This is a genomic window from Flavobacterium sp. (assembly GCF_036405015.1).
Taxonomy (GTDB): Bacteria; Bacteroidota; Bacteroidia; order Flavobacteriales; family Flavobacteriaceae; genus Flavobacterium.
On sequence record NZ_DASWYK010000046.1, the window covers coordinates 1 to 57,671 of the forward strand.

At 32.9% G+C, this 57,671-nt stretch carries 44 protein-coding genes and 3 tRNA genes; 22 read left to right on the forward strand and 25 right to left on the reverse strand.

All coding sequences use genetic code 11. The features are described from left to right. The first annotated feature begins 67 nt into the window (after nt 1-67). Nucleotides 68-140, forward strand: a tRNA-Met gene (locus VGE71_RS03525). 110 nt (nt 141-250) lie between these two features. On the opposite strand, the gene VGE71_RS03530 is transcribed toward VGE71_RS03525, so the two are convergent. From VGE71_RS03530 to VGE71_RS03540, 3 genes are all read right to left on the reverse strand, one after another. Continuing rightward, nucleotides 251-958 carry a DUF6193 family natural product biosynthesis protein gene (locus VGE71_RS03530; RefSeq protein WP_331137063.1) on the reverse strand — a complete coding sequence of 236 codons (708 nt, stop codon included), beginning with the start codon at nt 956-958 and terminating at the stop codon, nt 251-253. Nucleotides 959-1,064: 106 nt separating this feature from the next. Then, nucleotides 1,065-2,342 carry a MutS-related protein gene (locus VGE71_RS03535; RefSeq protein WP_331137064.1) on the reverse strand — a complete coding sequence of 426 codons (1,278 nt, stop codon included), beginning with the start codon at nt 2,340-2,342 and terminating at the stop codon, nt 1,065-1,067. A 138-nt stretch (nt 2,343-2,480) separates the two neighbouring features. Then, nucleotides 2,481-3,956, reverse strand: a complete 1,476-nt coding sequence (locus tag VGE71_RS03540) for a serine hydrolase (protein ID WP_331137065.1) — start codon at nt 3,954-3,956, stop codon at nt 2,481-2,483. 334 nt (nt 3,957-4,290) lie between these two features. Here VGE71_RS03540 and VGE71_RS03545 point away from each other — a divergent pair, with 334 nt between their 5' ends. Further along, nucleotides 4,291-5,385 (forward strand): exopolyphosphatase, encoded by a 1,095-nt coding sequence (locus VGE71_RS03545; RefSeq protein WP_144215219.1) that lies wholly within the window; start codon nt 4,291-4,293, stop codon nt 5,383-5,385. Nucleotides 5,386-5,458: 73 nt separating this feature from the next. Here VGE71_RS03545 and VGE71_RS03550 read toward each other — a convergent pair whose 3' ends face one another. The 8 genes from VGE71_RS03550 to VGE71_RS03585 all read right to left on the reverse strand — a co-directional run bounded on the left by VGE71_RS03550 (nt 5,459) and on the right by VGE71_RS03585 (nt 21,376). Next, on the reverse strand, nt 5,459-5,836 hold the full coding sequence (locus VGE71_RS03550; protein ID WP_331137066.1) for a hypothetical protein: 378 nt from the start codon (nt 5,834-5,836) through the stop codon (nt 5,459-5,461). Nucleotides 5,837-5,956: 120 nt separating this feature from the next. Next, on the reverse strand, nt 5,957-6,880 hold the full coding sequence (locus VGE71_RS03555; RefSeq protein WP_331137067.1) for a hypothetical protein: 924 nt from the start codon (nt 6,878-6,880) through the stop codon (nt 5,957-5,959). A 141-nt stretch (nt 6,881-7,021) separates the two neighbouring features. Continuing rightward, the gene (locus tag VGE71_RS03560) at nt 7,022-7,327 is read right to left on the reverse strand and encodes a hypothetical protein (protein WP_331137068.1); all 306 of its coding nucleotides are present in this window, start codon (nt 7,325-7,327) and stop codon (nt 7,022-7,024) included. Nucleotides 7,328-7,332: 5 nt separating this feature from the next. Further along, on the reverse strand, nt 7,333-17,226 hold the full coding sequence (locus tag VGE71_RS03565; protein WP_331137069.1) for a SpvB/TcaC N-terminal domain-containing protein: 9,894 nt from the start codon (nt 17,224-17,226) through the stop codon (nt 7,333-7,335). A gap of 71 nt (nt 17,227-17,297) precedes the next feature. After that, nucleotides 17,298-19,265, reverse strand: a complete 1,968-nt coding sequence (locus VGE71_RS03570; RefSeq protein WP_331137070.1) for a T9SS type A sorting domain-containing protein — start codon at nt 19,263-19,265, stop codon at nt 17,298-17,300. Nucleotides 19,266-19,295: 30 nt separating this feature from the next. Beyond that, on the reverse strand, nt 19,296-20,027 hold the full coding sequence (locus VGE71_RS03575; protein ID WP_331137071.1) for an outer membrane beta-barrel protein: 732 nt from the start codon (nt 20,025-20,027) through the stop codon (nt 19,296-19,298). An 11-nt stretch (nt 20,028-20,038) separates the two neighbouring features. After that, on the reverse strand, nt 20,039-20,740 hold the full coding sequence (locus VGE71_RS03580; protein WP_331137072.1) for an outer membrane beta-barrel protein: 702 nt from the start codon (nt 20,738-20,740) through the stop codon (nt 20,039-20,041). A gap of 177 nt (nt 20,741-20,917) precedes the next feature. Beyond that, complete coding sequence (locus VGE71_RS03585) at nt 20,918-21,376, reverse strand: Lrp/AsnC family transcriptional regulator (protein WP_331137073.1); 459 nt, start codon at nt 21,374-21,376, stop codon at nt 20,918-20,920. A gap of 161 nt (nt 21,377-21,537) precedes the next feature. On the opposite strand from VGE71_RS03585, the gene VGE71_RS03590 reads away from it, so the two are divergent. Together VGE71_RS03590 and VGE71_RS03595 are read left to right on the forward strand one after the other, a co-directional pair. Then, nucleotides 21,538-22,440: a DMT family transporter gene (locus tag VGE71_RS03590; protein ID WP_331137074.1), complete on the forward strand. Its 903-nt coding sequence runs from the start codon at nt 21,538-21,540 to the stop codon at nt 22,438-22,440. Next, nucleotides 22,434-23,195: an alpha/beta hydrolase gene (locus VGE71_RS03595; RefSeq protein WP_331137075.1), complete on the forward strand. Its 762-nt coding sequence runs from the start codon at nt 22,434-22,436 to the stop codon at nt 23,193-23,195. Before VGE71_RS03590 ends, VGE71_RS03595 begins: the two co-directional genes overlap by 7 nt. Here VGE71_RS03595 and VGE71_RS03600 read toward each other — a convergent pair. Next, nucleotides 23,192-23,437 carry a hypothetical protein gene (locus VGE71_RS03600; protein ID WP_331137076.1) on the reverse strand — a complete coding sequence of 82 codons (246 nt, stop codon included), beginning with the start codon at nt 23,435-23,437 and terminating at the stop codon, nt 23,192-23,194. The genes VGE71_RS03595 and VGE71_RS03600 overlap by 4 nt on opposite strands. Before the next feature lie 308 nt (nt 23,438-23,745). Between VGE71_RS03600 and VGE71_RS03605 the strand changes: the two genes are divergently transcribed. Next, nucleotides 23,746-25,011 carry a putative DNA modification/repair radical SAM protein gene (locus tag VGE71_RS03605; protein WP_144215232.1) on the forward strand — a complete coding sequence of 422 codons (1,266 nt, stop codon included), beginning with the start codon at nt 23,746-23,748 and terminating at the stop codon, nt 25,009-25,011. Further along, nucleotides 25,011-25,793, forward strand: coding sequence for a TIGR03915 family putative DNA repair protein (locus VGE71_RS03610; protein WP_331137077.1), 783 nt, complete (start codon nt 25,011-25,013; stop codon nt 25,791-25,793). The genes VGE71_RS03605 and VGE71_RS03610 overlap by 1 nt, the downstream gene beginning before the upstream one ends. A 1-nt stretch (nt 25,794) precedes the next feature. Here the strand turns inward: VGE71_RS03610 and VGE71_RS03615 are convergent, their stop codons facing one another. Then, nucleotides 25,795-27,261: a glycoside hydrolase family 130 protein gene (locus VGE71_RS03615; RefSeq protein WP_331137078.1), complete on the reverse strand. Its 1,467-nt coding sequence runs from the start codon at nt 27,259-27,261 to the stop codon at nt 25,795-25,797. A 183-nt stretch (nt 27,262-27,444) separates the two neighbouring features. Here VGE71_RS03615 and VGE71_RS03620 point away from each other — a divergent pair, with 183 nt between their 5' ends. Together VGE71_RS03620 and VGE71_RS03625 are read left to right on the forward strand one after the other, a co-directional pair. After that, nucleotides 27,445-27,981: a helix-turn-helix domain-containing protein gene (locus tag VGE71_RS03620; protein ID WP_331137079.1), complete on the forward strand. Its 537-nt coding sequence runs from the start codon at nt 27,445-27,447 to the stop codon at nt 27,979-27,981. 88 nt (nt 27,982-28,069) lie between these two features. Next, a complete protein-coding gene (locus VGE71_RS03625) occupies nt 28,070-29,008 on the forward strand; it encodes a hypothetical protein (protein ID WP_331137080.1) in 939 nt (312 codons plus the stop codon). 27 nt (nt 29,009-29,035) lie between these two features. Here the strand turns inward: VGE71_RS03625 and VGE71_RS03630 are convergent, their stop codons facing one another. Continuing rightward, complete coding sequence (locus tag VGE71_RS03630) at nt 29,036-29,281, reverse strand: hypothetical protein (RefSeq protein WP_331137081.1); 246 nt, start codon at nt 29,279-29,281, stop codon at nt 29,036-29,038. A 409-nt stretch (nt 29,282-29,690) separates the two neighbouring features. On the opposite strand from VGE71_RS03630, the gene VGE71_RS03635 reads away from it, so the two are divergent. The 10 genes from VGE71_RS03635 to VGE71_RS03680 all read left to right on the forward strand — a co-directional run bounded on the left by VGE71_RS03635 (nt 29,691) and on the right by VGE71_RS03680 (nt 39,124). Beyond that, nucleotides 29,691-30,239 carry a DUF4494 domain-containing protein gene (locus tag VGE71_RS03635; protein ID WP_331137082.1) on the forward strand — a complete coding sequence of 183 codons (549 nt, stop codon included), beginning with the start codon at nt 29,691-29,693 and terminating at the stop codon, nt 30,237-30,239. A gap of 137 nt (nt 30,240-30,376) precedes the next feature. Further along, nucleotides 30,377-31,903, forward strand: a complete 1,527-nt coding sequence (locus VGE71_RS03640; protein ID WP_331137083.1) for a glycosyltransferase family 39 protein — start codon at nt 30,377-30,379, stop codon at nt 31,901-31,903. A 1-nt stretch (nt 31,904) separates the two neighbouring features. Then, a complete protein-coding gene (locus VGE71_RS03645; RefSeq protein ID WP_331137084.1) occupies nt 31,905-32,429 on the forward strand; it encodes a DUF4269 domain-containing protein in 525 nt (174 codons plus the stop codon). A 91-nt stretch (nt 32,430-32,520) separates the two neighbouring features. Beyond that, nucleotides 32,521-32,593, forward strand: a tRNA-Met gene (locus VGE71_RS03650). A gap of 185 nt (nt 32,594-32,778) precedes the next feature. Further along, nucleotides 32,779-34,383, forward strand: a complete 1,605-nt coding sequence (locus tag VGE71_RS03655; RefSeq protein ID WP_331137085.1) for an arylsulfatase — start codon at nt 32,779-32,781, stop codon at nt 34,381-34,383. Between the two features lie 526 nt (nt 34,384-34,909). Next, the gene (locus tag VGE71_RS03660) at nt 34,910-35,470 is read left to right on the forward strand and encodes a hypothetical protein (RefSeq protein WP_331137086.1); all 561 of its coding nucleotides are present in this window, start codon (nt 34,910-34,912) and stop codon (nt 35,468-35,470) included. A gap of 379 nt (nt 35,471-35,849) precedes the next feature. Further along, nucleotides 35,850-36,257 carry an XRE family transcriptional regulator gene (locus VGE71_RS03665; protein ID WP_331137087.1) on the forward strand — a complete coding sequence of 136 codons (408 nt, stop codon included), beginning with the start codon at nt 35,850-35,852 and terminating at the stop codon, nt 36,255-36,257. A gap of 171 nt (nt 36,258-36,428) precedes the next feature. Next, complete coding sequence (locus tag VGE71_RS03670; RefSeq protein ID WP_331137088.1) at nt 36,429-36,851, forward strand: GNAT family N-acetyltransferase; 423 nt, start codon at nt 36,429-36,431, stop codon at nt 36,849-36,851. 976 nt (nt 36,852-37,827) lie between these two features. Next, complete coding sequence (locus tag VGE71_RS03675; protein WP_331137089.1) at nt 37,828-38,661, forward strand: T9SS sorting signal type C domain-containing protein; 834 nt, start codon at nt 37,828-37,830, stop codon at nt 38,659-38,661. 391 nt (nt 38,662-39,052) lie between these two features. Further along, nucleotides 39,053-39,124, forward strand: a tRNA-Glu gene (locus VGE71_RS03680). A gap of 109 nt (nt 39,125-39,233) precedes the next feature. Here VGE71_RS03680 and VGE71_RS03685 read toward each other — a convergent pair. Continuing rightward, nucleotides 39,234-39,539: a hypothetical protein gene (locus VGE71_RS03685; protein WP_331137090.1), complete on the reverse strand. Its 306-nt coding sequence runs from the start codon at nt 39,537-39,539 to the stop codon at nt 39,234-39,236. A 490-nt stretch (nt 39,540-40,029) separates the two neighbouring features. Between VGE71_RS03685 and VGE71_RS03690 the strand changes: the two genes are divergently transcribed. Then, nucleotides 40,030-40,518, forward strand: a complete 489-nt coding sequence (locus VGE71_RS03690) for a DUF1761 domain-containing protein (protein ID WP_331137091.1) — start codon at nt 40,030-40,032, stop codon at nt 40,516-40,518. Nucleotides 40,519-40,635: 117 nt separating this feature from the next. Beyond that, the gene (locus VGE71_RS03695; protein ID WP_331137092.1) at nt 40,636-41,781 is read left to right on the forward strand and encodes a GNAT family N-acetyltransferase; all 1,146 of its coding nucleotides are present in this window, start codon (nt 40,636-40,638) and stop codon (nt 41,779-41,781) included. A 178-nt stretch (nt 41,782-41,959) separates the two neighbouring features. Here VGE71_RS03695 and VGE71_RS03700 read toward each other — a convergent pair whose 3' ends face one another. Beyond that, nucleotides 41,960-42,829: a diacylglycerol/lipid kinase family protein gene (locus VGE71_RS03700; protein ID WP_331137093.1), complete on the reverse strand. Its 870-nt coding sequence runs from the start codon at nt 42,827-42,829 to the stop codon at nt 41,960-41,962. Between the two features lie 61 nt (nt 42,830-42,890). On the opposite strand from VGE71_RS03700, the gene VGE71_RS03705 reads away from it, so the two are divergent. Then, the gene (locus tag VGE71_RS03705) at nt 42,891-43,853 is read left to right on the forward strand and encodes an App1 family protein (RefSeq protein ID WP_331137094.1); all 963 of its coding nucleotides are present in this window, start codon (nt 42,891-42,893) and stop codon (nt 43,851-43,853) included. A 134-nt stretch (nt 43,854-43,987) separates the two neighbouring features. On the opposite strand, the gene abc-f is transcribed toward VGE71_RS03705, so the two are convergent. Further along, the gene (abc-f, locus tag VGE71_RS03710; RefSeq protein ID WP_331137095.1) at nt 43,988-45,907 is read right to left on the reverse strand and encodes a ribosomal protection-like ABC-F family protein; all 1,920 of its coding nucleotides are present in this window, start codon (nt 45,905-45,907) and stop codon (nt 43,988-43,990) included. A gap of 363 nt (nt 45,908-46,270) precedes the next feature. Here abc-f and VGE71_RS03715 point away from each other — a divergent pair, with 363 nt between their 5' ends. After that, entirely contained in the window at nt 46,271-46,654 is a 384-nt protein-coding gene (locus VGE71_RS03715) for a DUF983 domain-containing protein (RefSeq protein ID WP_331137096.1), read from the forward strand. On the opposite strand, the gene VGE71_RS03720 is transcribed toward VGE71_RS03715, so the two are convergent. From VGE71_RS03720 to topA, 8 genes are all read right to left on the reverse strand, one after another. Further along, nucleotides 46,635-47,708 carry an FAD-binding oxidoreductase gene (locus tag VGE71_RS03720; protein WP_331137097.1) on the reverse strand — a complete coding sequence of 358 codons (1,074 nt, stop codon included), beginning with the start codon at nt 47,706-47,708 and terminating at the stop codon, nt 46,635-46,637. The genes VGE71_RS03715 and VGE71_RS03720 overlap by 20 nt on opposite strands. A gap of 75 nt (nt 47,709-47,783) precedes the next feature. Further along, nucleotides 47,784-48,773, reverse strand: a complete 990-nt coding sequence (gene gldN, locus VGE71_RS03725) for a gliding motility protein GldN (protein WP_331137101.1) — start codon at nt 48,771-48,773, stop codon at nt 47,784-47,786. A gap of 179 nt (nt 48,774-48,952) precedes the next feature. Further along, nucleotides 48,953-49,942 (reverse strand): gliding motility protein GldN, encoded by a 990-nt coding sequence (gene gldN, locus VGE71_RS03730; RefSeq protein ID WP_144219766.1) that lies wholly within the window; start codon nt 49,940-49,942, stop codon nt 48,953-48,955. A 44-nt stretch (nt 49,943-49,986) separates the two neighbouring features. Further along, on the reverse strand, nt 49,987-51,528 hold the full coding sequence (gene gldM, locus VGE71_RS03735; protein ID WP_144215261.1) for a gliding motility protein GldM: 1,542 nt from the start codon (nt 51,526-51,528) through the stop codon (nt 49,987-49,989). A gap of 52 nt (nt 51,529-51,580) precedes the next feature. After that, on the reverse strand, nt 51,581-52,228 hold the full coding sequence (gldL, locus tag VGE71_RS03740; protein WP_331137098.1) for a gliding motility protein GldL: 648 nt from the start codon (nt 52,226-52,228) through the stop codon (nt 51,581-51,583). Between the two features lie 55 nt (nt 52,229-52,283). Beyond that, complete coding sequence (gldK, locus tag VGE71_RS03745; RefSeq protein ID WP_144215263.1) at nt 52,284-53,690, reverse strand: gliding motility lipoprotein GldK; 1,407 nt, start codon at nt 53,688-53,690, stop codon at nt 52,284-52,286. Between the two features lie 263 nt (nt 53,691-53,953). Then, entirely contained in the window at nt 53,954-55,105 is a 1,152-nt protein-coding gene (locus VGE71_RS03750) for a formimidoylglutamase (RefSeq protein WP_331137099.1), read from the reverse strand. Nucleotides 55,106-55,112: 7 nt separating this feature from the next. Continuing rightward, nucleotides 55,113-57,629 carry a type I DNA topoisomerase gene (topA, locus tag VGE71_RS03755; protein WP_331137100.1) on the reverse strand — a complete coding sequence of 839 codons (2,517 nt, stop codon included), beginning with the start codon at nt 57,627-57,629 and terminating at the stop codon, nt 55,113-55,115. Nucleotides 57,630-57,671: the final 42 nt, after the last annotated feature.

Sequence of the window (57,671 nt, forward strand, 5' to 3'; positions counted from 1 at the left end):
AATAAAACATTTTTTAAAGTTTTCGTTGGATTTCTAAAAAATCGGCGTATCTTTGCACCCGAAACATCGCGGGATAGAGCAGTAGGCAGCTCGTCGGGCTCATAACCCGAAGGTCACAGGTTCGAGTCCTGTTCCCGCTACTAAGTAAAGCTTCAGAGAAATCTGGAGCTTTTTTGTTTATTATTCTTTCTTTAAGACTTATATATTCACTGCCATCACCAAAAAAATTTTCATTCGTGCCAACAGTTTTTTATAAGCTCTCTGATGTTCCTTTTATTGCAGGACCAATATCTTTGGGTAAGTTACTAAGTACAATTTTTAATGCTTCGCTTGCCAAACCCGAACCAATTTCATCACCTTCACCATTTCTTACTAGATATTGATCGGTTTCAAAAATTGGTGTAACTGTTGGTGTGTCATATGTATATGGATAACCTGTGCATCGACTAAAACATAATGTAGTTAAACTTGTAAATGGAAAAAGTTTAGATAAAATCTTGTCTTTTACTGCTAGTTCAACAAAACTTTTAATTTCCTTCTTATATTCGTCGTGAAGAATTGATTGCCATTTATATTCAACTTCTTTTCCTTCATCAAAAGCTTTTGCTTTTTCCTCTAGAGCAACAAAAGAAAATTTATCCGCCAATTGCATTGTAGTCACTTTTGGGCTCAACCAATAGTCAATGCATTCAGCAAGTAGATCAATATCGTTAATGCCTCCATGCGCAAGACAAACTCCATCCCGCCAAAAATCGGACAAATAAAGCTTTTTTTCTGACGCAATATAAATTTGCGAAAACTTATTGTCTTTCTCGATTCGGGCGTACGCTCCAGGAAAATAATTATCCTCATTCTCGTTAAAAACCCTTAATTCAGATCCAATTTTATCAAATGCAAAATTTAAAGCAGAAATTAGTCCACCAGCTATTTCAATTTCTGCATAAAGTTTTTTGATCATCGTTGTAGTTCTTTAAATTATACTGAGCCCTGTAATAGCTACTGCCAGAAATTATTTATCCTAGTTCTTAGAGCAAATTTCAAACACGATTAGATTTAGAAATAAGTTATTTATCAATTAGTTTTGAACTATTCAAGAGTTCATTCAATCCAACTTCATCAAATAAAATACGCCCCACTTTAATATCTGACCATCCTTTTTTTAGTTTATAAGTAAAAGTCGGTACGTTGTTGATTAATTCGCAATCCAGATAAAATGTAGAGATTTTATCATTTGTAAACTCTTTTAATTCCTGAATATGTGTAGAAATAAAAAAATAAGAATTCGTATACTTACTAAGACCATTTATAGTTGTTTTGCAAATTTCTAAAGCATCTTCGACATTTGTTCCGCTAAAAAGTTCGTCAAATACGGCAAAACTTCTATTTCCTTCTGCTGCATTTAGCACAACATCTTTAAGATTCATTATTTCTGTCATAAAATGGCTGTATCCGTTTAAAATAGCATCGCGTTTATTAATTCCGATTGAAAAATCATTACAAAAAGGAATTACAGCTTTTGATGCAGGAATAGCAAGTCCGAGATTTCCTAAATAGACACACAAACTAATCGATTTAAGAAAAGTTGACTTCCCAGACATATTTGGGCCATTTAAAACAATCACATTACTAAAAGCCGTAAAGTCATTCTTAACCGGATTTTTGACTAAGGGATGAAAAAAATCTTTTAAACTTATTTCATTTTCTTTAAAAGTCGGAAAAGTGAAGTTTCTGTTTTTAATAGCCAAACTGATAGAACAATAGGATTCGAATAAAAATAAATCTTCCCAAAATGTTTCGATTTTTCCTTCTTCCTTTAGCTTCAAAATTTTATGAGTTAATTCTTTAAGATGTTTTCTTTTTAAACGTTTTTCTCTTATCATAAACTCATAATGTCTCAATTCAAAAAACGAAAGAAAAGACAGGATTCTGTTTAAATCTTTCCTATAAATTTCAGGAAAGTTTATGAGATTAATTCGTGAGAAATAGACCGATTCTAACCTATTAAAAAACAACACCATTTGATGCAATTTGTTATTTAAAAGAATTTCATCATCACTAGGACCTGAAAACAGAAAACGAGAACTTTTAGAATTTACTTCGCTAAAATTATTTAAGAAAAAATGAACCTCATTTAAATACAAAACGGTATACGAATAACTCTCCAAAACCTTCATATTGGCCATAAAAGCCTTGAGAATATTTTGTCTTTCTGCAATTTTATCTTCACTTTTTAAAGGAGTTTCTAATAAATAAAGAATCTTATTTTTGGTGAAGGAATTTAAAGAATAATCAAATACAGCCAATATCTCATTTTTAATATTTAAATCTTGAATGTTGTTCATCTTTAATATTTTAATAAATTATTTTTAATAGCTGCTGTAGCGATTACTCCAATTACAAAAAATTAAAAACTGTACAAATTCAAAGACATTTGCGCAGTTTTTTTATGATACTTTCTCAAAGCGAATACTATCTTATTTCTAAAGCAGTTGCTTTAATACTTTTTTACCGTTTTCATTAGTTGGATCTAATTCAATAGATTTTTTATACATTTTAATCGCATCCTCTTTTTTGTCAACTTGAAGTAATGCCTCTCCATAACTATCATATATATTGGAACTATTTGGAAAAAGCAAAGTGGCAGAAGCAAAAGTTAATAGAGCATTATCTGTTTTTTGACTTCTAAGAAATTGATATCCTAATCTATTAAAATCTCTTTCTGTTGCTTCATAACTATTTGGATTTTTTAAATATTCTTCAATTAACTGATTCGCTTTTTCTTTGCTTCCGCTCTCAAGCAAATTACCATATACTCTCGAAAGATTCTGCACAGGCATTTTATACGGTTTATGATCCATTATTTTAAAAATTTCATTGGCTGTCACAAAAACCGGATTTGCTGCATTAGACAATAAAATGACTGTTTCGTTTTTTGTAATGTTATGCATTAGCATAGAAGTAAGTCCTGTGATAAAACCGTCATGAAAAACTATTTTTTCATTTTCGTTCGTATACATTTGCCAGCCCAGTCCATAAGCTATTTCTTTTTCTTCAAAACGATAAGATGCTGTTTTTCCATCATTAAGTTTTGCAGGCGTTAAAGCTTCTTCTAATTCTTTCTTATTTAAAAGTTTGTAACTAAATAATGCTTTTTGATATTTATCTAAATCTAAAGCGGTACTTACAATTCCTCCATTGCCATAAAAATTACTTCTTCTTTCTACGGGGAAAGTAGCTTCTAAATTTTCAATATTCACCAAATCCATCGAATACATATTGGGATAAGTATACAACTCTGTCTGATTCTGTTCTTTAACTCTTCGGTTTTCAGGAAGAAATGAATCTTTCATATTGGCAGGTTTGAAAATATTTTTATCGAGATAATCCCTAAATGCCATTCCTGATATTTTCTCTACTATTAAAGCTGCAAGACAGAAATTAACATTATTGTATTCCCATTTATCTCCTGGTGAAAACGAAAGCGGAACTTTTTGATTGATAAATTCGGGTATAATATCCTGATTTGAAATCAGTTTATCTGGCTGGTTCTTCATTACTTCGGTGAACAAATTATAGTACTGCCCGAGTCCAGAAGTATTACTCAGCAAATGTCTGATGGTAACATTATGATAAGGAAAATCGGGAAGATATTTCTGAACCATATCATCAATTTTTAGTTTTCCTTTCTGTTGGAGCTGAAGTACTGCCGTAGAGGTGAACGTTTTGGATACTGATGCAATTGGAAATCGAGATTTATCACTAATTTTTTCTTTCTTTTCGATATTAGAATATCCATAATAATTAGAAAAAATGTTTTTATCTGATTTAGAAATTAAAACACTTCCGTTGTAGAGATTATTTTTAGCTAATGTGGAAAAGAAATGATTAAGTTCTTGTCCTGAGAGGATACTTGTAAAAAGTAAAGCACTAAAATAAAGAAATACCTGTTTTTTCATTTTGATTGATTTGATTGATTGTTGATTAATGATTAGCAGGCAAGATATGAAATATTTTTACTACAACAAATACAAGTACTTGTCACTAGCCAACATACAGGAGTATTCAGCAAATACAAAATCGCAAATCACCAAGCATCAAAACAAAACTTAACAATTAAATAATATCTTTTTCTAAATAACTGAGTTTATTTTTATAAATGTTTTCATAAATTTGCAATCTTCTAACGAAAGTCATTTTTTCAAATATAAAATTATGATTTTCACACAAATACCACGAAAAATATTTTTAAAAACCTGCACTCAAAAACAAATCATATTATAATTAAATACAATGCTTAAAAAAAACAAACCCCAAGTTCTATTTTTTATTCTTTTAAATTTATTTTTTAGTATCACCTTATTTGCTCAAAAAAGCGTTTATGCCGGAATTGAAATCGGACGAAGAGCAATCAAAGTCTCTGTTATTGATGTAAATAATATCAAAAAAGCCGATTACAAAATTCTTTCTTTCTGGACAGATAGAATTCCGTTTGCTGATCATATTGGTGCAACTGGAGAACTTACTGCAGAAGACATCAACAAAACTAGCGTTATTGTAGTTGACCAATTAAAAAAAATAAGAGCTGAGTATAAAATGCTTGATGAAAATATTTTCATTGTTGCTGCGCCTGTTTTTTCAAATGCGCGCAATCTTGACGTTTTAAAAAAGAAAATCTCTTCTCTTACCAATAAAGAACTTGAAGTATTGGAAGTTAACGAAGAAGCAAAAACTTTAGTAAAAGGTGCTATTCCACCGGTTGATTATGCCAATGCTTTCCTTCTTGATATTGGTGCTCAAACTACTAAAGGTGGTTATATTGACGAACTTAAAGACAACAAATTAGAGTTTATTCCTTTAGAACTTGACTTTGGTACAATGACACTTACTGATGCAGTAGAAAAAACAGTGGTAAACAAAAGCCAGATTAATGATATGTCAACATATCAAGAAAAATCTTTTGATTATAATCCGATTCTTCGCAAGAAAACACAAGCAATGTTTGATGCAAATCCGCTTTTAACGAAAAAAGATAAATTGTATTTATCTGGTGGAGCAGTTTGGGCATTTTCTACTCTTTATTTTGATGAAAACGTAAAAGATCATTATATCGCTTTAACGCTACAAGACGTTATCGATTACGATGCTATTCTGAAAAACAATTTTGGAAAGTTTACCAACCTTGCTAAAACCAACAAAGAAGCGGCAAGAGTTTTGAATACTTACGACCAAAAATATCTTATTTCGGCTAATAATATATTAGTGACTTGTTTAGAAAGTATTCCGAATGCGGCAACAAAGAAAATATACTTTGTAAAAGATGGTCAAGTAACTTGGCTGATGTCTTACATTGCAGATCGTTCTAAAAAAATCAATACTAATTTTTAGGAATTTACTCTTTTCAATATTTACAAAAGCTTCGAATTTCTTCGAAGCTTTTTTGTTTTTAATTTATAATTTACTAATAATCCAAATTGTATTCACTGATCATTAATTCGGGCTTTTTGTTGGAATATTTTATACTTATCGAATCTCCTGCTTGTTTATTCAGTTTCTTTTGCATTCCGTCAGACTCAATATAAACTTTGTCATCCACTAAATATTTAATTCTGACATGTTTTCCTTTATGCAAGGATATTTTGGTTATGATCCCTTTTGTTATCGTATAATCTTTATTAATAAACCTAATTTCGTCAGCTCTTTGATCACTCAGATATTTCATAAGGCATGCAAAAAAAGCAATTATCCCAAATAAGATCAAAACTAACTTAAAATAATCTTTACGAGTGGCTTTAATTACTACCTTTTCTTTACTAATTTGATTGCGTTCTTTCTTCACGGAATTTTGTTTGATTCTGTTGTACTAATTTCTTTTTATTCTACTTCTCTTATATTTTAGAAATTGATAAAGGCATAATCTAAATACTTGAATGATAAAAAAGTTTAGAATCAGGATTTATTATTCAAACAAGTTCATTTTAAGCAAACTATCTATGTAATCATTGCTTGTTTTGCTTAACATATCAAAATAATAAAACGCGTGTCTTTTTAAATCATCTCCAAAAATTTCTGAATTATATAATCTCACCATTCCATTTCCTAAAGATTCTTTTTCTGTTCCTCTATCAATAACCCATTCATTTGGCGAAACCCTATTAACTGTTTTTATCGCAAAATAACCTCCAAAATTATATGCTGGTTGATGAAAGTAAGGGTGTCCAAATACGCCTAGATTATTTTTTTCTATTAATTTAAATTTTCCATTTAGTTTAAAAATAATCAAATTAAAATAAGGCGTCTCCCAATCACCATCTTTCATTTTTTTAATCGTTTTTCCATAATTAACTTCAATTCCTATGAAATATTCATCTTGAAAATGCTTATATCGGACTTGATTTTTACCAGTTTGCAATATTTCATTAAAATTTTCAAATTTTAAATCCAACAAGCGATCATAATAGCTTATCCATCCTTCTATATTGTAAAATGGGTCTTTTAAATATGCTTTAGAAACATCTTCTTCTCTTACAATTTTGTCTTCGAAGCTATTGAAATTAGAAATTTCTTCATATAAATTGTTCTGCTCAATCGACCAGAATCTTTCTTTGGATAAATTCTCAATTTCAAGTTTTGCATCTGTCAATTTTTCTAATATTTTCGGCTCTCCATTTGTACCGTCGGTTGGAGTGTAATTGTAAGAGAAATTGTTATCATCATAAAAAACATCTAAATAATCTAATCGTTTTAATATATCGTCATTAATATTATTCATATTAACTGGACTTAAAAGAAATGAATATAACGCTCTCTCTAAGTAAGTATTTTTGTATTTTTCAATTAACTTTAAAGTGTCTTGTTTTAGAATATTTATTTGATAATTCATTTTTTTTAATTCAGTTTCTGCATTAAAATTTTGCTGAGATGTCCCGGTAATAGGCACACTATAAATTCCATAGGCATGAATTATTTAGCACAGATTACAAATCTGCGTAATCGTTGCGAAAATATATCAACGCGATCTTCATTACTTTTTCGCAAACATTTTACCCCCCCACCAAATCAAGCCAATTATCATAAGAAAAACTACAGGATAAAATGACCATAATACGATTTCATAAAATAACATTTCAAAATCATATTTATCATTTATTCCTTCAAATAGGGAAAAACTATCTATTAAATAAGCAGCTAATGATACTTCTACAATATATAACAATCCAAAAAGTGTTAGATATTTATAGATTTTTTTTTCTTTTTTTAAATATACATAGCTTTTAAAAAAAGAAAATATAATCAAGAATAAAATAATTAAGATATAAATACTATTCATAGTAATTAATTTTTTGTTTTTTGTGAATTTCGTACATCTTTTGTTTTATCTTCTGTAGTTGAAAATTCAAGTTCTCCAATTTTATTTGTCCAATCATTATAATCATACTCTGAAATTTTCTGAGTTGCAGAACTTACAGGTTTTTTAAAGAAGTCTCCAAAATTAGCCATAACCCTTCTCCACTGTGCTTTTTGAGCGGCCCTACTGACTATAGGAGCCCCTATTAATCCCATGTCAGTATTTGTTCTAGTTGTATTATTAATTTCAAAAGTTACAGTGCCATTTTTAAAAGATCCCGTAAAAAATATATACCCAGCATCTGTATGTCCTTCTAAAGTAATAAAATTAGCACTAAATGAATTTGAACTTGAGGAAACCGAATTCACCCTAACGGAAGCATCATCAGGCCCCATAATATCAATATCAATATGATCATTTTTTGATAATTTACCATTTCCATCTCTATCAATTAAAGTATACGTAGCAAAAGTGTTTGTTGTTATTTTTCCAGGATTAGTGGTAAATGTTTCTTTAAAAGCATCGAATTCTTTTTGCGTAACCCCTTGAACAGTTGCTGTATACACCTGATTCTGAACATCACTTATATAATCTCCATCTTCTAAAGTTATATCTTTACATCCTTCACACCAACCTGTTTGCGCTTTCGATTTTACCTGTTTTCCGTTTGGATCTATTAGGTTTATTGGATTTTGATAACAATAAATATAAGAATTTAAGTTTCCTGAATTATATACTCCCCCGTTATGTTGTCCATCAAAATATAATTGTTTTTCAAATATCGGGTTATAAATAGCAAGTGGATCTACATTTAACCATAAACTTGTCTTCATATCCAAATATCTAGCTCCATAATAGCTAAGATTCGTCTCACGATCCAGTTCTTTCCCATTAAACAAATAAGGCGAAGAAAATGAGCTACTATGTTCTTCAAACAAAATCTCACCGAAAGCAATATACTCCACATGCTGTGAAATAGCCCCATTTTTGTTGGTAATATACGATGTACTTCCCAAATGATCAGGATGAAAATAAAAAATATCATTTTCTGGCATTCCTGTTCCGGTAAACCCCTCACCTCCTTTTACAGTTGTCGGTTCTACAGGTGGACCAAACTGCACAGGCGGTCCCGGAACATCACCTGGCGCATTGAAAATTGGATTTCTTGGCCAACCTTCTGGTGGTTCCTGGTTTTCCTCAACTGGTTTTAAAACTTCACTTGGATACGGATCTCCTGTAAATTCTGGAGTTGCGTAAATACCTTGTTGTGTTGGTGGACCTGGTGGTAAACCTAAACTTCTGACATAGGTATCTAATGCTTTTTGCTGTTCGGCTGTGAACTTGCTGTAATTAACTCCTCCTGCTGTTATTTTTAAAGGCTGGGCAAAAGTTCCATTACCTAATTTACTAATAATTCTTCCTGCACCATCAAAATAATGTTTGGTAAATTTTCCTTTACTTATTACAAAATATGGAGAAACATAACCTGTATAATCATCCGTATGTACAATCGTTGCCGCTGTTTCACCATTTATGGCTACATTCTGGGAATCTCCTGAGCTTTTAATTACTCTTTCTCCTCCTGCATCGTACGTATACTGATGAATTCGTCCACTATCATTTATTCCCATTAAACGGTTTTCTTCGTCCCAAGTCATTTTTCGGAAGGACTTCTCTTCAGTGTAACTCGTTGGGTTTCCATTTCCATCATAAACGTAATCTCTTGCTTCTGTTTTTCCTATCTCGGTAATTTTGCTAGGAGCATAGGGATGTAGTGCATTATCATAGTTATATTCCAAAACATACCCTTTCTGTTCGTTATTTACTATATGTACCAAGTCTTTTTTGGTGATATTGTGCATTTTATTATAGCTCATATTCAGCTCGTAATTGGCTTTGGTAAACTCTCCCTGATAAGATGCTTTTGCCGATTTTAAACGATAGAAATCATCGTATTGGTATTCATGCGAAGACGTTCCTCCTAATGTATTGTTTACAATTGGTGAAGTGTTTTTTATACTTAAAACATTACCTACCAAATCATAACCGTACGCATTATTCATAACTTGTCTAGTACCGCTCTGGACTTGCAGCTGTTGTAATCTCCTCATGACAGGATCGTAGGTATAATTGGTCTCGGTATTATTGCCGTATTTTAAATACTTACGTTGTTCAAATTCGTCATAACTCAATTGTTTAATATAATCGTAAGTATGGCTTTCTTTTTTCCCCTGCATACTCTGTAGGTTTCCGGCCCGGTTATAGGTATATTCTACCACTTCTCCGTCAGGATAAGTCATTTTTTGGATACGATTCCATGTGTCGTATTCGTATTGCGAAATATAGGTTTGTATATCCGTTGGTGTAATACGAAGTGTTCTAATTTCTTTTTCAACTTCTCCTAATTTTCCATAGAAAAATTCCTGTCCCCCACTGGCATCCTGTACAAACCATAATCTGCCTCGGCGTGATGGCGTTCCGTCTACTTTCCCATAATTATATTGCACATTATTCTGCGGGTTTTTAGGATATTTGATACTTTCTAAACGGTTGTAATTGTATACGTATTGTATAGCACCACCATTAGGAACTGTATTTTTAATATCTTGTGTAATACGAGTGGTCAAATTACCTGCCAAATCGTATTCCATTTTGGTTGTTCCTGCATCTGGATGCGTAAATTCTATACGTCTTCCCAACCAGTCGTAGGTACTTTGAGTAATGTGATCCATTGCATCGGTTACTTTAATCATTTCGCCTAATGCATTAATAGCGAATTTCGTTGTCAAATCGTTTTGCATACTGGCTACACTCTGCCCTGTAACATCGGTATAAATCGTATTGGTTTTGTTTAGCGCATCTGTTTGGGTTGTTTTTAAAACAGGAAGACCATCATAATTTTCTAATGCAAAAACAGCTGTATTGGTACTTCCGTCTGGCAAGGTTACTTTTATGGGGCGGTTTACCTCATCGTAGTCGGTTTTAGTTGGTGCAATAGCTGAAACTGCTGTACTAAAATTATTATCCATAGTGGTAGTTGTGGTTGGATAATAACTGGTTATCGCTCTTCCTAAACCATCATAAATTACTTTTCCAGAGATAATATGTGCTTCTTGATCGGCACTCCCTGCTGCGGTAAATAAACTGGCTGTTTTCTTTACTTGTAGAGCTCTGCCTAATCCATCAGTATAGGTATAAGTTTCAATATCTTTATCCAATTCTGGATCATAATTTCTAGTTTTAGCATATGGCACTTTTGCTTCTGGGAAATACTCGTAAGCAATCGTATACGGTTTACCTGAAGCAATTTCGTAAGGCGCACGAATTGTAGCAATACGACCTTTTGCATCCAAAGTATAATCTGTACTTTGATCGTTACGATCTGTTGTTTTGATTGGCACTCCAAAACGGTAATTGTATTCCATTTTGTTTTGGTAACCAAAAGCATCTTTAATTTCCATCATGTATTGATTGTTTTCACTATCATATACATATTCTAAAGTCATACGTTGTGCTTTATGATTTTCAGGACCTGTAATTTTCTGCATATTTCCATAAGCATCATAAGCAATATCGGTAATAGCAACCTTATCTGCAGCAGCGTAGTTTTTAATCTGAGTTACTTCTGCCGTCGTTGTATTGATTGTGGTTGCTCTTTTTCGTTTTAAACCTTCTGTGGTAAATACTTCCAATTGTCTTGGAATTCCACCATAATAAGGTGTAGTACTTTCGTAATAACTAATTTTTGCGGTCACTTTATCATCAGCAGAACCATTTCCTAAGTCTTCATACTGAACAATATTTCCGTTAGCATCGTAAGTATTAAAAGTATTGGTTTCCAAGTAATCACTTCCTCCTTCATACGCTTTTTGATTGGCATGAATTAAACCAACAAAAATACGTTTGGCATCGCAAGAAGGCAAATTCAATTCTGAAACCGGAATACTTGCCTGTGTTGCCACATCAACAAAACTGTATTCGTTTTCAGACTCCTGACGCATTTTTCCGTTTTTATCTAAAGTATAACTGTGCTTTACAAGGTTTTTTCTGAAATAATCCTGATTATAAAACTCCTGAACTGTTGTTGTAAAAACAGAATTGTTGGAAGCATCAATTTGTTCCTGAATCACTTTACCAAAACCGTAAAATTCTCTTTCACGACGATCGTGATAACCGTCTTCATATCTGAATTTTGCAATAGAATGGTCAATTCCGTCTCCTGTATGTCCGTCAAACACATCTACAGATTGTAAAACCCATTTAGCTGAAGGGTTTTCGTAGCTTGGTTTTAATAATTCATAATCTACAACGTAGCTGTTTCCTGCGCCGTTTGTTACACTTTTAAGTTTGTTGGTTCTTTTGATATTGGAAAGTTGTACCGTAAGATTATTATCATCTCTAGAAACGATGTAGTCTAGATTTCCATCACCGTCTATGTCTGTAAAAGTTCCTTCAGAACGACTCGTGCTCCATCCTTTGCTTTCTCCAATAGTTGGCACTAATCTAAGAGGTAAGAAAGGAATCGGAATCGGAATTTCAAAAGTTATATTTGCACTCATTCCGTAGCTAACAGACTTATTCTGTTGCATCTCTGTATATCTTGGATAATCAACAGGTGCTGCAAAAGAATTCCCCATATTAAGTGACACAAGCATTCTATTGCCCTCGTATTTAATTTTATCTGCCAAACCATCACCATTGATATCCAAAAATGACTCTATTCCATCCGATTCTGATCTAGCATAATTTGCACCTCCTGAGAGAGAGGCTTTTTTTATACTAAAACCTAATCCTAAACTCCAATCTGTAGAGTTACCTTTATTTATTGAATTTAAGGTATTCCAATTTTCGGCTGGTAAAAATCCATAACCTGTATTCAAAGAGACCTCTCCTGCGCTTGTAATTTTATCAGGTAATCCATCTCCGTTAATATCGCTATGAATCATAGTCGATTCGTCTTCCCCCGTTCCTACAGAAGCATTGATAGATCCTGCTACTTTTTCTCCAGCCTTTTTTGCTTTATCAACACTTACATCTGATGCTGTTTGTGGTTTTACTTCAGATTTACTGGTCGTTTTAGTATTAGTATTCGCTACTGCTCCATGGCTATAACTTCCATCTGTATTCACTCCTTCGGAACTCATTTTAGAATGACTAAAATTATTTCCCAAATCAATGACTTCTTCAGAAATTTTCCCTAAAGGCAATGTCAGCTGTACATTGCTCCCTCTTATATAATCAGGAAAACGATCTCCATTAAAATCGCTCATCGTTTGTGTTACATCAGAGTCACCATCAATAGATTTACTGATGCCAAGACCAGCAGGTCCAACAGAAACTCCTGCAGATATACTTTCACTTTTGCTTACACTGATCATATCAAGAGCGCTTGTGCTTCCTCCTTGTAAATTTGGAAGAGAAAAATCCATGTAATCTGTAATATCGTCTTCTCCTAATCTAGAAGTTCCTATCGTGATATCTTTTATATAAATTCCTTGTTCAAGACCTTCCCATTTAGATTTTGCGTAAGAAGATTGCAAGGAGGTAAAATAAGTTTTAGACATTTCATAATCGGTATCTTTATAACTATCTGGATCCTGATTATTTAAGTTGGGTTCAGAGCCATAAGCATCTGATTGCTTTAACTGAGATTCATCGATTGTATCTGATGCCAGATTACCGTTTATAACAAATCCTCCCCATTGACGGTGATGCAATCCTATGGTTTTTTCATCAGAATTTAAAAGACTGTAAATTCCAAAATCGTCTGTTGCACTATTCCATATCACATCATCTGTAAGATCTGCTACATCTTTTAAATCGGTAACCTGAACCTGAATATTTAATGCATTTGCTTTTGGATAATTTCGAAGGATGTTGATAGATTCAGCATTTGAAATGGTTACCTCAAGCTGAATAGGAACATCAGCTAATGCTGAAGGATAATCAACCGCATTGTCAAAAGCATTAATAACTTCTGTTAAAGATCCGGTTGTTAGTTTATATCGTTTACGGGCTAGTAGAACATTATTTTGTTTCGCCGAAACGATAATATCTCCATTATAATTATTCAATGCACCTGGAGGAAAAGCCGTAGCTAAAACTAAATCCTGAGGCAATATATTCAATTTTACTTTTCCACTTACTGTTGAAGTTACACCTGGAATATCATAATTCCCAGCTCTTTTAGTATACAATAAATGAGATACTTCCATAGGAGTTTCTTCAATTTCTCCTCCTGGAAACACTGGTACAATAACAGTTGGAGCGAACGAAATACTATGCCAGTTAATATTGGTTTGGGTTTCTAATGCAATGCTAACTTGAGTTTCTCTTTCAAATGCAGGCAAGGTTATAGAACTTAGATTAAATGATGATACCTCATTAGCCAAAAAAGTCTTTTCGAATACTACCACTGGAGCATTGGTCTGATCAAGATATGTTTTTGTAATTCGTAAGGTAATATGATCTGAAGTAACTGGTTTGTTTAAAATTCCTTTTAAAATAATATTTCCTGCTATAGGTATTACTTTACCCGCATTACTACTACTGAAAAAATCAGCACCAGCTTCATACTGAACTAACGAATATAAATTTGCGTCTTTTAATCCTGCTGTTACGGGTACGCTGGATGTTATCTGATTTCCATTGCCATCTCTGTCATATTTTGTTATTTGCGAATAAGTGATAACAGGATTCCAAGTAGCAGTATCAAAACTTCCATCTTTTACAGAACTTACTCTAAAATACAATCTTTCGCCTTTAGCAACTGTAATATTATTATCGGTTTTTGTTTTAAGATCAACATCATTAGGCCCAATAAACTGATTCCATAGTAACTGATTTCCCTTTTGAAAATACAAACGCACTCCATCTGCCTTTTCATCACCAGCATTATTTACATATTCGCTTTGCTTTTTAATTCCTTCGGGACTTAAATCTTTAATTAACTGATATTGATGTGAAACCGTAATAGTTCCCGCAACAGGTGCCTGCCACATTCTTACTACATCATGCAACGGATTTTGTTGCTCTATTTCCTCCTGAGACAATGTAGAAGATCCCGGAATTGTAATAGTACCACCTCCCGCAACAGGAGAAGGAGTTCCTGAACTCGTTCTGTCAAATGTAGGAACACCATCTACTAATCTATTGTAATATACCTGTCCATTTTTTACATAATCGACCAATCCATCACCATTGAAATCCATAAAATAAGATTTCGTTTTATTGGTGCTGCGCAATTTGTCGTATCCAACATTTCCGATACTGATAATGGCATCGACACCCCAATTGAAAGAAGAATTTTTAGAAAGTCCTAAATTGCTAATATTAATTTCCTTAGCCTCACCAAAACCATTCTGACCCGATCCTGCTAAATTTTTACGATAGAAAACACCATTTTTATTTTTAAAAACCTTGTCTGGTAATCCATCCCCATCTAAATCTTCAAGTGTTACTGCTGTTTCTGAATTTCCTATACCGTTTCCACCGTGAGCTCCTATAGTATTACCTTTTAAGCTTCCCATACCAGAACCTAATCCAATACCTATTCTGTAATTAATTCCGATATTTTCGCCCTCAGTACTGGTTACCAAAGAGTGTTTTCCAGAATATAATATATCACTAAAAGAAGGAATAGAATTATTCGTTAAGTTATCACCTGGTACATTCCAATTCTGTTCTGGCCCAAACGGATTGTATTTTCCCGATGCATCACGAATGTCATCAAAATAATCCAATGTATTGGTATAGAATAATTTTGACTCCGAATCATATTCTGCAATAGATTCTAATAAAGTCTTTTTAAAAGCACCTTCTTTGTATTTTAATTCATAACTGCGAATCATATCGCCTTTGTAACGAACTTCAATTTTTCGAAGTAACTGATTATTGAGTTGTTTAAAACCTAAACGAGCCGAAACCTGAACATCGGAACGATTGGCTTCTCCTAAATCAGAGTTTTTTACAAAAGTTACATTGTAATTTCCTTTTTGAGAACCAAATCCGGTGTAATACACTTTTTTAATATAGAGTTCTCCATCACGTTTGTCATATTCATACTCAATTGAATTTCCTTTTAAATCAACCTGAAGACAAAGTGCCCAATGGCCAATATTTCCATTTGCATCCTGCAGAACATTATTTGTCGCAAGTCCAGAAGCCGTACCTCCATAATAACTTGTTATACCACTTTTATCTTTTACTACCCAATAGTAATTTTTAGGCGATGATCCTTTACGAATAATCTGCTGAAAAGCGCTTTCTCTTCTTGGATAAAACTGCTTATCTGAGGTTCTTGCAATCCATTCTATTCTATGAGAATTCGGAATCAAAGCTTCGCCTGCCAACACATAACTTTCTGTTTCGTTTGCTGCATCATATCTTGGCGCTCCCCAACGAGTTTCGATACTTACCGCTGGAACAGAAATATCCCAGCCCATACCGGCCCAGCTGTGTCCGCCATCACTGTCATATTGCAGATTAAACGAAGGCTGTACTCCTCCTCTTCCGTTCGGAATTGCTATAGAAAATCCTGTACTCATTGTTCCTCTTCCGTTGGCTGAAGGAGGTGCGATAGATTGAATTCCAACCAACGGACTAGCCGCTTTTAAATCTTTGATACTTGTTGGTGTATAACCCGAAGTTTCAGGAGATTCGGGCATTTTTATAATTCCGGCAATGAAATCGGTAAAATGAGTCGTTTTTGCCTTTATAATTCCTTGTTTGATATCCAGAGAATCTTTGGTTACTTCTTGCCACAGACGTTTGTTTTCGTCAAAATAAAATACATTGATGTCTTTTTCCGTATAACCTTCAGGAATTGTTTTTTTATCGTATGGAAGTGAAAGTGTCACGGCTTTTTCAAAAACAGTTCCGTGTGGTAATAAACGAAAACCAGCATTCACAGCCGTAACATTTACCATTGCTGAGTTTAATGGCGCAATATCAATTTTTCGTAAACCGCTTACCGAAACTTTTACATTATTTTTTAAAGCTCCAGCAGGAAAAACAGCCGAGAAATCTTTATAATCTAAAACATTTACTGTTTGAAAATCGATCGTCTTTGAAACTTTTTCCTTTGCATTTTCAATTGCTCTGAAATCTGAAACTGATGAAAAACGGTCAATTTCTAAGTTTTCATTTACTACAATTCCAGATTTAGTTTCTTTAACAACGGAGATTGATTTTTGGAAATTTTTCGCATCCAAAACCAATTCAAATTCCGGTTGATTCATATCTACAGTAATTCCTGCAATGGTCATTTTTTTGATCAGCGAAGGAAAATTAGTTCCTTTTATATACAATTTATCTTCTGCTTTAAGAAGTGTCAAGTTTGAAGATTGATCGCCGTTTTTATATACTATTCGTACATTTTTGATTTTATATTCAGTCAAAATTCCTTCTGAAGCCGTAAACAAAAGCACGTTATCTCCTTTTCTCAAAGATTTCTCAGACAACAATTCTGATTGTTTTGTCCAGCCTTTATTGTACGACAAAAACTGTCCTCCAATACTTGGTTGATTGTTTAAACTTCTAGAAATAGAGGCAGCCTGATCATAACCGAATAATTCGTATTCTAGATAAGCGTTCTCATTTTCTACCGGCAGCTCATCGATTTTTAAATGAAAAACATTATCGTACGCATCATCAATATCATCGGCATCTTTAACTCCGATTGTACCTTCTTTTATATCTGCGGTAAATAATTTTGTGGTCTTATTTTCATTTTTAAAAACAACCGTAGAATCAGCAATAGCAACTGTTTTTACTTCTGGATTGTTTTCAGAAAATAGTGTTGTTATTTTATATTCTCCAATATTAGCTGCAAACAAAAATGCACCTATAAGAAATACCAATATTATAATTCTATTTTTCATAAGCAGGTTAAATCGATTTGAGGTAATCGGTTTATTTTATTAATTAATCTGAACAAATTTTCTTTGTCAAATTATTTCACAATTACTTTAAAGGTTTTATTTCCAAAATCTGAGCTCACATTTACCAAATACATTCCCGAAGCTTCTTTTATACTGTCTTCATGCAAATAAGTTTCGATCTGACTGTATTTCTTTTCTTTTAAAAGTGATCCTGTAAGCGAATAAATACGAATGAAGGCATCTGTCTTTTTAGGAAACTGTATCGCTATTGCAAATTTCCCATCGGTAGTTGGATTTGGATATAAAATCAAGATGCTCGAATCTGTAATTTCCTTTCCATCAGTTGCAACTGCAATCTTTTTGGACGTTTTACATTCTTGTCCATTTATCAGTCGAAGCTCGTAATTACCAGGCTGATCGATTAATATCTTCGGATTATCATCTATAAAATTGCCTTCATAAAACCATTGATACTGGTAATTTCCAGTTGGTAAATCTTTGCTTGCATCGAGAGTTAAAGCATTTCCGTCGGTAAGCAAATACTCTGATTTTAGATTAGGAAAAGTTCCTTCTTTATCGGCTACAAAAACGGTTTCATTGTATAAATTCCCTTTTGCATCTTTAACGATATAATCATAAGTTCCAGACGAAAGCTGAACTCCGTTTTTACTTTTTGCAGCCTGACTCCATTGTTTTACAACCGCTTCGCTTCCTTCTTTTTTAACGGTAACCGTAAATGGAGCTTCTCCACCTTCAATCGTATAATTCAGTTCACCAGATCCCGAAACTCCGCAAAGTGCCTCCGTAATCCAGACTCTGCTAAACATTTGCGGTGCGACTTTTAGAGTAAATTTCGCAGTTCCCGATTTATGTTTGTTCCAGTCAAAATCTTTCAAAACCAATTTTTCTGAACTTGAAGTACTTGCCAGACGAATGTATTCTGAATCATTTTCATCATACGTTCCTTTTCCTGAATAATCTACTAAAAGCCAGTAATAAGTATCTTTTGGTAATGTCCCTTTTACGAAAGCAGGATTAAATGTCCAGTCTAAACTTAAATCTGTCGGATTAGTAAAATCCAGCTGCCATTCTCTTGAAAGACCAACAGGTTCGCCTTGTTCTTGTTTTTTAACTAAAAGATTCTTGCCATTGTCGCTCCAAAAAGCAAAATAGTTGTTCGGAATCACATTTGATTTGCTTTTTACTTCAAAACTCATCAAGCCTTCATCAATCATATTATTACTTTTAAGCTGCAATAATCCGCTGGCGTCATCGCGTCCGACAGCTGTGATTGAAGAAGTAAATCCTTTGTGTTTTTCAACATCCCAAATGGTTTCACTCTGACTGTTTAAGTAGTTTTTATTATCAAATTGAGAAAGCGAAATACCATATTTTATAGCCAAATAACTGGCTGCTTTTTGCGTTTCTAATCCAGATAAAACACGATTATAAATCAAAATCTCGCTTATACTCCCTTTAAAATCTTCTGGCGGAAGTTTTTCCATTTTTGATTTTTGTCCAATAGTCAATGAAGATAACTTTGCAACACTATCCGTAACATTTTGCTGAAAGAAATGAATATTGGCTTTATGAGGTTTTATCTTTTCCTGATAAGATTGATAGGAGTATTTTTTTAAATCTACCAAACGTTTGTTCGTTCCTGCCGAAATTATTTTTTGCGGATCATTGATCGTCCATAAAAATTGTTCTTTCAAACTGTCTTTAACCTTGTAAACCATAAAAAGCGTCTGACGTCTTTTGCTGTTTACGCCCAATGGCACAATTAAAGAATCCTGAGCAGTATCAAAAACAATACTCGGATTAAAATTGAAAACAGCTCCATCGTGTTTCTTTGCTGATAGCTTTGCTTCTTTATTGTTTATGAGACTTTCCCAATAATAATTATCTCCAGCATTTCTAGATTTAATCCAAAAAAAAGGATCTGAAACTGCTCCAGGAAGTACTTTATTCTGAGAAAAAGCAAAACCTGTCGTAAAAAGCGTTATTAAATTTACCAGTAAAAAAATCCTCTTAGTCATAATGTAAAGTGATTTTTGTGATGAGGTCTTTTAGAAATTGCCTAAATCATCAAAGTCAAATGAATAACCAATAATCAGTGAAATACTATTGATTTTGTTTTTGTTTTCGCTGTAACGATGTCCGTTTTCTTCTGTCATTAAAGCATCGGTAAGTCCTAATGAATATCTGGCTCCAACAGAGAAATTAGAACTAAATTCATATCCTGCAGATAAAACTCCGTAGAAATAATTTTTACCTGTAAAAGATTCTTTTAAAACCTTTTGAACATTCGCATCCGGCTCAAAATAAACTCCTGAATTCCCAAATATTTCCTGAGCGTTTGAGGTATATTTTATATTATCACTTGCAATATTAAACCCGACATAAGGACCAGCTCCAATGTAAAATCCTTCGGTTGGATAAAATTTAAACTGAGCTCCAACATTAATGTAACTATAGCCAAAAGTCATTTTATATTTGAGTCCTTTTGCATCTTCATAATTCAAATCAGTTCCCTGACCCGAATACGATATTTCTGTCTGGATAGCCACTTTTGCATAAGGATATTTCCAATTGATGAAAAATCCTCCAGTTCCTCCAAACTTTCCTTCGTCTTTTAAAGTGTAATTTTCATAAAGACCTTTTGGCACTATCGCATCCGGAAGATTAGACATTTTAGAAAATATTCCACCACCAAAAATACCATACGTAATTTCGCGGTCGCCTTGTGCCAATAAAGATTTTGTGCTTACTAGTAAAAGAAGCAAAATAAGTTTTTTCATTTTTTTATAAATTACCATTGATGAAAACTATAGCCTAACGAAAAGCAAAAGACACTGCTTTTGTTTTGATTTTCGATAAACTGAAAAGAAGATGCGTTACTTTTAATCATGTCTTTTACGCCCAAATAATAGCGAAAGTCAAAGTGAACGCTTTTATGAAGCTCGTAACCTAATGCAAAACATAACGAAAAATCATCAGCTCCATCAAGACCATCTTTGTAGAATTGTCTCGTGGCTACATCGTACATTCCGCCAGCTTCATTGGAAGTGTACGTAAGATCATTTGGAGATAAATTGATTCCGTAGAATGCTCCAATTCCAAAATTTAAACCTTCGTATGGATAAACTTTGTATAAAGCTCCGATTTGTAGAAAAGAATAATTGATTCCTAGTTCAAACTCTTTTCCAACAGCATCGTGATATTGGACCGTTTCTCCAGATTGTCTGAATAAGATTTCTGGCTGGATCGCAACGCGTGTATCGTGAAGTTTAAAATTTAAAAAGAAGCCACCTTCCAAACCATATTTGCCTTTGCTTTCCATAACACTATTATCAAAAGTGTTATCACGACCTTTAATGCTTTCCGGAAGATTACTAAATGTAGAATGTAATACCCCAAATTTTAGTCCATAGGTGATATTAGTTTCATTTTGGCTGTAAAGTGTGGTATTAAAAAAACAACAAAATATTATTAAGTGTAATATTACTTTCATTCAAAAAATTTTTGCGAATATATGTATTAATTGTACATAAAACTTAAAAATAATCGACAAAAAGTATAAAATAATCGTCCAATAACAATATTTCATTCAAAACCGTAAAAAACAAGATTATCTTCAAAAAAACATTATTTATTTGATTTTATGAGAAATAAACTTATAAAAATGAGTTTAAAAAGGTAATTTGGTTGATTGCTTAATATAGCTCATAACAAAAGAACTCTGCACTTTACTAATATTAGGAATGTTTGAAAGTTTTCGGATAAAATCATTAAAAGCTTCAGGATCTTTGACCACAACTTTCAAAACATAATCAAAAATTCCGCCTGTTACATAACCTTCCACAACCTCATCAAGTTCGGATACTTGTCTCGAAAATTCCTCAACCAATTCTAAACGCTGACTGTTAAGTGAAAGATTGATAATCACCGTAAAATTTAACCCTACTTTTTTAGGATCAATAATCGCAACATAATCTTTAATGTATCCTTCGTTTTCTAGTTTTTTAATTCGATCATAAACAGAAGTCCTCGACATATTGAGTCTTTCGGTCAAATCTGTAATATCGAATCGGGCGTTTTCCTGTAAGATTCTGAGTAGTTCTATTTCTTGTTTGCTTAATTCTTGCATCGGATTTTTTCCAGTTAAAGTATAAAAAACAATTCAATTTAGGACAAAAACCTAAAAATATTTCACTTAAAAGGATTAAATACATATTTAAATCAAAAATTTCGTTCATTATTCTACAATAAATACTTTTGACGGAACAAAACATATTTTCAGCATACAAAATGAACAAATATATTATTATCGTTGCTTTAGGCGCGTTGAGTTTCGGAATGTTGTCTTCATTCGCCAAAATCGCCTATGGAGAAGGTTATAGCCCAGCTGAAATTACTTTGACACAAGCCCTTATGGGAACTTTAATATTATGGTCAATTGTCCTTTTCAGAAGAATAAAAAGCGGTAATAAACTAAAACCAGATTGGAAATTACTTTTAGCTGGAACTACAATGGGTTCTTCTGCTTATACCTATTATTTGGCTGTTGCTTATATTCCAGCATCTTTGGCAATTGTTTTACTAATGCAGATTACATGGTTGAGTATTTTGGTCGAATGGCTATTTTTTAAGAAAAAACCAAGTTACATTGAAGTCGGTTCTGCCCTATTTATAATTTTAGGAACAATCCTTGCCGGAGATCTTTTAGAGTTAGGCAATGCAAATATTTCTTTTACAGGAATTCTTTTAAGTCTTTTATCAGCTTTGCTTTATACTTTGTATATTGTTTTTACGAGCAAAATAGGAAAAGAAACACCTATGTTCGAAAAAAGCGCTTTAATGACCAGCGGCTCTGCCATGATTATATTTTTAATCAATTGTGAAGCCATTGCCACAAGTACTCATTTAGATTTCGGATTATTGCAATGGGGAACTTTTCTGGCCGTTTTCGGAACCGTGATTCCTCCTATTTGTTTTTCGGTTGGAATGCCTAAAATCGGTCCCGGATTAAGTTCTGTTTTACTGACTTTAGAATTGCCTGCAGCAGTTTTCTGTGCTCATATTATTTTGGGTGAAAAAGTTACTTTTTTACAAATTATCGGAATAGCCATAATGCTTGGTGCCATTATCTATCTTAATATTGCCAAAGCCAAAAAAGAAAAAGTAATTCAAAAAGAAGCTGCCATATGTTAATTGATAGCAACGGAAACAAGCTTTACGCTGAATATCATACTGTATCTAAAAACAGACCTACGTTGGTATTTTTACATGATTCTTTAGGTTGCGTAGAACTTTGGAGAGATTTACCTAAAAGAATCGCTACAGCTTGTCAATGCAATTTGTTGGTTTATGATCGTCTTGGTTACGGCAAATCTGATGCTATGGCAACATTTGAAAGACCTTTACATTATTTGGAATTAGAAGCCGATGTTTTAAATAATATCCTTGAAAGTTTACAAATAGAAAATGCGATTTTATTCGGCCATAGTGACGGTGGTTCAATTGCTTTGATTGCTGCTGCAAAATACCAAAACCGCATTAAAATGGTAATCTCAGAGGCCGCACATATTTTTGTGGAAGAAATTACGCTGAACGGAATTCGTAATGCTGTTCATTCTTATGAGACAACAAATCTCCCTTTAAAACTTGAAAAATATCATGCTGAAAAAACTGAAGCTGCCTTTAAAGCATGGACCAAAACATGGCTTAGAAATGATTTCAGAAATTGGAATATTGAAAGTTTACTCCCTGAAATTAATGTTCCTTTGCTTTTTATTCAAGGCGAAAAGGATGAATACGGAACGCTAAACCAAGTTGAAAAAACAATAAATTTAGTTAACGGAAAATCAGAGAAATATGTGTTGCCAAATATAGGGCATACTCCTCACAAAGAAGCGCCGGAATTAGTATTAGAAAAAGTCTGTGCTTTTATAAAGCACTATTTTTAAGCTGCCTTTTTTAGGCTGCGTTTTTTCTTCTCTAACAATTGAAGATGATTTTCTGCACAGAGAATCTTTTCTGTTGTGCCATTTTTTTGAATTTCAATCAAATAATGAAAATCTCTTTCTTTTGAAGTCGATTTTATTATCAGCCCTTTTTTGAAATCCATTTTTCCTTCTATTACTTTTGCCTCATAAGATCTCCCACTCAAGGCAGTGTAGGTCACCTCTTGTCCTTTTAGAAATTTCATCGTTTTAGCTATTCAGTTTATTATTATTCGCTAATACTCGCAAGTCTTTTTACAGTCAAAAATCAATAGCTAAGGGGGATAACCGATTTTTTCTTACTGACGCGCAATATAAAAAGTTTGAAAAAACAAGCACCCCGTATTTATACCTGTTTTTAAACGCTAAAAAGTTAATTTTCTGAAGTCCTTTTTTCTGATTCATATAAAATTTGATACAATTTAGAACAGTCATATTCAAGTCATTTTTAGGTCCAATGAGTAATTTTGAAGAGATAAATTTTCATTTCAAAAACAATTAAATCGAGATCAAAATGGTACAGGAAAGAGTAATGGAAAAACTAGCGATCTTAGCTGATGCCGCCAAATATGATGTTTCTTGTTCTTCGTCTGCAGGTCAGAACAAACGGAAGAATCAAAACAAAGGATTGGGTGACACAGGAAATGGAATTTGTCATGCGTACACTGAAGACGGACGCTGCGTGTCATTACTCAAAATCTTACTAACCAATCATTGCATTTTTGACTGCGCTTATTGCGTCAGCAGAAAAAGTAACGATATCAAACGTGCGGCTTTTACCGTTCAGGAAGTGGTAGATCTTACTATTGGTTTTTATAGAAGAAATTATATTGAAGGATTATTTCTGAGTTCAGGAATTTTTGACAATCCCGATTTTACAATGGAACGTTTGGTTCGCATTGCAAAGAAACTTCGATTAGAAGAAAATTTTAATGGCTATATTCATTTAAAAGCAATTCCAGGCGCAAGTGACGAGCTTATCCGAGAAGCGGGATTATATGCAGATCGTTTAAGTGTGAATGTAGAAATGCCAACAGAAAAAAGCTTGAAATTATTAGCCCCAGAAAAAAATCATGCTGATGTAATCAAACCAATGGAATATCTGAAAAATGAAATTGTGGGTTACACAGAAGAAAAAAAGTCAAATAAAAAAGCACCAATTTTCGCTCCAGCGGGACAAAGTACACAAATGGTGATAGGTGCAACTCAGGAAAATGACATGGAAATCTTAGGAATGGCGAATTATTTTTATGACCAAATGAACATGCGACGCGTTTATTATTCGGGTTATGTGCCGATAAGTTATGACAACAGACTTCCTCAAATTGGAACTCCTGTACCCATGATTCGGGAAAATCGTTTGTATCAAGCAGATTGGTTGCTTCGTTTTTACGGATTTAATGTAAACGAAATTGTGGGTTTTGATCAACCGAATTTAGATCTTGATATTGATCCAAAATTAGGTTGGGCTTTGCGAAATTTACATCAATTTCCAGTTGATGTGAATACGGCTGATTTAGAGTTAATTCTGCGTATTCCAGGAATTGGAGTGACAAGCGCTAAAAAAATTGTGACTGCCAGAAAATTCAAAAGATTACAACCAGAAGATTTACAAAAATTAGGAATTGCTTATAATCGCTCGAAATTTTTTCTGGCTTTTGCTTCTCCATTTCTTTTGCAGAAAGATTTGACTTCTATTCAAATAAAAGAACAGATTTTGAATATTCAAAACAGCAAGTACAAAAACGATTTTTCGAACCAACTTTCTTTGTTTCAATAATGATATTAGTAATTTACGACGGCACATTTGAAGGCTGGCTTACGGCAGTTTTTGAAATTTACGAATACAAATTCAAAGATGTTGTATTTGCTAAAGATGAATTTTCGAATGCCTTACTTTTTTCAAAAAACCATATTGTAGAAACCGACGAAACAAAGGCAAATCGAGTTTTAAAAGGCTTAAAACAGCGCCTTTCCCAAAATGGAATAACCAATATTTATAATGCTTTTTTTTCTGAATTACCGCAGATCGAAGAAAGCTTATTCCGTTTTGCCACCTATGTTTTTTCAAGTTCCATAAATGTAGAAGGAGATTTGAGCAATAATGATGTTCTAAACATTCAAAAAGCTGCACATTTAACAGGCAAAGAAAGTCATAGAATGAAAGCTTTTGTTCGCTTTAAACTTACCAAAGACAATTTATATTATGCCATCGTTGAACCCGATTGTAATGTTTTACCGCTCATTCAAAAACATTTTAAAAATCGGTATGCCGATCAACGCTGGTTAATTTATGATACTAAACGCAAATATGGTATTTATTACGATCTTGAAAATGTTTCTACGGTTCAACTCACATTTGATTCCAATCCTTCATCTTCTAAATTTCTAGCTGAAATCTCAGATGAAGGAGAAGAATTTTTCCAGAATTTATGGCGAAATTATTTTAAAAGCGTCAATATTGAATCCAGAAAAAACACCAAGCTTCATGTACAGCACATGCCGAAACGATATTGGAAACATTTGACAGAGAAAATTCCGGACTTTAAAAACAGTAAATAAATTATTTACTTTTTTTGAGTGCATCCAACAATTCCACCATATCTACCACGCCATAAGTTGACGAATAATCAGAAACAGCATAAGGCAAAATCAAGCTATTATTATGGATAATGGCACCACAAGAATATACCACATTCGGCACATATCCTTCACGTTCATCTTCCAACGGAGCCAACAAAGGTTCTGTAAGTCTTCCTATTTCTTTAGACGGATCATCCAAATCAAATAAAGAAGCGCCAATGCAATAACGTCGCATTGTACCCACGCCATGTGTAATTACAAGCCAACCTTCTTCTGTCCAAAGCGGAGAACCGCAATTTCCTATTTGTGTTAATTCCCAAGTAAAACGTGGCTCTTGGAGTAAAATCGGCGTATTCCATTGTGTTGCTCGGTCTGAATACATGATGTAATTATTAACACCATCTATTCGTGCCAGCATCGCATATTTTCCTTTAATCTTTCGAGGAAACAAAGCTAAGTTTTTGTTCTGAGCACCTTCGCCATGAAGCGGCATTACTCTAAAACTATAAAAATCTTCAGTTGAAATTAATTTTGGTAAAATCGTATGTCCGTTGTAAGCAGTATAAGTCGCCATGACGCGAACTGAATCGTCATCGTCTACAAAACGCACAAAACGCGCATCTTCAATTCCGCGGCTTTCCGAATCCGAAATCGGGAAAATAACACGTTCTGTAATATCCGAATCGTGTTTGAATTGTAAATCGTAAAATGAATTGGCCAACCACAATATTTCCTGCAAAGCTGTTTTTCTCTCTTCTCGAATTGACGGATCACTCAAAGCTGTTGTCAGCATATTTTTAAGAACCGTAAACTCGAATTCTTCGGGAAGATCGTGCATAATTTGTGCGATATATTTATCGGTTGTATGCATTTCAATCAACTTGGTCAAAAAGCGTTCTTTATTAAACAGGGTTTTATGTTCGATTTCTGCCTTGTCAATATGATTTCCAATTTTCATGATATGCAGATTATTATCGCGGTCCAAAATTCCTCTTCTAAAAACAATTGACGAAATATGTCCTTCTCCTGTCGCTCTAAAAGAAATCACGACACGTTTTTCACCAGCTTCTAATCCTGTTTGGTCAAAATCCTCCACAATCGACGGATTAAAAATCGCAGCCGATTCTATTGCATATTCCATTGTACAATAAGAACCAATCAGCATTTTGCGATCTAAAGACATGGCTTCGTAATCAATCTGCATTTCTTCGATTATAGGTCTTATTCTTTCGCAATGTCTAAAGAAAACTGCCGAAATATTTCTATGGCGTCTAGCAAACTCACGCAGTGTTTGCTCTAAAGTTTGTAAAACTTGTTTTTCGTCCAGCATCATAATTCGAAGCACCATTTGCTGGGTCCTTTCGTTCCCATTCATAAAATAGCGGGCAACAACTCTTCTTGAATCTGGTGTAAATTTTATGTTTTTTCGAACTACTGATACTCGCATAGTGGTATTTTTTTTAGGGTATTAAGTTTATGTGAATCATTTATTCTACAACAAGTTAATAATTTTGTTAAAGAAAAAAGCCTAATTTTTTATTAAACTTTAAATTCTCTCTTATTTCGAAAAGAAAATCGACGAAGAAAACTTTTTTTTCTAATTTAGTCCGCACACCAGCAACCAAAAAAGATGAACAAAGTAAAATTTTTGAGAGAAGAAAAAAACATGACTCAAAATGAATTGGCGGAGAAATCAGGACTTTCCTTGAGAACCGTTCAAAGAATCGAAGCTGGAAGCAGTCTTAAAGGATTTACCTTAAAAACGATTGCCGAATCTTTAGAAACCACAGCTGAAAATCTTATTATCAAGAAAGAAAACAGCCCTGTTGAAAGAGCAAAAATCATTAATCTTTCTGCTTTGACTGGACTTATTATTCCTTTTGGAAGCTTTATTTTTCCTTTAATTTTAACTTATAAAACCAAAGATTTACAAAACAGGGAAATCGGAAAACAGATTATAACGATTCAAATATTTCTTAGTTTGATACTTTCGTTTTTAATGATTTTGAGCCCCTTTATTCAGAACGCTTTTTCCATCCAATTTCCACTTTTTCTTATTCCATTATTATTAATTCTTTGTTTAAAATTAGTCATTGTGGTACTCAACGGAATCAGTTTAAACCAGAAACAAATTTTAGCTATCAAACTAAAAAACAACTTCTTATAATTCAAGTCATACAAATGTCGTAAAACTGTCGTCTTGATTTTGCACGAAAATTGGAATCGAAGTCCGAATCTTGCATAAAAATTTAGACATGAAATTATTTAAGAAAATTACCATCGTTGTTTTAGTCCTTATCGTTTTATTTCTTCTTGGAGGATATTTTTATTTTCAAAAGAAATTTACACCAACCGAAAACTATTTGACCGTTTCTGGAACCGCAGAAAATATTCCTCTGCGATGGATTCCTTCTGATGAAAATTCACATTCAGCACTTCTTTTTCCTGTAAAAATTAAGGGAACAAACCGAACCTTTTATATGCAGTTTGATTCGGGATCGGCAACTACGGTTTTCTACAAAAATGCATTAGAATCGATTGCCAAAAAATTTCCAAATCAGATTAAAATGAATGCAAAAGAAATGGAACTTTCAACGCATTTTACAATCGGAAAAATGAAGATCATTTCTAACACTTTTGAAGTTCTAGACTATGGAAAAAAAATCGACTTTGACAATCCAAATGCCGAAAATATAATTGGAACTATAGGAACCGATTTACTGGAAAAACGTGTTACAATTTTAGATTTTAAAAACAATAAATGTTCGTTTGTAGAGCAAATGGAAGAAAAAGGTTTTCTGAATTTTGAATTCAAAAAACGTAAAATATTAATTACCGCAAAATTAGACCATGAAAATCTAAAATTACTTTATGATTCTGGAACAAGTGGCTACGAATTGATTACTCAAAAAGAAATCTGGAAAAAATATAAAAACCCTAAAAGTCCAATAAAAACAGAAAAAGGAAATTCTTGGGGAAATACGTTGGATGTTTTTTCCGCTTCCGCGAATAAGCAAATGCTTTTTGGCAATAGCGCAGTACAAATTTCTGAAGTTACTTATATTGAAGGCACTTCAGAACTGCAAAAATTCTTGATGAAACGTTCGGGAATGCAGGGAATGATTGGAAATAAACTTTTCCTCAATCATAAACTAATTCTGGACTGCAAAAACGAAAAATTCAAATTAGAATAAAAGTAATTTTCTTTCTATAGATTATTTTTAAGAGTTGATGTCAATAATGCTTTCGACATTTTTGATGAAAGCATCTGTGTCTTTAATTTCCTTTTCAATAGACAAATGATGATCTGACAAATTGTATTGATCCAGCATGTCTTTTTTTAAGTATTTAATCATAGATTCTAGACTTCGAGTATCATTTTCTCCTTGTCTATTTAACTCTCTTTGTTTGCTTTGCAGATAATCTAAAGTTTCTTTTAACCTTTGAACGTTTAATTTTCCAGTCATTAATTCATTATAAAATTCATAAAAAAATAGTAGCCAGAAATGCGGTAAGATTCAGTTCTCCAAAAACTAATTATCATTTGAATTTACCTCATTCCCGGTCACTATCTTCTCACACTTACGTTCAAACTGACCATTTGGTTTGAGACAAATATATTTTTTTTGATTTTTTCTAAAACAACAAATACAAACAATTGATTTACAATTATTTAAAAAGACAAAATATTTTTACTTTTTTCAAAATCTTAAAAGAATGATAAAGATTACAAAGTGTTTTTAAGATTAAAAATGCAACTTTCAGAACCTCAAAACGTTACCAAAAACGATCTTAAATTGTGAATATCTATTTGAATATTTAACTATTTATTTTCCAGTAAAATTTATCTTTGGCATCCTTAAAATTTAAAAAGAGATGAGCGTAGTTTGGTACGAATGCAAAGTAAAATATAGAAAAACAGATGAAACTGGAGGACAAAAAGTATTAACTGAACCTTATTTGGTCGATGCCTTGTCGTATACAGAAGCTGAAAAAAGAATGAATGAAGAAATGGCCGCTTACACTAGTGAAGAATTTAAAATCACTTCTATCAAAGTGGCAAATTATGCTGAAATTCATCCTTTTGAAAATGCAGACAGATGGTTTAAATCTAAAATCACTTTAATTGCTTATGATGAAGAAAGTGGTAAAGAAAGAAAAACAAGTATGTATATGCTGGTTCAGGCAAATGATGTTCGCGAAGCTTATGACAATACACTTCATATAATGAAAAGTACGATGGGAGAATATTCTATTCCTTCCATTTCAGAAACACCAATTATGGACGTTTTCCCATATTTCAGTGGTGAAGAAGGCGAAACCGAAATGCTGGAAAGATTCAACGCCCTGAAAGCTTCTAAACCAGACAAACCAGAAGTTGAAATTATCGACCACATGGAATTTGAAACTGCAACAGAGGAATAAAAATTTCACAAAAGCTTCAGAGAAATCTGGAGCTTTTTTTTGTTCAGATAGCAAAATAAAAAACTCTTACAATTAAAAATAAATTTTATATTCGTTATACTTTTAAATTCTAGCAAAACCCTAAAAACAAAAACTTTATGAACAAGAAAACACTAATTTTAATTGGGTTTGTTATTCTAAAATTTGTTTTGCAGTATGTTTTAATAAGTCCGGAATACGATTTACAGCGAGACGAATATTTGCATCTCGATCAGGCGCATCATCTGGCTTGGGGATATTTATCTGTTCCTCCGGTAACTTCCTGGTTTTCTTGTCTTATTTTATTACTTGGAAATTCGGTTTTTTGGGTTAAGTTCTTCCCTGCTCTGTTTGGCGCTTTAACACTTTTGATAGTTTGGAAAACTATCGAACTTTTGAAAGGAAATCTCTACGCTTTAATCTTGGGTGCTCTCGGAATTTTGTTTTCTTGTTTGTTGCGTCTCAATACGCTTTATCAGCCCAACTCTCTTGATGTTTTATGTTGGACTGCATTTTATTATATTATTATACAATACATTACAACCGAAAAGAATAACTGGCTGTATTTTGGAGCAGCCGTATTTGCATTTGGATTCCTCAACAAATACAATATTTTATTTTTACTTCTCGGTTTAGTTCCTGCTCTTTTGATTTCTAAACAAAGAAAAATACTAACCAAAAAAGAACTCTATTTTGCCCTAATTATGGGATTTCTGTTTATACTTCCTAATCTCGTATGGCAATATAGAAATCAGTTTCCGATTGTGCACCATATGAAAGAATTGGCAGCAACACAATTGGTAAATGTCGATCGGTTAGACTTTTTAAAAGAGCAGATTCTCTTTTTTATAGGTTCTTTTTTTGTAATTCTAAGCGCGCTTTTTGCTTTGTTATTTTACAAACCTTTTCACCAATACAAATTCTTTTTTGCTTCGTTTGTCTTTACGCTTTTAATCTTTATTTACTTTAAAGCTAAAGCTTATTATGCCATTGGACTATATCCAATTTACATCGGATTTGGCGCTATTTATCTATCCGAAATTTTAGACAACGGATGGAAACGTTTTCTAAAACCTGTTTTTATACTGATTCCGTTATTGTTTTTCATTCCGATGTACAATATTGCTTTTCCAAATAAAAGTCCCGAATATATCGCTTCAAATCCTGAGAAATACCGAAAATTAGGAATGCTTCGTTGGGAAGACGGAAAAGAACATCAATTACCACAGGATTTTGCCGATATGCTAGGCTGGAAAGAACTTGCCCGAAAAACAGATTCGATTTATGGCTTGTTTCCAAAAACAGAAAACACTCTAGTGCTTTGCGACAATTATGGTCAGGCGGGAGCTATAAATTATTACACCAAAAAAGGAATTAAAGCTGTTTCATTCAATGCCGATTATGTGAATTGGTTTAATTTAAATGTGAAGTATCAAAACTTAATTCGTGTAAAAGAGTTCAACGATGTAAGTGATGAACTTGCAAAAACAGGAGCATTTTTTGAAACTTCTCTTTTTGGTGCCGAAATTACCAACAAATATGCGAGAGAATATAGAACTACTCTTTTTGTCTTTAAAAATGCTAAAATCAATATCAACAAACGATTAGAAGACGAAATCAAAAAAGTAAAAAATTACAACGATTAGAATGACCGATTTCAAGAATATCTCTTATTTAAAAACAGGCAATCAAAAACAGCAATTGGTTTTTGAAATTTTGACGAAAAACAAAATCTTAGAAAACCTCACCGATTTTGATCCTATTTTGGTAGGCACAATCCCAATCAATATTGATATTGAAAACAGCGATCTTGATATTATTTGTTATTGGAAAAACAAATCTGATTTTATCGAAAGAATTAAAGTGCTTTTTGAAAAAGAAAGTAACTTCAGCATGAAAGAAATCGTAATTGAGAATCAAAATTCTGTAGTAGCTAACTTTCATATTGATGCTTTTGAAATCGAAATCTTTGGGCAAAATGTTCCAACGGAGCTTCAAAATGGCTACAAACACATGATTATCGAAGAGAAAATCCTTCAATCTAAAGATGAAAACTTCCGATTAGAAATCATTAAATTAAAAGAAAAAGGACTAAAAACTGAACCCGCATTTGGCTTATTACTAGGCTTAAACGGGAATGTTTACCAAGAATTATTAGATTTTAACATCTAAGAAAAACAGGCCTTTTTAAAAATTATAAAAAATAAAGTGCCTTTTTTATTTGCATAACCGTATTTAGTGTGTATCTTTGCACCCGAAACATCGCGGGATAGAGCAGTAGGCAGCTCGTCGGGCTCATAACCCGAAGGTCACAGGTTCGAGTCCTGTTCCCGCTACGCAGACGAAAAGCTTCAGAGAGATCTGGAGCTTTTTTATTTTAAAAATTCCGAACAAACAAAAAAAATAAATATTTTCTTTCATTAAAACCATTAACTAACTCAAAATCAATTTATTTTTTCATTACATTTATTATAAATAACGAGTACCATAAAAGCAAGTTTAATTATATAAATAATGAAATATGAAATTCTTAGACTTTTGTAAATGGTTAAGTATAATAACAATTATACTTTTTACCAGCAATTGGAATGTTGAAGCTCAAACCAAAAAACAGCCTAATATTTTGGTTATTTGGGGAGATGATATTGGTTGGGAAAATGTCAGTGCTTACGGAATGGGCGTAATGGGCTACACCACTCCTAACATAGATAAAATTGGTTATGAAGGAATTCGGTTTACAGATCATTATGCGCAGCCATCCTGTACAGCAGGACGAGCTTCATTTATTACAGGCCAATATCCTATTCGTTCAGGAATGGTAACAGTAGGTATTCCAGGAGATAAACTTGGATTACAAGCCGCTTCTCCCAGCTTAGCAGAGGTTTTAAAAAAAGTCGGTTATTCGACAGGACAATTTGGTAAAAATCATTTAGGAGATCGTAATGAGCATTTACCCACTGTTCATGGTTTTGATGAATTCTACGGAAATTTATATCATTTGAATACTCAGGAACAGTCCGAATACCCTGATTATCAAAATTATGCCAAAAACTATCCAGGAGGAGCTGAAACATTTGCCAAAAAATTCGGTACTCGCGGTGTATTGCATTCCTATGCAACTGCAAAAGATGATCCGACAATTGATCCAAGATTTGGCAGGGTTGGAAAACAGAAAATTGAAGATACTGGGCAATTGACTATTGAACGAATGAAAGATTTTGACGCAGCAGAAGTGATTCCGAGGGCAGAAGGATTTATGAAGAAAGCCAAAGAAGACAACAAACCGTTTTTTGTGTGGCTTAATACCAGCAGAATGCACCTGTACACTCATCTAAATGACAAATGGCGTCATGCTGCGGATACTATTACCCATGATCAGGACATGCACGGTGGTGGAATGATGCAGCACGACCATGATATTGGATTAGTTCTTGACTGGTTAAAAGAAAATGGTCTTGAAGAAAATACTATTGTTTGGTATTCTACTGATAATGGACCTGAACATTCTTCATGGCCATATGGCGCTACCACCCCATTCCGCGGAGAAAAGATGACAACTTATGAAGGCGGGGTTAGAGCTATATCGATGCTAAGGTGGCCAAATATGATTAAGCCAAATCAAATCTTAAACGGAATTCAGGCTCACATGGATATGTTTACTACTTTTTCGAATATTGCTGGTGTGCCAACAGTAAATGAAGATATAAAAAAAGAAAAGAAACAATATATAGACGGTATCAACAATTTGGACTATTGGCTTGGAAAATCTAAAAAAAGCAACAGAAACGATTTTCTATATTATCATGAAAGCAGACTGATGGCTGTTAGACAAGGTCCGTGGAAAATTCATTTTAGTACACGTGAAAATTATTATGCTGAAATTCATCCAAGTGGATATCTCACTTTTAATCTTCGAAGTGATCCTTTTGAAAGCTATGACAGTGTAGATTCATATGGTCATTTGGGACAGAGAATATCGTGGGTTGTCGCACCAATGATGGAACTAGTGCAGGGGCATTTGAAAACCTTAGCAGAATATCCGCCTGTTCAAAAAGGAACAACTTTCGATATGTCAAATTTAGTTCAGGATTTTTTAGCAACCCAGAAAGAAACAACTAAGAAGTAATTAAAAAAGTTTCAAAAAAAAAAAAAAAATCAAAAAGAGGAAAATAAAATCTCATTCAAATCATTTTCTAAATGGTTAGATAATTGAATGCTTCCCGCTACTAAAAACAAAAAGCTTCAGAGAAATCTGGAGCTTTTTTTGTTTCTAATTTATGCTGATACAAGATATTTCCACAGCCTGTCAGTTGAAAACTTCAAAAAACTGTGAAACGCTTTTTTATTTGCAAACCAAAAAGGTGCTTTCATAAGCAATAAGACTGCTTTTACAAACTCATTATTCTCAAGATTAAAGACATCATTACTTTTGAAAAAATCTATGTTTGTTCAACAAATTGAATACAAAAGCCTTTAAGCCTTAATATAAATTTCGACATTCAATTTAAAATGATAAAATTTCCATACTGTCATCGGCTTATTAATCATTCAAAAGGGAAGGGATTGGAAATACTCCTTTTTTTGCTACGTAAGAGAAAGCAATCTTATCATTAAAAACGTTTCAATTAACATCAAATAATACAAAAACCAAAATGAAAAAAACAATCATAATTTCAGCTATTATCCTAATTAGCACTATAATAATATCTTGCAACAAAGATAAAAGCCTTTCTAAAGGGAATCATAATAATATTTCATCCGATAGTCCAGACAGTAAAGAATACAAAGCTTCTCTAAGATTAAAAGTCCTTGATTCAGTACTAAAAGTTATGAAGACAGAGTCACCCTATCCCAATGACATGGAAGTGATTTCAATGAAAGAAGTAGACTCTATTACATATTCTGAAGTTGCAGAACGCAGTCTTAGAATGTCTAAAGGGGCATATAAAGGTACCTCGCACTACGTAGATCCCCGCATTACGCCAGAACTAAAAAGAATGGCTTTGGACAAAAGCATAAAAGGCTACGTATTACACTATAAAATTCGATACAGAGTCAATGACATAAGAGTTGAAGTACAAGATTGTGTTGTAATTATTGATGCTATTAAAAACACTATTATATACAGCAATAATCATCTTGCTAGTCATGATACCTTGGTACACGAATTAATGTTGGGTTTAGAAAATTTTCTACTTCGTACAATCAAATAATGCTTTACTTGAAAATAAAAAAACACATTATAAATCTCACTAGAAAAGATTAAAACAATTTAAGAAACTTTGTAATGTTAGGCCTTAAAACAAGTCCAGAATAAATTTAAAACGCTAATTGCAGGAAGTTCAAAAATAATCTTTAGTAAAGTAGTTAGATATTTGAATGCTTACCGCTACCAAAACAAAAGCTTCAGAGAAATCTGGAGCTTTTTTATTTTGTATAATACCTTTGCACCAACCGGATATAATATTCCTGATTTAGATATAATATCTGACAAAAAAATCTTGTACGGAATATTTTTTTTTATCTTTGAAATTCAGGTTTTTTAATCCAATTGGCTTTATCTTTGAGCCTTCAGAAATTCAAGATTTATTTATGGAACAGAAAATTCATCAGGGAAGAAACGTAAAACGTTTCAGAGAAATGCTTGGCATCAAACAAGAAGCTCTTGCTTATGATCTAGGTGAAGAATGGAATCAGAAGAAAATTTCAATGCTGGAACAAAAAGATGTCATTGAGGAAAACCTGTTAAGACAAATTTCAAATTCCTTAAGAATTCCTGTTGAAGCTTTCCAGAATTTTGATGAAGAACAGGCAGTGAATATTATTTCCAACACCTTCAACGATCAATCGAATGGATATAATTATCATCCAACTTTTAATGTAAATCCTGTTGAAAAATGGATAGAAGCTCTGGAAGAAATAAAACGATTAAATTTGGAACTTTTGAAGGCGAAAGATGAGCAAATTAAAGCACTGGAACAGTTATTAAAGGAAAAATAAGCTTCAGAGAAATCTGGAGCTTTTTTTGTTTAAGTTTATGTTTTTATGAATTTCATTGCGCTCAAGCAAGACACTCGCACCAGCCTAGGAAATACTCCGACGCTTTTTTTAACTTACGCTCAGTGTTATCTTTTTACAAGTTTAGCTCTTTGCACATTTAAATTTACAATTATGATTAGAGAAATTACAGAGATAGATTATCCGCGATTAATGGAAATTTGGCAAAGTGCCGTACTTAACACACATGATTTTCTTAAAGAGGAAGATTTTTTATACTACAAAGAAATGCTTCCTACCTATTTTGAACATGTTGCCTTATTTGGATTTGAGAAAGAAGGAGTATTGGTTGGTTTTATAGGAACTTCAAAAGAAAATATTGAAATGCTATTTATTGATAATAATTTTCGTGGAAATGGAATAGGAAAAAAATTGATCACATTTGCAATAAGCACTTTAAAAATAAATAAAGTTGATGTGAATGAGCAGAATACGCAAGCGGTTGACTTCTACAAATATGTAGGTTTCAAAATAGTAAAAAGATCAGCGCTTGATGAAAAAGGCAAAGAATACCCTATATTACATATGGAATTATAATTTACTATTAAGCGAAATCTTACTGGCTTACAAACACGAAAAGCTTAGAATCCTTTTCCTGCTATTAAAATGAAGCTTCAGAGAAATCTGGAGCTTTTTTATTTTCTCCTTTTCTCCATTTTAAAACACAAAAACATCATCCAAGAAATCTATCAAAGTAAAAAAGCATTTTAACCAAAAAAACTAAGCTTATCAGTAGCAAAATAAAAGAAAGAATGCTGTAGATTTTGTTTTTATGAACTTTCAAAAATGCAAAAAGTAAACATCCAAAAACAATACTGGCAATTGTATATAGCATTTTTAGAAAAGCCAAAACATCTTCGTCAATTACAATACAATCCCCTTCATTAACTTTATACGGAACTAAAAAATAGCTTAAAAGCAGGATAAAAACTCCAATAAAAAAGATTATCCGTAGTATAAATTTCATAGTTTTTAATTTTTCTTAGTGATTCAAATCTCTTCTATTTTCGAGGCTAGAAATTAGATTTACAGAATTCTCATATCTTCTACTACAAAATTGAGAAACATTTACTTAATTTTTATAAGAAATTCTTACGCCAAAAAAGTCATAAAATAAAACTTTCAGGAATTGAATATAACAAAACAGACGATATATTCCTGCAAGGCTTACTATTGGCTCTAAATCAAAATTCTTCATTTTTAGTATTATGAATAATTTCCCACCTTTAAGTAAAATACTATCGACAAACAACCAAAAAAACCGATGTAATACATAAAAGTTATATATACTTCGACTGCTCACATCTGTTTTTTGTCATTAGAAAAATTAGTATTTCAGTATAAATTTTAAAAATTTTCAATATAGAAAAAAACTACTCACACGTCATTTTATTCTTTTTAAAGTTTCAATGCCTAGCGGTAATGTTTATGGTTCTCTATTGAAGATGTTTGAAATTTAATAAAAAAGGTCCCCTGAAGACCACTTATTTATTAATTTTTAGATTATCAGATTATGAAAAAACTTTACTTTTCATCTGCACTGTTTACAACAGTACAACTTTTTCTTTTACTACACCCTACGACAGCTCAGTATGCTGCTACTCCTTCAGGACGTTCCTTTGACAACTTTAAAGAAGCATGCCTTTCTAAATCTATCAATGCGGCTCAAGACAGACATCGTGTTTGGCTTAATTTAACCAGTGAAGATGGTATTTTCAAACAGCTCTTAATTGGGTATATTGCAGGAGCTACTAACGGATGGGACGTTAAATATGATGCAATATCATTGGACGCTTATATGCCTGCAGATTTTTACAGCATAAACGACAGAAAAAAATTAGTTATTCAAGGACGCGCTTTACCTCTTGAACTATCAGACATGATTCCATTAGGATATAGATCGGCAGTTACGGGAGATCTTACTATTTCTATCGATAATGCAGATGGCGATTTAGCCAATAAGGATATTTATCTTGTAGACAAACAGACTGGAAGCATTCACAATCTTAGAGATGGCGGTTACACCTTTTCTACCGAAATAGGAGTTTTCAACGATCGTTTTGAAATGCGATATACCGAAGATCAAAACTTGGGAATACCTGAATCTGGGATTATTTCACAGCAATTTACAGTAGCTTCAAAAAACAAAATTATCAGTTTAATATCCCGCGATGCACTTTTAAAGGAAGTTTTTGTTTACGACATAACTGGAAAAATGCTCTACAACAATCAAAGGGTTAACAATTCTGATTTAGAAATCAGTGGAATCCAGGCCAATGCTCAAATCTTGCTTGTAAAAACAATATTTGACAATGGAAATACCATAACAAGGAAAATATTTTACTAATTGCTCACATTAAAAACAATTCTAAGCCAGCGGATATCAAGTTGATTCTGCTGGCTTTTTTGCAAAACAGAGTAATTCTGGGAATTTTTGAATAGATTTTTTTAAATCAAGGAACAAAAAACCAAAAGAATATTCTTTCAAAAACAAAACAACACTACTAAAGTTCATTTTTTTTTATTTTTTTTTCACTTCAAAAAAAAGGGATATTTTTTCTCATAAACTAAAAACAACAAATTATTAATCAAACAAATACACACTATTTAACTTAATAAACTATTACCCAATTATTCTAAAAAGATGATTTTTTATCCAAATTTGAAGAAAGTTTTTTTCAAAATCATTTTGTGTATTACAAAAATAGTTGCATTTTTGCACCCGCAATAGCAAAGCAGGTCCGTTCGTCTATCGGTTAGGACGCCAGGTTTTCATCCTGGTAAGGGGGGTTCGATTCCCCCACGGACTACTTAAAAAGATAAAAGCTTCAGAGAAATCTGAAGCTTTTTTGTTTTAAGAATTTAGCAAAAAAAAGACCACTTTAAAAGTGGTCTTTTTTCTTCTTATTTTGAGAAAAATTATGCTCTGAACAAAGCATATTTATTATAGTTGTACAACACTTCGTCGTAAGGAACAAAAAGTGAAACGATTTTTTCTGTTGCCTCATCAAATTGAATCCCGTTATGTTTTCTGAACAAATAAACCTCTTTTAAACAATTAGAAAGACTTTGATGAATTTCGGTTGTAAAAGTTGGCAGCTTTTTATCTCCTACCAAAAGATCAATTTGATAGTTTGAACTGCTTTTTGATAAATTATTCCCAATAATTCTAATAGTAAAAGTGGTCTTGTTTCCGTATTGCTCACCTTGATATTGTAGTGTCATAATTTCTGTTTATTAAGATTAGTAATAGCGCAGTTTATAAAGACTTTGCTTCTTTAAATACTTGTATTAAAGTTATAAAATTTTAGACAAACATAAAGAATTCATTTCTAAATTAAATGTTATTTTTTTCAAGAATCTTAACTTCTTAAAAAGCAAAAAACCGTAACGAATTACGGTTTCAGCAATTAACTAAATATATTTAATCAACTTTTTTAACGAGTGTAAAATTCATTCATAAGCACGATTAATTTTTGGGCAACAATTGTAATTTATTTTTCAGCGTTTAGAGCAAAAAACCAGTTATCATCATATTTCGTAATGCAAGATTTTTCGGGTACTAAGTTATATATTTCATAGATAACATGCACTTAATATCGATAAACTGTTAATAAAAATTTTATTAGCACGATTTACCCCTCTTTTTAAATTAATAATGCGGTATTACTTTTTTAGCTACATTTGAATCAACTAATTCTAAAAACCTCATATTATGAAAATTAACTTCGTCGCATTACTTTTAGCCGCAATCGTTACACTTGTTGTAGGCTTTATTTGGTATAGCCCAAAAGTGTTCGGAACTATCTGGATGAAAGAAAATAATTTGACTCAAGAAGAGTTAAGGAAAGGAAATATGCTCAAAATTTTCGGATTAACGTATATTTTTTCTTTGATGATCACTATGACTTTAATGTCGCTAACAATTCATCAATCTGGCGCAATCGGAATGGTTGGAGGCCCACCATTGATCGATAGCGCAAAACCTTCTTTTGCTGCTTTTATGGCTGATTACGGAATGGCTTACAGAACCTTTAAACATGGAGCTCTTCACGGATTTATGTCTGGCTTGTTCTTCGCATTCCCATTAATCGGAATTAATGGCTTATTCGAAAGAAAATCTTGGAAATATATTTTTATTCATACTGGTTACTGGCTTATTACTTTGACTTTAATGGGCGGAATTGTATGCGGATTTGCATAAAAATTACAATCAAAAACCCGTTTGGATTTAAAACTCAAACGGGTTTTCTTAATAATAACTTAAAGAAAGTGAGTTATTATAAATATTATCTAATTTTGACGAAATTAGCTCACTCTCTTGAATACAACTTATTCTTTCCAGATTTACAAAAGCGCTTCATTACTGCCTTTAGAGTGGAATTTGCTTGCTGTTGACAATATTTTTTTAACACGGGAATATCTTGAAGTGCTAGAAAATTCTTCTCCTGTAAATATGACTTGCCATTTTATTGGACTTTTTGAAGAAAAAAAACTAATCGGAATTGTTTTAACACAGTTCTTATTTGCAGAAAAACTGGAATCTTTTGGCGAACGCGATAAATGCCTAAAAACTTCTGTTCGCAATTTTGCTTTAAAAAATTTCGCCTCTCATGTATTGTTTGTTGGAAACAATATGTTGACAGGTCAAAACGCCTTTGTTTTTGATCAAAACATCAAAGAATCTAAAGCAATTAAAACGCTTCATAAAGCCATAAACCAACTAAAGAAGGATTTAAAAGAAAGCGGAAAGAAAGTTCACATTACCAGCATAAAAGATTTCACAGCAAAAGAAATTGAACCGCTTCAAGCTGAATTCAAAAACAACTATACGTTTTCGACACAGCCTAATATGATTTTTGAAATCAATGAAAACTGGAAAACAGAACAAGATTATATTGATGCTTTATCCAAAAAATATCGTGACCAGTACAAACGTGCGCGTAAAAAATCGGAAGGAATTGTAAAGCAAAAAATGACTCTTTCAGATATTAAACAATATGAAGATGTAATTTATGATTTGTATTTTCATGTTGCCAAAAACGCACCTTTCAATACTTTTTTCCTAGCTCGAAATCACTTTAGTTTTTTTAAAGAAATCATGGGTGATAACTTTTTGCTTTATGGTTATTTTCTAGATGAAAAATTAATTGGATTCAATACTTTAATCAAAAACGGCGACGTCATGGATACTTATTTTTTAGGTTATGACGAAAGTATACAGCGCGAGAAAATGCTTTATCTCAACATGCTTTATGACATGATTGCTTATTCTATCAAAAAAGGATTTCAAGAAATTGTTTTTGCCAGAACGGCGCTTGAAATTAAAAGTTCTGTTGGTGCAAAACCTGTAAAAATGTACGGTTTAATTACGCATAGCAACGCTTTGATCAATCATAATATTTCGAGGTTTTTCAATTATCTAGAACCCAAAACTGAATGGCAGGAACGCAATCCTTTTAAATAAAAAATGTGTCGCTCCGCTGAAACTTTGAGACTTACGATTCAAAAAATATTATCTATAAATATTTCGCTCCTAAACGGAGCTTTTTTAGCTCTGGAAGATGCGGAATATTTATAGAAACCCTAGCGTTTAAAGCTGTAAAAGCTCTAACGGAGCGACATAATTCAAAATTCCTAAAAAATTAAGGAACAGCGATTTTCATCTGCTTATGCAGAATATGAATCTCTAATGAAGTCTGAGCACCGCAATATTCACCATCAATTTGAAAATTCACAGGATAATCGGTTTTTACTTCGGCTTTGTCTGTTGAAATAATAACAATATCATCGGAATCGATTGGCATATTCCCAGTAATTATTTTCCCAATTAAAAGTAAATCCAGGCTTTTTAAAATAACCAATTCAAATTTTCCATCATTCATAGCACCATTTGGATTTATAATTACTCCTGTTCCGTATTTCTGCGAATTGGCAATTACAATCATTCTGGCCACATGCTCTACTGTTTTATTGTTTGCAGAAATGGTTGCCACAAAAGGATCTTCTGATTCTTTTAGCGTTGTAAAAGCTTGCAATGCATATCCCCAAAAACCTCGAACATCGCTTTGTTCGTAATTTTTTACCAAGTTTGCATTTAATCCTAAATCACTTAAATGAATACTTTTTTTGCCATTGATGCAAATCATATCCATTTCTATAAAGTGGCTTAAAAACGCTATTTTAAGGTTCTCTTCTATTCCTGCCGGAAGATTCAAATCTACCGAAAGTCCGTTTGCAGATCCTGCTGGCAAAATTCCAATTATGACGTCCTGATCTTCCATGGCTTCGGCAACCATTTTTATAGTTCCGTCGCCACCAGCTACAATAATTCTTTCAGGCTGCTGCTGACTATATAAAGATTGTATTTCTTTTAAATCATTTTTCCCAGTTGTCTCATAAACCTCTAAATTAAAATGATTAGTAGTTGCAAATTCCTGAACAGACTCAATCAACTCCGATTTATCAAGGTCTCCCGATATCGGATTTACAACAAATATGATATTCTTTTTCACAATTCTATTTTTAAAACCAATTATATTAAGTAAATTACAGTTACCTAAATATACGTAATTAATGAAACCAATTCTACAATTATATCGCGGTTATGCAAATGAACAGGAATTAATTGTGATGGGGCATGTTTTAAAAAGAGAACACAATTATGATTTTGAGAGAAAGAAATTAAAAAATGCCACCTCAATTCTTAAATTATTCAGGATAAAAACCATTAAAAACTTTGATGTTTATCTGCATTATAACAACGAAATCATTCACACCAAGACTTTAGATGATGGTTATTTCAATTTCTGCATTCCACTTGAAAAAGAAACCCATTTCGGCTGGATGCCTTATGAAGTAAGCCTGAAATACGGGAATGAAACCGTAACATGCAAAGGCAGTTTTATCAGGCCCCACAAAGGAAAACTTGGAATCATTTCTGATATTGACGACACTTTTCTTATTTCGCACACCAATAATTTCTTCCGAAAACTTTATATTTTGTTGTTTAGAAATGTGAACGACCGTAAAGTTTTTAAAGATGTTGTTCCGCACTATCAGGCTTTAAGTTCGGCTGGAAGGCAAAACACAGAAGAAGTAAACGCTTTTTTCTACATTTCGAGCAGTGAATGGAACTTGTATCGATTTATTGCAAAATTTACCAAGATAAACAAACTCCCAAAAGCTGTTTTTTTATTAAAAGACATTAAAAGAGGAATCACCGATTTCTTTATGAGCGGAAGAGGAAATCACGATCATAAATTTGAAAAAATTAGACATGTTGTAGAATTTTATCCTACCCTAAAATATGTTTTGATGGGCGATGACTCACAACATGATCCGTTTCTATATGAAAGAATCTGTAAAATATTCCCTGTAACAGTAATTGCTGTTTACATTAGACAAACGGGAAAATCGCAGAAAAAAGAGGTGACAAGGATTTTAAAGAATTTAGAAAGCCTGAATGTTTCTGTCTGTTATTTTAAAGAAAGTAGCAAGGCAATTGAACATTCAAGATCTATTGGGATTATTCAGTAGTTTTGTTTCAGATTAAAACTTCACAATAATATTCTTGATGTTTTTAAGCTAAAAAACCTTTGTCAAAGTTTGAAACTTTGACAAAGGTCTGTAGATATTTTATTTAAAATGAGACTGAAATCTGCGACTACAAACTAGGCATTAAAACTATCAATCTCTTCCTGAACAATTTCCCAATCCATTAATAATTGTTCTAAATCTGCTTTCTTTTTATTGTAGGCTGTAAAAAACGATGCGTCTTCGATATGCTTATCATAATTAGTTTCGAGCATTTTATCGTTATGCTGAATATCTTTTTCTAATTGCTGAATCTGACTTTCGATTTTACTTAATCGGTTTTGAAGTGCTTTGCCTTTTTTCTGATCTTCGTAAGAAAGTTTGCTTACTTCTTTCTCTTTTGGAGTAGCTGTTTTTACAACATCTTTTTTCTCGACTTCACGCATATTTTCCATATTGCGCTGTTCTAAGAAAAAGTTGATATCTCCCAAATATTCGCGGATTTTTTGATCTTTGAATTCGTAAACGATATTCGACATTCCTTGAAGAAAATCCCTGTCGTGAGAAACGAGTAATAATGTACCTCCAAATTTTTGAAGCGCCGCTTTCAATACATTTTTAGATTTAATATCTAAGTGGTTCGTAGGCTCATCCATCAGTAATACGTTGATCGGCTGCAACAACAATTTGCAAAGCGCCAAACGGTTACGTTCTCCTCCAGAAAGCACTTTAACTTTTTTCTCCACATCGTCTCCGCGGAATAAAAAAGCTCCTAACATATCACGCACTTTCATACGATTAGTGTCAGTAGCTGCATCTTCCATAGTTTGAAGCAAAGTGATTTCGCCATCAAGATGTTCTGCCTGATTTTGGGCAAAATAACCTAACTGAACGTTATGTCCTAATTTGATGTTTCCCTGATATTCAAATTCGTTTACCAATGCTTTAATGAAAGTCGATTTCCCTTGTCCGTTTTGTCCAACAAAAGCAATTTTGCTTCCTCGCTCTACAAGTAAACTAATATCTTTTAGAATCGTTTTGTCTCCGTAGCTTTTTGTTACATCTTCAGCTTCGATAACCACTTTTCCTGGTTCTTTTGAAACTGGAAAAGAAATATTCATAACCGAATTGTCATCTTCATCAACTTCAATTCTTTCTACTTTATCTAATTTTTTAATCAACGATTGCGCCATTGAAGCTTTTGAAGCTTTAGCACGGAATTTCTCGATTAATTTTTCTGTTTCTTCAATCTTTTTCTGCTGATTCTTTTGAGTCGCTAATTGTTTTTCACGAATTTCATGACGCAATTCTAAATATTGAGAATATGGTTTGTTGAAATCGTACGCTTTTCCTAAAGAAATTTCGATTGTTCTGTTCGTAACATTATCCAAGAACATTTTATCGTGCGAAACGATTACTACAACTCCAGGATAATTTCTAAGAAAGTTTTCCAACCAGATAATACTTTCGATATCCAAGTGGTTCGTTGGCTCATCTAGAAGCAATACATCATTAGATTGCAACAGTAATTTTGCTAATTCGATACGCATTCTCCAACCTCCCGAAAAAGTTTCAGTCTGATTATTAAAAACTTCTCTTTTGAAACCAAGGCCTAAAAGAATTTTCTCTGTATCTCCAACATAGTTATAACCTCCCAAAAGATCAAAACGATGTGTATAGTCTGATAAATCTTCAATGATTTTAGCATATTCTTCGCTTTCGTAATCAGTTCTTGTCACCAAAAGATGATTGATTTCTTCCAGCTTTTTTTCTACAACTTTGATTTCTGTAAAAGCTTCATAAGCTTCTTCTAAAACTGTTCTTCCTTGTTCAAAATCAATATCCTGACGAAGGAATCCCATTTTAATATCTTTCTCCTGAGAAATAACTCCTGAATCTGGTTTAAAATCTCCAGCCAACATTTTTAGCATGGTAGATTTTCCAGCTCCGTTTTTACCAACAAGACCAACACGGTCGCCGGCACCTAAACGAAAAGTAACTTCTTCAAATAAATAGGTTCCTCCAAAAGAAACAGAAAGATTGTGTATATTAAGCATAATATTTTACTGCAAACTAAAAATTAAAAACAAACTGTAAATTAGCTAATTGCTGTTTACAATTTTAAAAGTGCAAAAGTATAACTTTTAATTGAAGTTTTAGAATTACAGTAGCTGCTTAAACGATATTTTAAAATTAAAAACAGGAATAAACAAAATTGGGAGTTTGAGACTTAGTTTTACTAAAACAATTTGCCCTTCTTTTTACTACGAAAAGAACATACAAAACTTAAGGATTACGCATGATTTCGACAGATATTAAATACAAAATATCTTATATTTGCATAGACTTTTCGTCCAATCCTATTATACTTCATTTATAATTCACAATTATAAATTCAAAATAATTAAAGACTACATAAAATGTTAAAAAGAGGATCTAAACTAAATAGTATTCTAACAGGAAGCTGCCCAAAATGCCAAAAAGAAAGCATGTATGAAGACAAAAATCCACTTCATTTAAGCAAGGTTCTTAAAATGAACGAAAATTGCAGCCATTGCGGATTTAAATACCAAATTGAACCTTCTTTCTTTTACGGTGCAATGTATGTTAGTTACGGATTAAATGTTGCAGTTGGAATTGCTGCCTTTATTGTTTCATTCGTGTTTTTTGGAGCCACAATTGAACAATCTTTTATAGCAATTATCTTAACATTAGTTGTTTTATTTCCTTTTGTACTTCGTCTTTCGAGAAACTTATACATTAATATGTTTGTTTCTTACGATCCTAAGGCCGGTCAGGAGTAAGAGATTTTAAATATCTTTTATGGAAACGCTTAATATCGGCTTCTTTGTCAATTGGAGTTCCGTATTCAATATGCTCAAATAACATTTTTGCCAAAGCTGGCCCAAGCATAACGCCTCGAGTCCCTAATCCGTTAAGAAGATGAACTGATTTATAGGCTTCGTGAGTTCCAATAATTGGTCTTCTGTCTGCAACCGTTGGGCGCACACCAGCAAAATGTTTTACAATCTCAAAATCGCAGGTAATAATTTCTTTAATACGATCTAAAAGTTCTTTTTTACCTTCTTCAGTTGGAAGATCCGTTTTGTCATGCCAATTGTAAGTTGCCCCAACTTTAAACAAATTACCTCCTATTGGGAGAATAAAAACACTTGTATTAACAATAACATCCAGTTTTAAACCAGGAGCTTTTATTAAAAACAACTCTCCTTTTGTTCCATCCAAAGGCAGATAATTAAAATAAGGATTTTTATGCAGTCCGAAACCTTCTGCAAAGATGATATGGCGAGCTTTAATATTTTTATATTGAATTCCTGAATTAGGAAAATCCAAAAAAGAGCTATGAAAAGACTCCTCTAGAAGTAAATTATTCTCTTTTAAATATTCTTTGTAGCTTTCTAATAATTGTCCTGTTTTTACATAACCTGTATGCAAAACTTCTCCATAATCGTAGGGTGAATCAATACCTTGATATTTTCTAGTAATCAGTTTTGTAGACAAAAAGGGAGCTAAGTTAATTTTATCAGAAGCCGCAAACCAATTATTTTGCTCTTCAATCGAAAAGAACTTTCTAAGAATTGGCATTTTAAAATTAAATTTTTCCTGCAGTTTCTCTTCCACCTGATCATAAAACTCATTCATTAAAACCAAATGATCCTTTGCATTCCAAACTTCACTAAAACGTTTTAAAATTACCGGATTATATAATCCTCCAGCGATTCTAGAAGAATTTTGTGATTTGTCATCAATAACTAAAATAGACTTATTGTTTTTTAAGGCGATTTCGGCAAAAGAAATTCCAGCCAATCCAGATCCGACGATTAAATAATCAAGCATTGTGAAGTATAAATAAAATAAAAAAACTCTTCCTACAAAGGTAGCAAGAGTTTCTCTTATAATTTAATTCATCCTCTAGTAATTCCACATATCTTCTTCAAAATTGCGAATCTTCTCTTTTACTCTTTCCGATTCTAGCAATTGACTCTGGGCATTATCTTTAATATAATCTTTAATTTCACGATCTCCATATACATTTTCTTCCTTATATATAACTGCGTTAAATCTCCTTGAATCTAATATTTGGTCAAACGAAATAGGAAGTGCAGAATTGTATTCGTTAAACGCTTTAGCCTCATGCAATACATCTCGAGCATTAGGAAAGAAAACCCAAAATAATTCTATATAATCTTTTTCATCACTATTCATTGTATAAACGTCCGGAGTAACAGGACAAATTCCAAGTAAACGATACTTCAATTCGCTTTGACGTTTATCAAAATACCAAAATCCCTTGATTTTATATTGACTTACATCTGCCGCCGTAAGGTCTTGTTTTAAAATATATTCTGCAGGAACTGTTCTGGTTGGTCCAACTGTTTCTTCTACGTAATTAACACTTTTGTTTTTTCCTTTACCAGTTACCACTTTTTTCTTTACAACACGGCTTTTATAATCATCCGGATATTGATTAATCAATTCTCTTCCCGCATCTGTTGTATCTACACGAGATAACGATCCTTCAATGTCTTTTATAGATTTCTTAGTATTAAAATAACTGTCTGTGTACACTTCAGTTATCCTACCCGTTTTAATCCCCTTAGTTAAAACATCGTAAAGAGAACGCCTATCAGGACCAATATTAACTGAATCAACAGGAAAGTACAACGGGAAATTAATTCTCTGATTTAGATCAATAATCTCCCAAACCGTTTTTCCCATTAAAATATCTCGATCATCAACATAACCATAAGCAAGAGGCTTATCATTATCCGATATCATTTGAGCAGGCGTTTTAATACCAATCTGATCGGCAGTTTTGGCATTAAGTAGATTAGACTGTGCATAAGAAACTAAACCTCCGGCAACAGCAACAATAGCAATTAAAAAATTTCTCATTTTCATCATAACAATTATTATAAAACATTAAACGAAATTTAATTATAAATATTGTTATTTTTCTTACACAAATAAAAACATCTAAATAATAATGTTATTTAAAGAATTAGATGAATTATCTACATAAAAAAAACTCTTACTACAAAGGTAGTAAGAGTTTTTTAATTATCTAGTTATGTATCAACTTAGTAGTTCCACATATCTTGTTCAAAATTGCGAATTTTTTCTTTCACTCTTTCAGATTCTAACAACTGATTTTGTGCATTGTCTTTCATGTAATCGCTAATTGCTCTATCTCCGTAAAGGTTTTCCTCCTTGTAGATTACAGCATTAAAACGTCTTGAATTTAAAATCTGATCAAATGAAATTGGAAGAGCTGAATTGTTGTCATTGAAAGCTTTTGCTTCGTGCAGTGCTTCTCTAGCATTTGGGAAGAAAACCCAAAATAATTCAATATAATCCTTTTCATCACTATTCATTGTATAAACGTCTGGAGTTACAGGACATATTCCTAGTAAACGATATTTTAATTCACTTTGACGTTTATCAAAATACCAGTATCCTTTAATTTTATACTGAGTAACATCTGCAGCAGTAAGATCTTGTTTCAAAATGTATTCAGCAGGAACTGTTCTTGTTGGTCCAACTGTCTCTTCAACATAAGAAACGCTTTTGTTTTTACCTTTACCTGTAACTACTTTTTTCTTCACAACACGTGATTTGTAATCATCAGGATATTGGTTAATCAACTCTCTACCAGCATCTGTTGTATCAATACGAGATAATGATCCTTCGATGTCTTTCATAGATTTTTTAGTATTAAAATAACTATCAGTATATACTTCAGTTACTTTTCCACCTTTAATAGCTTTAGTAAGAACGTCATATAAAGAACGTCTGTTAGAACCAATATTAGCTGTATCTACCGGAAAATATAATGGAAAATTGATTTTTTCATTTAAATCAATAATCTCCCAAGTAGTTTTTCCCATCAAGATATCTCTATCATCTACGTAACCATAAGCCAATGGCTTATCATTATCTGAGATAAGTTGAGCTGGAGTTTTAAGTCCAATCTGATCAGGTGTTTTTGCATTAAGCAAATTAGATTGCGCATTAGAAGCAAAACCTCCAACGATAGAAACAATAGCTATTAAAAAATTTCTTACTTTCATCATGATATCATTATAAGATATTGAATGTAGCTTACACTACTTTATTATTGTATTTCGTAAATTACCGGAGCAGTTCTTGGCAATAAATAACTACCTGCACCAACCAGTTTAGTTTTAATTTCAGAAATAGTAACTTGGTCTCCTTTACCTGCTCTTGAAAGTACTTGTTTACATTGTGCATTCATTCTATTACCTGTAACAACAACTGTAGGTTGTCCAGCAATTTTCATATTGAATCCAACAACATCTAAACCAACTTCAAAATCAAAATCTTGAAGTTTTGCACCAATAGTAGCAATTTCAAGGTTAGATCTAGGACCTTTAACAACTCCCATTTCTCCTCTAATTGTTCCTGTTGGACCAGGAATACCTTTAATTCTGAAAACTTTTTTATCAGATACCGCTTTACCATCAGGTAATTTAGCAGTAACATTGATAGATACTTCTGTTCCCTGACCAGGGCTCATTTGATATTTTCCATTTCCAACTTTAGTTAAACCTGGAGCTGAAGCTACAACATCTTTATCTGAAACTCCTGCAAATGAAATTGTCAAAGGATTCACAACCCCTCTATACACAACATTCATTTTATCTGCAGAAATTGTAGCAGAGTTTGGTCTTGGTACTACAACGTATTTACCTTCAAATTTAAGTGGAATAGTTTTTCCATCTTCTAAGAATGTAAATTGTCCACTAATATTTTGCTCACCAATTCCACCAGCAGTCATCGAAATGATAGCTTGTCCATTAGCGTCAATTTTTCCAGGACCTGTAAATGAAGTTGGCTTAGTGTTTTCGTCATAACGACCTAAAACTACTTTACCTGTTACAGGATCTCCTTGAAAGTATGCATTTTTATCTAAAACTACGATTGCTTTATAGTTACTATAAGAAGCAGCAGCAACAGCAGCTTTACCTAAAGCACTATTATAAACATCAGTTTCCACTTTTTGAACATCATTCTGCCAAGCAGAAAGTTTAGCAGCAGATGCAATAGCTGGGAATCCTTTAAAATGATATGCCAAGTATTTTTCTTTTATACCTTCTTTGTTTTTTACATCAGAAACATCAAATTTTTTCTCAACCTCAGAAATAATTCCTGCGTATTTTTTGTCTGTTCCTAAAGCAGCTTTAATATCAGCTTTATATTTCTCAATTCTAGCAATAATCTCATTACCTTTTTTAGTGTAACCATCTCCTGTAAACCAGTCGTCTATGTTATCACCTTTGTCCATTGACTCATAAGGTAATTTTCCTGTTGCTTTATCAACTTCGAAACCTTGTACTGCTTGAGTTTTTAATGTTCCTATGTATGCGTAAAAATCTTTAGAAATCGCCTCAACTTTATGAGCTGTTTGAGCAGCAATTTCAAATTCTCCTTTTGCTTCCGCCGCTTTTTGATCTAAAGCAGTTAATAAGGAAGCATTATTTGTGATTGATGTAGTATTAGAAGCTTCAAACTTTTCGTTAAACAAACCGAAACCTGAAATAACTTCTTTTGATACGTTCATTGCTAACATTGCGATGAAAACCAGATACATCAGGTTGATCATCTTCTGTCTAGGGGTTAATTTTCCTCCTGCCATTTTTTTCTAATTAGTTCTTTATTAATAAATTTAATATTTAGTTAAAAACTAATTATCCTTTGTTACTCATTGCAGAAAGCATACCACCGTAAACGCTGTTTAAAGATGCAATGTTTGCAGTCATAGACGCCATTTGCTCTTTTAATTTAGAAGCATTTTCAGCAATTTCTTTGTTAGCTTCAGCGTTTCTAGAAGCGCTTTCTAACTGTACTTTATATAAACTATTTAATGATTCCATTTGAGCAGCAGCAACAGATAATTCTTCAGAATATTTCTTTTGTCCTGCGATTGAATCAACTGTTGGAGCAATTCCTTTAGCAGCAGATTCGAAGTTTTTGATACTGTTTCCTAAACTTGACATTAATTCACCGTCAATTTTAGCTTCTTTTAATAATGTGTCTAATTTTTGAGATAGTAATCCTTGAGCTTCTGTTGGGGCTTCAACTTTAGCTTCTTTTTTTCTAGCTTGTCCATTAGCCAATTCTGGGTAAACTAAAGTCCAATCTAATTCGTCTTCAACTGGTTCGAAAGCAGAAAGCGCAAAAATTAACGCCTCAGTCACCAATCCTACTGAAAGCATAACTGTACCTGTTAATGGTCCAATTTCAAAGTGAGTAATTTTGAATAAAGCTCCAACGATTACCACTGCCGCTCCCATACCATAAGCGAAATTCATTGCTTTTTTACTTAATAATGCCATAATACTTTTTTTTTAGGTTTAAAATAGATTTGTTGGATATTGATAAAATTATAAATTACTTTCTTTTGCTTCCGTTACCGTTACCAGTCACCTGAGTTCCCATGTAATCTTGTACAGTTCTGAATCCGATGTAACTTCTAGCTGAATCAGCATATTCGTGATCACGAGTACTAACTTGTAAGAAGTAAGCAACATCTTTCCAAGAACCTCCACGAACAACTTTTCTTTGGTTTTTACCATCAATTACGTTTGGATTCATTGTAGAAACATACTCGTAAGCGTTTGGATTGTAAGCAGAGTCAGTCCATTCTGAAACGTTTCCTGCCATATTGTATAATCCGTAACCGTTTACTTCATATGATTTAGCTTCTACAGTATATAAAGCTTCATCAGCTGCATAATCTCCTCTACTTGGTTTGAAGTTTGCTAAGAAACAACCTCTATCACTTTTTGTATAAGGACCTCCCCAAGGATAAGTAGCTGATTCCAGACCACCTCTAGCCGCATATTCCCATTCTGCTTCAGTTGGCAATCTGAAAGCATTAACTAAATCACGACCTTTTTTCTTAGATTTGATATAGCTATTTTTGTTTAAAGTTCTCCAAGCACAGAATGCTTTAGCTTGTTTCCAAGTCACACCAACTACAGGATAATCTCCATAAGCTTTGTGCCAGAAATAATCATTATGCATTGGCTCATTATATGAATAAGCGAAATCCTTAATCCAAACTGCAGTATCAGGATAAACATTTACCTGCTCAGTTTTTACGAAATCACTTCTTTTTCCAACTTTAGCTTTTGCAGCAGCCTGAATATCCATCCAAGAGTATCGGAATTTCAACTTATTTACATCAATTGTTCTTAAACCATTATATGATTCTTCAATTGGTAAATACATGGAATCCATAACTTCAGTATAGTATTCGTCTGGATATGCTTTAGTATCTTTAATTAACTTAACTTTTCTGTTTAGTTTTCTTCCAGCATACGGATCATCTTTTGTACCAACACTATAGTAGTTATCATACATGTATTTGTCATATGCCGTCATTTTTTCAGGATCAGAATCGTTAAAAGCGTAGTCAGCAATACTTCCACCTTTTTTTCCTTTTCCATCAGTCGCTTTTTGTCCTGTTTCATCAGCTAAAATTGCTAAACGAACTCTCATTGTAGAATCTTTTACCCACTCTACGAATTGACGATACTCACTATTTGTAATCTCAGTTTCATCCATGTAAAATGAACGAACTGTTACAGTTTTAGTTGGAGCATCTTCTACGTTAGCTAAATCAGCATCTGATTTACCCATAATAAAAGATCCACCCGGAACTAATGTCATTCCATAAGGCTTCTCGGGATGCCATTTCCCTCCTGTAACACCAACTAATTCACCTTTGTCACCTGACTTACCACAGCCGATTACTAGTGTTAACATTGCTGCAAATGCAATAAACTTCTTCATATAAATTTGGGATTATCTATTCATTATTAAAAGTCCGTAAACGTATTTATTATTTATCTAAAAAACAATACTAGTTGCGAAATTTATTTTACCGTTCAAAAATAATGTTAAATAAAATAAAAAAAAAATATTTTATCGATAAACTGTTTTAAAAAATCGATGTAAAGCGTTAATTTTTATAATTTATAATTATTTTCCTACTATTAATTTTTTGTTTTTCTTAACAATTTTTTAAACCTTAAGAATTCACTTATTTTTTGTTTTTACAACGCATTTTTTCGCTGCGCTTTCCACCATCTTTCTGGCAATTCTTGATTACAAGCAGACAAATATTCGTCATAAGAACAGGGTAATAACGTATTTCTTTTCAACTTATTGTGACCATTCGATTGAAAAGGAATTTCGATCCACCAACGATCTGTTTTATCACTTTTATAGAAAATCAATTCTTCATCTTCTAAAGGAACAATATACTTAAGATAATTGGCGCGACTTCCGAAAGGATACTCTTTTGATCGGTAATGATATCCTTCAATAAAATACCATACAATCTGAGCAATAATAACAGATTCAGCCATTGTGCTATTGTGATTAAACACTCCGAATGCAGAAACCTTATCACTTATACCCGCGTATCTTGCCAAGGCACAAATTTCTTTTCCGTTAAACCCGTTAGGTTCAAAAGTCACATTATTTCCTGAAGCCGAAGATTTTACAGAATTTAAATCAAAACTAACTAAATCTGCATCTCTAAAAACCGGCTCTGCTAAAGTAATTTTATTTGAAATCTCTCCTAAACGATAAGCATCAAAAAACAACTTTTCGATCAAATCGATTTCTTCTTGAGAGTTATAATAAGTTTGATACCCTATATTACAGTAGTTAAAAAGATTATTAGGTTCATCGATAATGATTTTTGTCAAATATGAATTAGCTGAAACTGATTCATTTTCTTTTCCAAAATCAAATTTATTATCTACTGCTACCAAATTAACCATTTGCTCCAAATCATCATAAGCACGATACAAAGCATAAGTCAAATCTTGAGAACCTCCCAGGACTATAGGAATAACTTTTTTCTTAATTAAGGACGCTACAACTTTTTTTACTGCAAAATAAGTATCTTCTACAGAATCACCTGCAAGTATATCTCCTAAATCAGCAATGGAAGCATCCCAATTACCAGGAAACATTCCATATAGCTTTTTACGTACAGCCGAAAGATTAACTTCATTAATCATATTGATGTTTGTTCGATCCTCCAAAACACCAATTATAGCTATATGAATCTGATCAATATCAGGAAACTGATCTTGGGTATGAAAAACGACTTTACTTCCAAGTTCTTGTGAAGACAGTGCACTAACGAATTTTACAATCGTATCATTAACTGGTTCTAGAAAATCAAATTCCATCTATTTTTTATTTCTTTTTAGCAGCTGCTTTTTTAGCAGGCGCTTTTTTAGTTGTTGTTGTCTTTTTTGCTGCAGTTTTCTTCGCAGGTGTTTTTGCGGCAATCATTTCTTGAACCTGTGCCAATGTTAATTTGGTTGCATCAACATCTTTACTTAATTCAATTTTGATTTTTCCTTTTAGAATCACAGAACGTCCCCAACGAGCTTTTTCTACAACAATTCCTTCTTCTTCCCAATTATGAAGAACTTTATCAATATTTTTTTGCAATTTATCTTCAATCAACTCTTCAACATCAGCCTGAGATAAATTATCAAAATTGTATTTTTTGCTCACATTTACAAAAAGTCCGTTCCATTTAATGAATGGACCAAAACGCCCCACTCCTTTTTGAACAGCTTCTCCTTTATAAACAGCAATTGGCGCATCAGCAAGTGCTTTTTCGTCAATTAATTCCTGAGCTCTTTCTTTAGAAACATTGAGCGGATCTTCTCCTCTTGGCAATGAAATAAAAACGCTTCCGTGACGCACATATGGACCATAACGACCATTATTTACTTCAACTTCTTCTCCTTTATATTCCCCTAAACTTTTTGGAAGCAAGAATAAATTCAAAGCTTCTTCCAAAGTAATGTTTCCGATATTTTGATCTGCCATTAAACTAGCAAACTTTTTATCTTCATCGTCTGCTTCTCCAATCTGCGCCATAGGCCCAAATTTTCCTAAACGAACAGAAACTTGTCTTCCGTCTGCATCTTTTCCTAGAATTCTTTCTCCGCTTTCACGTTCAGCATTTGCCTCAACTTCTTTTACATTTGGATGAAAGTGATTATAGAAATCCTGCATCATTTTTGCCCAGTCGATATTTCCTTCGGCAATTTCGTCGAAATCCTGTTCTACTTTTGCTGTAAAATTATAATCTAGGATATTTTCAAAATTCTTTACCAAGAAATCTGTAACAATCGTTCCGATGTCCGTTGGAACTAATTTCCCTTTATCAGAACCTGTATTTTCTTTTAGTACTTTTTCTCCAACTTTACTATTTTGCAAAGTAAGCTGTACATAATTACGTTCTACACCTTCAAGAGTTCCTTTTTCAACATAATTTCTATTGATGATTGTCGAAATAGTTGGGGCATAAGTAGAAGGACGCCCGATTCCAAGTTCCTCTAATTTCTTCACCAAAGACGCCTCAGTGTAACGTGCAGGCGGTCTAGAATATCTTTCTGTAGCCGTAATATAATTGTTAGCTAGTTTCTCGTTTACTTTTAAAGCCGGAAGCATTCCTTCTTGTTCTTCTTCATCGTCATCATGACCTTCTAAGTATACTTTTAAGAAACCTTCAAAAAGCAAAACTTCTCCAGAAGCTGTAAAAATTTCATTATGATTATCTGCTTCGATTTTTACGTTAGTTCTTTCCAACTGCGCATCACTCATTTGCGAAGCTAAAGTTCTTTTCCAGATCAAATCGTATAAACGAGCTTGGTCACGATCGATATTTACCGAATGACGAGACATATCTGTTGGACGAATTGCCTCGTGCGCTTCTTGTGCTCCCTTGTTTTTATTAGCAAAAACTCGAGGTTTAGAATATTCTTTTCCGTAAGATTTAATAATTTCTGCTTCAGCTGCATCCATTGCTTCTTCAGAAAGGTTCACCGAGTCAGTTCTCATATAAGTAATAAGTCCCGCCTCGTATAAACGCTGTGCTAACTGCATGGTGATTCCAACTGGTAAATACAATTTTCTTGCTGCTTCTTGTTGCAACGTAGAAGTTGTAAAAGGTGATGTTGGTGATTTTTTGGTAGGTTTAGTTTCTAAATCGGCTACCTTATATTTAGAACCGATGTTTTGATTTAAGAAATCTTCGGCTTCTTTTTTAGTATTGAAGTTTTTTGGCAATTTTGCTTTAAAAGCTTTTCCAGCTTCGTTTACAAATTCTGCAACAATTGAATAGGTTGCAACTGCATTAAAACCTTGAATTTCTCGTTCTCTTTCTACAATTAATCGAACAGAAACAGATTGCACACGACCAGCTGAAAGTCCGCCTTTGATTTTTCTCCATAAAACTGGAGATAATTCGTAACCTACTAAACGATCCAGAACACGACGTGCTTGCTGCGCGTTTACTAAATTATAATCAATTTCTCTTGGATTATCAATTGCTTTAAGAATCGCAGATTTTGTAATCTCGTGAAAAACAATTCGTTTGGTTTTTTTTGTATCCAGTTTCAATTCTTCCGCCAAGTGCCATGAAATAGCCTCTCCCTCGCGGTCCTCATCGCTCGCTAACCAAACCGTTTCGGCATTCTTAGAAAGTGATTTTAGTTTCGTTACCAAGGCTTTTTTATCCGGAGAAACTTCATATTTTGGTTTAAAACCATTTTCTACATCTACTCCTATTTCCTTTGATGGTAGGTCGGCTATGTGTCCATAACTCGACTCCACCTGAAAATCGCTACCGAGAAATTTCTCGATCGTTTTCGCCTTTGCAGGTGACTCTACTATTACTAAATTCTTTGCCATTGCTCTATTTTTCTGCAACAAAAGTATCTATTTTTTTTAAAT

What these genes read in the sequence shown, in the direction of transcription:
- VGE71_RS03545 (WP_144215219.1), top strand. Translation starts at nt 4,291, where the DNA reads ATGCTTAAAAAAAACAAACCCCAAGTTCTATTTTTTATTCTTTTAAAT.
- VGE71_RS03610 (WP_331137077.1), top strand. Translation starts at nt 25,011, where the DNA reads ATGATATTAGTAATTTACGACGGCACATTTGAAGGCTGGCTTACGGCA.
- VGE71_RS03685 (WP_331137090.1), bottom strand. Translation starts at nt 39,539, where the DNA reads ATGACACTACAATATCAAGGTGAGCAATACGGAAACAAGACCACTTTT.
- VGE71_RS03565 (WP_331137069.1), bottom strand. Translation starts at nt 17,226, where the DNA reads ATGAAAAATAGAATTATAATATTGGTATTTCTTATAGGTGCATTTTTG.
- VGE71_RS03665 (WP_331137087.1), top strand. Translation starts at nt 35,850, where the DNA reads ATGGAACAGAAAATTCATCAGGGAAGAAACGTAAAACGTTTCAGAGAA.
- gldN (WP_331137101.1), bottom strand. Translation starts at nt 48,773, where the DNA reads ATGAAAATGAGAAATTTTTTAATTGCTATTGTTGCTGTTGCCGGAGGT.
- VGE71_RS03585 (WP_331137073.1), bottom strand. Translation starts at nt 21,376, where the DNA reads ATGCAAGAATTAAGCAAACAAGAAATAGAACTACTCAGAATCTTACAG.
- VGE71_RS03570 (WP_331137070.1), bottom strand. Translation starts at nt 19,265, where the DNA reads ATGACTAAGAGGATTTTTTTACTGGTAAATTTAATAACGCTTTTTACG.
- gldM (WP_144215261.1), bottom strand. Translation starts at nt 51,528, where the DNA reads ATGGCAGGAGGAAAATTAACCCCTAGACAGAAGATGATCAACCTGATG.
- gldN (WP_144219766.1), bottom strand. Translation starts at nt 49,942, where the DNA reads ATGAAAGTAAGAAATTTTTTAATAGCTATTGTTTCTATCGTTGGAGGT.
- VGE71_RS03635 (WP_331137082.1), top strand. Translation starts at nt 29,691, where the DNA reads ATGAGCGTAGTTTGGTACGAATGCAAAGTAAAATATAGAAAAACAGAT.
- VGE71_RS03535 (WP_331137064.1), bottom strand. Translation starts at nt 2,342, where the DNA reads ATGAACAACATTCAAGATTTAAATATTAAAAATGAGATATTGGCTGTA.
- gldL (WP_331137098.1), bottom strand. Translation starts at nt 52,228, where the DNA reads ATGGCATTATTAAGTAAAAAAGCAATGAATTTCGCTTATGGTATGGGA.
- VGE71_RS03690 (WP_331137091.1), top strand. Translation starts at nt 40,030, where the DNA reads ATGAAAATTAACTTCGTCGCATTACTTTTAGCCGCAATCGTTACACTT.
- topA (WP_331137100.1), bottom strand. Translation starts at nt 57,629, where the DNA reads ATGGCAAAGAATTTAGTAATAGTAGAGTCACCTGCAAAGGCGAAAACG.
- VGE71_RS03630 (WP_331137081.1), bottom strand. Translation starts at nt 29,281, where the DNA reads ATGACTGGAAAATTAAACGTTCAAAGGTTAAAAGAAACTTTAGATTAT.
- VGE71_RS03605 (WP_144215232.1), top strand. Translation starts at nt 23,746, where the DNA reads ATGGTACAGGAAAGAGTAATGGAAAAACTAGCGATCTTAGCTGATGCC.
- VGE71_RS03580 (WP_331137072.1), bottom strand. Translation starts at nt 20,740, where the DNA reads ATGAAAGTAATATTACACTTAATAATATTTTGTTGTTTTTTTAATACC.
- VGE71_RS03620 (WP_331137079.1), top strand. Translation starts at nt 27,445, where the DNA reads ATGAACAAAGTAAAATTTTTGAGAGAAGAAAAAAACATGACTCAAAAT.
- VGE71_RS03645 (WP_331137084.1), top strand. Translation starts at nt 31,905, where the DNA reads ATGACCGATTTCAAGAATATCTCTTATTTAAAAACAGGCAATCAAAAA.
- VGE71_RS03670 (WP_331137088.1), top strand. Translation starts at nt 36,429, where the DNA reads ATGATTAGAGAAATTACAGAGATAGATTATCCGCGATTAATGGAAATT.
- VGE71_RS03530 (WP_331137063.1), bottom strand. Translation starts at nt 958, where the DNA reads ATGATCAAAAAACTTTATGCAGAAATTGAAATAGCTGGTGGACTAATT.
- VGE71_RS03575 (WP_331137071.1), bottom strand. Translation starts at nt 20,027, where the DNA reads ATGAAAAAACTTATTTTGCTTCTTTTACTAGTAAGCACAAAATCTTTA.
- VGE71_RS03595 (WP_331137075.1), top strand. Translation starts at nt 22,434, where the DNA reads ATGTTAATTGATAGCAACGGAAACAAGCTTTACGCTGAATATCATACT.
- VGE71_RS03555 (WP_331137067.1), bottom strand. Translation starts at nt 6,880, where the DNA reads ATGAATTATCAAATAAATATTCTAAAACAAGACACTTTAAAGTTAATT.
- gldK (WP_144215263.1), bottom strand. Translation starts at nt 53,690, where the DNA reads ATGAAGAAGTTTATTGCATTTGCAGCAATGTTAACACTAGTAATCGGC.
- VGE71_RS03715 (WP_331137096.1), top strand. Translation starts at nt 46,271, where the DNA reads ATGTTAAAAAGAGGATCTAAACTAAATAGTATTCTAACAGGAAGCTGC.
- VGE71_RS03675 (WP_331137089.1), top strand. Translation starts at nt 37,828, where the DNA reads ATGAAAAAACTTTACTTTTCATCTGCACTGTTTACAACAGTACAACTT.
- VGE71_RS03720 (WP_331137097.1), bottom strand. Translation starts at nt 47,708, where the DNA reads ATGCTTGATTATTTAATCGTCGGATCTGGATTGGCTGGAATTTCTTTT.
- VGE71_RS03625 (WP_331137080.1), top strand. Translation starts at nt 28,070, where the DNA reads ATGAAATTATTTAAGAAAATTACCATCGTTGTTTTAGTCCTTATCGTT.
- VGE71_RS03660 (WP_331137086.1), top strand. Translation starts at nt 34,910, where the DNA reads ATGAAAAAAACAATCATAATTTCAGCTATTATCCTAATTAGCACTATA.
- VGE71_RS03750 (WP_331137099.1), bottom strand. Translation starts at nt 55,105, where the DNA reads ATGGAATTTGATTTTCTAGAACCAGTTAATGATACGATTGTAAAATTC.
- VGE71_RS03540 (WP_331137065.1), bottom strand. Translation starts at nt 3,956, where the DNA reads ATGAAAAAACAGGTATTTCTTTATTTTAGTGCTTTACTTTTTACAAGT.
- VGE71_RS03615 (WP_331137078.1), bottom strand. Translation starts at nt 27,261, where the DNA reads ATGCGAGTATCAGTAGTTCGAAAAAACATAAAATTTACACCAGATTCA.
- VGE71_RS03600 (WP_331137076.1), bottom strand. Translation starts at nt 23,437, where the DNA reads ATGAAATTTCTAAAAGGACAAGAGGTGACCTACACTGCCTTGAGTGGG.
- VGE71_RS03590 (WP_331137074.1), top strand. Translation starts at nt 21,538, where the DNA reads ATGAACAAATATATTATTATCGTTGCTTTAGGCGCGTTGAGTTTCGGA.
- VGE71_RS03560 (WP_331137068.1), bottom strand. Translation starts at nt 7,327, where the DNA reads ATGAATAGTATTTATATCTTAATTATTTTATTCTTGATTATATTTTCT.
- VGE71_RS03655 (WP_331137085.1), top strand. Translation starts at nt 32,779, where the DNA reads ATGAAATTCTTAGACTTTTGTAAATGGTTAAGTATAATAACAATTATA.
- VGE71_RS03705 (WP_331137094.1), top strand. Translation starts at nt 42,891, where the DNA reads ATGAAACCAATTCTACAATTATATCGCGGTTATGCAAATGAACAGGAA.
- VGE71_RS03640 (WP_331137083.1), top strand. Translation starts at nt 30,377, where the DNA reads ATGAACAAGAAAACACTAATTTTAATTGGGTTTGTTATTCTAAAATTT.
- abc-f (WP_331137095.1), bottom strand. Translation starts at nt 45,907, where the DNA reads ATGCTTAATATACACAATCTTTCTGTTTCTTTTGGAGGAACCTATTTA.